The organism is Actinokineospora diospyrosa, from assembly GCF_024171925.1.
GTDB classification, from domain to species: Bacteria; Actinomycetota; Actinomycetes; order Mycobacteriales; family Pseudonocardiaceae; genus Actinokineospora; species Actinokineospora diospyrosa.
The window spans coordinates 111,476-168,738 of record NZ_JAMTCO010000011.1 but is presented as its reverse complement, the minus strand read 5'-3'; the positions used below and the strand labels follow the sequence as shown (position 1 = coordinate 168,738).

Here is a 57,263-nt window from a genome sequence, read left to right as displayed (position 1 = left end):
ACCCAGCGACCCGAACTGGTCCAGACCGCGTTCCGGCTGCTCATCGCACTCGCCGTGTTCAACCTGGCGTTCGCGATCGTCGTGGTCGCCATCGGCAAGGCCGGGTTCGAGCCGCTCGTCGAGTCGGCCCTGCTCGAATCCGGCGAGGACGCGACGGCGAGCGCGGTCAGCCTGGGCGCGACCGTCGCTTTCGCGGTCTCGCTGGTGTTCGCCCTGGTGCCCGGGATCGTCTACGCCGGTCTCTGCGTCCCGGTCCGCAACGGCCACAACTGGGCCCGGGTGACCGTCACGGTCTTCGCCGGACTCCACCTCGCCGAGCGGCTGTACCAACTCTTCGTCGGCGACGCGGGCGGGTTCGTCGTCGTGCTGCACATCGGGCTGCTGGTCGCGGCGCTGTTCTGCCTCTACAGCAAGCAAGCCAGGCCCTACTTCCGGCCGGAAACCCCGGCCAATTGATCTCGCCGCTGGTCCACCCCGGTGAACAGCACGGCAACAACCCCGACAACAGGCGTGCGCGGACTCTCAGGAAGCAATAGCTTCTCACCCATGACGACAAGTGGACCCGATCCCAACCAGCCCTACCAGCCGATGCCCTCGGCGCCGCCGATCAACGACCTGCTGCCGACCGCGGTCCGGCCCAAGTCCGTGACCACCTCCTTCCAGCTCTGGGTCGTCAACGCGATCCTCGGCATCGTCGGCTTCATCGTCACCGTGGCGATCGGCACCGACGCGCTGCGCGAGAGCGCCGCGACCGCGCTGCGCGCCCAGGGCAAGGCGGCCACCTCCGCCGAGATCGACACCGTGGTGACCGCGGGCCTGGTGTTCGCAGGCATCATCGCCGCCGTGTCCTTCGCGCTGTACCTGCTGTTCGCGTTCAAGATGCGCGCGGGCAAGAACTGGGCCCGCATGACCCTGGCGATCCTCGGCACGATCGGCCTGATCGTCAACGTCCTGGGCCTGGTCAGCGAAGGCGCCGCACCGGCGGGCATCGTGGTGAGCGTGATCCAGATCCTGCTGGTGGGCACCGCCATCTACTTCATGTTCACCGCCGACTCGAAGGCCTACTTCGAGACGACGGGGAAGCGGTACTGAGCTCGTCCCCACTGAGATGCCTGAGAGCGGCGGCCTGATGGCCGCCGCTCTTTTGTGCTTGGGGGGCTGGGGTGCGGGCCTGCTCGTTGCCTGGCGGCAACCTCGCGGCCCGAACGGGGTGGTCCGGTGGGCTCGATGGGGCGGACTTCCTTTGCGCGGGGCCCCTACGACACCCGTGGCAGGTCCGCACAGCAGGGGCCGAAAAGACTGGCCCTGCCGCGAGGAAACGCTACGGGTGTCGTCCCCCCGCGCAAAGGAAGTCCGCCCCATCGAGCAGTTGGCACCGGCGGCTCCGAGGAGTGCGGGGTGGGCAATGCGGTCGGGGGCAGGGCGGTTGGGTTGGGGTCGCAAGATCATCTGCCGCAAGAGCCCCCGATATACAGCCTATTGACGGATCCCGACAGAACCGAGTCGGCGACCACGGCCTGTGGACAACAGAACACGTTGTGGACAACCACCCGCCAACCCACCCAGCCAGCCCCCGGACACTCGGACCCTGCGGTGCCAACTCGCCCCCCGTCAGGACCGGCCCCAACCCACAGAACCAGCCCCTGGACAGTCGGACCCGCCGGTGCCAACCCAGCTTCCGTCAGGTCCGCCCCAACCCACCCACCCAGCACCTGGACACTCGGAATGGCCGGTGCCATCCCAGCCCGCTCTCGGCTGCCCTGCCAGCCCAGCGCCTGGACAGTCGGACTCGCTGGTGCCAAATGCTCGATGGGGTGGACCTGTTTTGTGTGGGGGAGCGGCACCCGTAGCGTTTCCGCGCGGCAGGGCCAGTCTTTTCGGCCCCTGCTTTGCGGTCCTGCCACGGGTGTCGTAGGGGCCCCGCGCAAAACAGGTCCACCCCATCGAGCAAAGCTCGAAAATCGCGGATCGGGCCCGATGTTGCCGCCAGGCAACGAGGCGTCCGATCCCCGGGTCGCCGAGCTCGCCGTCAGGCGACGAGGCCGACCCGCACGCCGCGAAGTCGTAGCGACGAGACTGGGCCGCCCGGGTGGGCCCCTGTGATGTCGGACCACCCAGCTGGCGCGCCACCAGCGCCCGTGCCCACGAAGGTGCGCAGGTCAACACCATGACAGTCGTCGTAGAGGGGGATGGTGGCGGTTTGGGACGCCGCTGGGGACGTGGCGAGGGACTCGTAACACGGGGATGGGTTGGGGCTACTTAACTCCCGTGACCGAGCCGATAGCCGATCCGGACCCGGACAACCGCCCCGGTAGACCTACCTCCGTGACCCTCGCGGTCTGGGGGGCGGTCGCCAGTGCGGCGCTGACCGGGGGGTTGCTGGTGTCGGGCGATAGGCCACCCGGTTACCTCGGGTTCGGTGCCGCGCTGTCCGCTTTGGCCGCGTTGGTGCTGGCTTGGCCGGTGCGCGCGGGGCGGCCGTGGGCGCGGCTCGGCCTCATGTTCACCGCGTTGGTCGGCGCGCTCGGCGCTCCCGCGGCGGCCAACGCGCACGCGTCGTCGCCGGTGGCGTTCCTGCTGTTCGTGGCGATTGTCGGGATCTGGGTCAGCGTGGTGACGCTGTTGCTGCGGGTCGACTCGCGGGCCTACTTCGGGGCGTTGCACTTCGGTGGTTCGTGAGCGGGCGGGGCATGAGAGGCTGATCGGGTGAGCACACCGCAGACCTCGGAGCCGGAGGCCGTCGGCCTCGGGTGGCCAGACGAGCCGGGCAGGCTGGACCAGCCGCGCCGCGCTGTGCTGGCGGTGGGTGAGCTGGTGCTGGTCGGGCTGCTGGTGTGGGCCGCGCTGTGGTGCTACGACCGGGGCACGGTGCCGCTGAGCCGGGTCGCCGAGCGGCCGGACCTGGACTTCCAGCACTACGCGGGCAACTGGATCGGCACCTCGATCGCGGCGGCCACGCTGGCCGCGGTGCTGCTGCTCGACGCCGGTCGCCAGCTGGTGCTGGCGGTGCGCACCCGGGCGTGAGCGCGGCCACCCGGCCGGGTTTGCGAGACTGGTCGGGTGACACCTGAGGTGCAGGCACACGTGCGTGGCTCGGCGGCGCTGTTCGACCGGGCGAAGGCCGTCATCCCCGGCGGGGTCAACTCGCCGGTGCGGGCCTTCAACTCCGTCGGCGGGACGCCGCGGTTCATGGTCAGCGGGCTCGGCGCCTACCTGTGGGACGCCGACGACAACCAGTACGTCGACCTGGTCTCGTCCTGGGGGCCGATGATCCTCGGGCACGCGCACCCGGCGGTGGTCGAGGCGGTGCGCTCGGCGGCGACCAGCGGGCTGTCCTTCGGCACCCCGACGGCCGGGGAGGTCGACCTGGCCGAGGAGATCGTTCGGCGGGTCGAGCCGGTCAGCCAGGTGCGGCTGGTCAACTCCGGCACCGAGGCGACCATGAGCGCGATCCGGCTGGCCCGCGGCTTCACCGGGCGCAAGCGGATCATCAAGTTCGCCGGGTGCTACCACGGCCACGTGGACGCGCTGCTGGCCGAGGCGGGCTCCGGGGTCGCCACGCTCGGGCTGCCCACCACGCCCGGGGTCACCGGCGCGCAGGCCGAGGACACCCTGGTGCTGCCGTACAACGACCTCGACGCGGTGCGGGCCGCCTTCGCCGAGCACGGCCCGTCGATCGCCGCGGTGATCACCGAGGCCGCGGCGGGCAACATGGGCGCGATCGCCCCGGTCGCCGGGTTCAACGCGGGGCTGCGCGAGATCACCGCCGAGCACGGCGCGCTGCTGGTCATGGACGAGGTGATGACCGGCTTCCGGGTCTCGGCCGCTGGTTGGTACGGGGTCGACGGCGTCGCGGGGGACCTCTACACCTTCGGGAAGGTCATGTCCGGCGGCCTGCCCGCCGCGGCGTTCGGCGGTCGGGCCGACATCATGGGCCACCTCGCCCCGGCCGGTCCGGTCTACCAGGCGGGCACCCTCTCCGGTAACCCGGTCGCGGTCGCCGCGGGCCTGGCGACGCTGCGCGCGGCCGACGAGTCGGTGTACCGGGCCCTGGACGACAACGCGGCCCGGCTCGGCGCGCTGCTCGGCGGCGCGCTGTCGGCTGCTGGCGTGGCGCACCGGGTCCAGACCGCGGGCAACCTGCTCAGCGTGTTCTTCACCGAGGACCCGGTCACCGACTACGCCGCCGCCAAGGCCGCGCAGACCTGGCGGTTCCCGGCGTTCTTCCACGCACTGCTCGACCACGGCGTCTACCCGCCGCCCAGCGCCTTCGAGGCCTGGTTCGTCAGCGCGGCCCTCGACGACACCGCGTTCGAGCGGATCGCCGCCGCACTGCCCAACGCCGCCGCGGCCGCGGCGGCCGCGAAGGAGCCCGCGTGACCCAGACCATCGTCCACGTGCTGCGCCACGGCGAGGTCCACAACCCCACCGGCATCCTCTACGGCAGGCTCCCCGGCTTCCACCTGTCCGACACCGGCAAGCGGCAGGCCCTCACCGTCGCCGAACACCTCGCCGACCACGACATCGTGCACGTCGTCGCCTCGCCGCTGCAGCGCGCGCAGGAGACCGCGACACCCATCGCCGCCTCGCACCGGCTCGAGCTGGCGACCGACGAGCGGCTGATCGAGTCGGCGAACGTGTTCGAGGGCAAGAAGGTCTCGGTCGGTGACGGCGCCCTGCGCTCGCCGGCCAACTGGCCGCACCTGCGCAACCCGTTCACCCCGTCCTGGGGCGAGCCGTACCTGCAGATCGCGCACCGGATGCTCGCCGCGGCGCACCGCGCGCGGGCGGCGGCCGTCGGGCACGAGGCGGTGTGCGTGTCGCACCAGCTCCCGGTGTGGACGCTGCGGCGCTACCTGGAGGGCAAGCGGCTCTGGCACGACCCGCGCAAGCGGCAGTGTTCGCTGGCCTCGCTGACCAGCCTGGTGTTCGACGACGAGCAGCTGGTCGGCATCCGCTACACCGAGCCCGCGGGCTCCAGCGACCCGAAGAACACGGGCGCCTGATGCGCGCGCTCCTCGGCCTGCTCGGCGCGGCGCTGCTGCTGGTGTCCGGCTGCTCGTCGGACAAGGACGCGGTCGCCAGCGGCACCGAGTTCGTGTTCGTCTCCCCGGGCGGGCAGACCGACATCAGCTACGACGGCGCCGACCGCAAGCCGATGCCCGACATCGCCGGACCGTCCCTGATGGACGACTCGCGGATCTCGGTGTCGTCCTACCGGGGCAAGGTCGTCGTGCTCAACATCTGGGGCCAGTGGTGCGGGCCGTGCCGCGCCGAGGCGCCGCAGCTGCAGCAGGTGCAGGACCGCTACCCCGACCAGGTCCAGGTGGTCGGGGTGGACGTGCGCGACAACCAGCGCGACGCGGCCCAGGACTTCCTGCGCGACCGCGGCCTGACCTACCCCTCGATCTACGACCCGCCCGGGAAATCCCTCATCGTGTTGAAGGGCTATCCCCGGGCGGTCGTGCCCGCCACATTCGTCCTGGACAAGCAGGGGCGGGTGGCCGCGGCATTCATGCGCGACCTGCTGGCCGAGGACCTGATCCCGGTCGTCGACCGACTCATCGCCGAATCCTGATATTTATATATTTATCAGGCCACCGTGGCTTGGGTTTTGTACCTGGCCCGGCGGCGCACCGAACGCATCGCCCGATCGATCTCATCCACGGTCCGCCCGGACATATCGGCTATTTCCTGCCTCCGGTACCCGACGCTCACCATTTCCAGCATCCAGATGTCCGGCTCGGTGAGCACGCCGCTGCGGCGCAAGAGCCATTGGGCATGTACTTGGTCGACGACCCGATCGGCGTGGTCGCCGGTGGCCGGTGGGTGCAGCGCGGCGTGCTCGACGAGGCGCTGCCTGGCCGCCTCGCCAGCCGCGATGATCAGGCACCGGCGCCACAGCACGGTCTCCAGCAGCGCGTCGAAACCGGCTGGGTAAAGTCTTGGCATGCCCATGACGGCGACGAACGCGTCGTGCACGACGTCGTCGACCTGGTCGAGCAGGCCGAACCTGAGCACCATGCCGGTCAACCGCTCACGGCGCCCGACGCACCGCTCCCACGCCTGCCTGGTGGTCAGCACCGCGCCGTCAGCCATTCCCGCTCCAGTGGTTGTCCGCTGGTCGGAATCGCTGGCCCGGTCGCGGTGGGACGTGTGGTGAGGGGTGCGAGGACACCGCGGGCACCGGGTGACCGGTGCCGACCAGACGGCGACGTGCGCGATGCCCCCGCACCATGTGGGGTATTCCCTGCAAATACCCCGAGCGCCGATCGAGCGCTGAGCAAGACATTGCCGCCGGCTGACCGCGATGGCAAAGGTTGTGATTTATCCGAGTTGCCCGGCTAGTCTTATCGGGTGAAGGTGTGAACTCCCGGTGGAGTATATCGGCAATTACGCCCGATGTGATCGTCGTCATATTTGCTCCTCGCGTGGTTTGTCCCACGCCGGGGTCCGGAGCGCACCTCAACTATTCCGCCGATCGATCGCGGCTGCCACGAGCGCCACTCGAAGGAACCAGTACCGTCGACGGGCGGGCCCACTGATCGGGACTAGGCTCACGGTGTCGTGCTCACCGGGTGCGGAGGTGGCTCGCTCGAACAGGAAGTGGCGAGTGCGTGACCGACGCGGGTAGGCCGGGCAACTGGGCGGAGTTGACCGGGTGGATCGCCGCGGCGACCGCCGCGCACGGCGGCCCGCTCACCCCCGACCTGTTGTGCGCCCTCGTCCAACGCAGACTCGCCGCGGACGGGGTGGTGTTGGTCGTGATGATCAACAACGGCACGGTGACCACCCACTCGGCCGGGGTGACCGGTTCGCGGTTGGCGGAGGCGGAGCTCACCGTCGGCCAGGGGCCGCTCACCTCCGCGTGGTCGACCAGCCGACCGGTGCTGGTGCCCGACCTCACGGCCGAGGTCGTGGCCACCGAGTGGCCGCTGCTCGCGCTCGGTCCCGGTCTAGTCGGGGTGGCCGCCGTGTTCGCCTTCCCGATGGTGATCGGCGCCGTCCGCCTCGGCGCCCTCGGCGTCTACCGCCGCTTCCCCGGCGAGTTGGCCCCGGCGGCGCGGGCGGACGCGGTCCTGTTCACCCGCATCGCCATGGACCTGCTGATCTCGGAGACCGCCGTGCTGACCAGCCCGCGCATCCACCAGGCGACCGGCATGGTCGCCGTCCAACTCGGCACCGACGTCTCCACGGCGTTCGCCAGCCTGCGGGCGCGGGCGTTCGCCGACGGCCGGGCCCTGGGCGACCTCGCCGACGACGTGGTCGCCCGCACCGTGCGCTTCACCGAACTCGAGATGGACCCGGGGCAGCCCGAAACAGGAGGTGAGTCCTCATGAAGCAACAACGGCTCGTCGAAACCTTCGTCGAACTCGCAGACACCCTCATCGACGACTTCGACGTCCTGGAGTTCCTCCAGGTGCTGGTAGACCGCTGCGTCGAACTGCTCTCCGTCGACGCCGCGGGCATCCTCCTGGCCACCGTGGACGGCGACCTGCACATGGTCACCAGCTCCAGCGAAGCCGTCCGCAGACTTGAACTCTTCCAACTCCGCCACGGCGAAGGCCCCTGCCTCGCCGCCTACCGCACCGGCTCCCCGGTCTCCCGCCCCGACCTCACCGCGGTCGACGAACCCGACGCCCGCTTCGCCGCCGCCGCCATCGCGGACGGCTACCGAGCGGTCTTCGCCCTCCCCATGCGCCTGCGCTCAGAGACGATCGGCGCCCTGAACCTGTTCCGCGCCCGCCCCGGCCACCTGGACGAGTTGTCCTGGCGAACCGCCAAGGCCCTGGTCGACGTGGCGACGATCGGATTGTTGCAGGCACGGGCTATTCGGGATCACGAACTGCTTAGCGAGCAGCTGCAGGAAGCGTTGACGAGTCGGGTGACGATCGAGCAGGCGAAGGGCGTGCTCGCAGAGCGGTTGGGGGTGGATATGGGAGTCGCTTTTGACGTGCTGCGGGGGCATGCGCGGGACCACAACATCAAGCTGAGCGAGTTGGCGATGTTCGTGGTTACTGAGGTGGGGTGGACGCCGCCTGGTTCTCGGTGATCCTCGGTGCTCGGTTGACTGTTATGAGGGTTGTCCACAACGGTTCTGGTTGTCCACAAGGTTCGATTGTTGGGGTCGTTTTGCCGGAGTCCCTCGGTAGGCTGTGTATTGGGGGCTTCTGGAGTAGTTGATCATGGCGGGCCTCGCCGTGGTTGGTTATCCACAACGTCTTCTGCTGTCCACAGGCTGCTGCTCGGTGCTCCCGTTGTGTCGGTGCTGCTCGGTAGGCTGTATATCGGGGGCTCTTGATTCAGTTGATCTTGCGGGGGCCGTTGTGGGATCTGCTTGTCTACAACGGGTCTGGTTGTCCACAGGCTGCTGTTCGATGCTCCCGGGTTGTCGGTGCTGCGCGGTAAGCTGTGTATTTGGGGGCTTTCGATCAGGTTGATCTTGACGCGTGCCCGGGTTGGGGATGCGGGGCAAGGGATTCGGGCCTCCGCCTTCGGCTCCGGTGAACGGCTCGCCTTCGGCATTGCATCTGATCCGCGATTCTCGAGCTTTGCTCGATGGGGTGGACCTGTTTTGCGTGGGGCCCCTACGACACCCGTGGCAGGTCCGCAAAGCAGGGGCCGAAAAGACTGGCCCTGCCGCGCGGAAACGCTACGGGTGTCGTCCCCCCACACAAAACAGGTCCACCCCATCGAGCACTTGGCACCAGCGAGTCCGACTGTCCAGGTGCTGGGTAGGTGGGTTGGGGCGGACCTGACGGGGGGCGGGTTGGCACCGACGGGTCCGAGTCCAGGGGCTGGGCTGGCAGGGCAGACGAGAGCGGGCTGGGCTGACACCGGCTGTTCCGAGCCGTCCAGGCGCCGAGCAGATGGTGGTTGGCGCCAGCGGTCTTCGGGAGTCCAAATGGCTGGCTCGGGGTGGGCGGGGCAGAGGGTTGAGGTGACATCAGGGCTTCCGGGTGGTCGGCCGGGAGTGGGCGGGTCGCCCAAGGGGGTGTGCGGTCGCTGAAGGGGTGGGGTGTGACCCGCGTCCTGGCACAGGCCACCCCCGGACGGGCCCCGGAGGCGCTTCCCTACGCTGATCGGGTGGACCCGACGCAGGTTGCCGTTTCTGGGCCGCTGCTGGTGGCGGCCGGTCTGTCGCTGTTGGCCGGGTTGTTGTCCTTCGCGTCACCGTGCGTGGTTCCGCTGGTTCCGGGGTATCTCGCCTACCTCGCCGCCCTGGTGGGGGCTGAGGCGCCCGCGGTCAGCGATCAGGAGGAGCGCAAGAAGGGCCGCTACCGCGTCGTGGGCGCGGTGGGGTTGTTCGTGCTGGGGTTCACCGTTGTTTTTGCGGCGACTGTGGGCAGTGTTGTCTGGCTCGCGGATGCGTTGCTGATCAATGAGGACGTGCTGCAACGGGTTGGTGGGGTTGTCACCATTGCGATGGCGTTGGTCTTCATCGGGTTGATCCCCGGCTTGCAGAAGGACATCCGCATCCACAAGACACCCCGGTTCGGGTTGGCGGGGGCGCCGGTGCTGGGGGGGATCTTCGCGCTGGGGTGGACGCCGTGCCTCAGCCCGACGCTGTCGGGGGTGATGAGCATCGCGGCCTCGACCGGGGGGAGTGCGGTTCGGGGGTACCTCTTGGTGATCATCTACTGCCTGGGCCTCGGCATCCCGTTCCTGGTGATCGCGTTGGGGGCGCGGTGGGCGGTGCGGGCCACGACCTGGCTGCGGGCGCACACCCGGGGGGTCCAGCTCTTCGGCGGCGCGTTGCTGCTCGCGGTCGGCGTATTGCTCGTCACCGGGCTCTGGGCTGATGTCGTGTCGTGGTTACGCAACACGGTCGTGTCGGACTTCGAGTTGCCGCTGTGAACGCGGCTCGCGCTTTCGTGCGCAACACCTGGCGTGGGCTGACATCAATGCGAACGGCCCTGATCCTGTTGTTCCTGCTGGCCCTCGCGGCCATGCCGGGGGCCCTGTTGCCGCAACGTTCGCTCAACCTGCCGCGGGCGTTGGCCTACATCGAGGCGCACGGTTGGTGGGGCACCTTCCTGGACCGCCTGCAGTTCTTCGACGTCTACGCCAGCGTCTGGTTCTCCGCGATCTACCTGCTGCTGTTCATCTCCCTCGTCGGCTGCCTCGTGCCGCGCACCGTTGAGTACGCCAAGGCGCTGCGGGCCAAGCCGGTCCTCACCCCGCGCAACCTGAGCCGCCTGCCGCACCACAAGACCGCCGTGGTCACCGACACCCCCGAGCAGGTCATGGCCGACGCGCGGGTGCGGCTCAAGGGGTGGCGGCTGGTCGAGCGCGCGGAGGACGACGGCGCGCGCAGCGTCAGCGCCGAGCGCGGCTACCTGCGGGAAGCGGGCAACCTGGTCTTCCACTTCGCCATGCTGGCGCTGATCGTGGCGCTGGCGATCGGGAAGATGGCCAACTACGAGGGCCAGGTGATCGTCCTCGCCAACGGCTCCCAGTTCTGCAACTCCGGCACCCTGGGCTACGACTCGTTCCGGCCCGGCCTGCGCGTCGACGGCACCGACCTGAACCCGTTCTGCGTTCGGGTGAACGAGTTCGACGCCACCTACCTGCCCAACGGGCAGGCGGAGCAGTTCGCCGCCAAGATCGACTACCAGGCGGGCGACGACCTCGACAGCGACACCTGGCGGCCCTACGACCTGCGCGTCAACGACCCGCTGCGGGTCGTCGGCGACCGCGTCTACCTGCTCGGCCACGGCTACGCGCCGACCTTCACGGTCACCTTCCCGGACGGGCAGAAGCGCACCCAGACCATCCAGTGGCGACCGGTGGACAACCTGACGCTGCTCTCCGAGGGCGCCACCAAGTTCGACCCGCCCGGGGTGACCGACCCGACCGAGCGGCGCAAGCGGCAGATCGCGGTGACCGGCCTGTTCGCCCCGACCTCGCTCATCGAGGACAAGATCCTCACCTCCAGCCACCCGAAGCTGTCGGACCCCGCGGTCGCCGTCGACGTCATGCGCGGTGACCTGGGGATCGACTCCGGGCGCGGCCAGTCCATCTTCCAGATCGACCAGTCCTTGGTGGACAGCGGCAGGCTCACCCGGGTCGCGCGGGAGAACCTGAAGATCGGCGGGGCGATCACCCTCGACGACGGCACGAAGGTCACCTTCGACGGTGTGGTGCCGTGGGTGTCGCTGCAGGTCTCGCACGACCCGACGCAGGTGTGGGTCTTGGTGGCGGCCGTCGCGATGATCCTCGGGCTCGGGGTGTCGCTGACCGTGCGGCGGCGCAGGCTGTGGGTTCGCGCGAGCCCCGACGAGTCGGGAAGTACGGTGGTGCGCGTCGGCGGCCTCGCGCGAACCGACCAGGCGGGTTATGGCGAGGAGTTCCACAGGCTTGCAGCTCAGCTGCTTCCCAGGAGGGATACCTAAGGATGCCGGTCAACGACACGCTGGCCACTTACAGCGACTGGCTCTACCGCGCCGCCGCCCTGATCTATGTGTTCGCGATGGTGTTCTACACCACCGAGCAGGCCTTTACGCGCAAGGCCAAGAAGTCCGAGCAGGCTCGCGAACTGGTCGGCGCGGGAGCCCCCGTGACCCCGGCCATCGGCCGCATCGACGAGTCCACTGAGGTCGGCAAGCCCGAGCGGTTCGGGCGGATGGCCGTCGCGCTGACCGTGCTCGGCGCCCTGCTGCACCTGGGCTCGATCGTGCTGCGCGGGGTGGCCACCGGCCGCGCCCCCTGGGGCAACATGTACGAGTACGGCGCCGCGACGATGCTGGTCGCGGTGGTCACGTGGCTGGTGCTGATGCGCAAGTTCGACGTGCGCAGGCTCGGCGCGTTCGTGCTCACCCCGGTCGTGATCCTGATGTTCCTCGGCGGCACCGCGCTCTACACCGCCGCCGGTCCGGTGATGCCCGCGCTGCAGTCGTACTGGCTGGTCATCCACGTCGCGGCGGCGATCCTGTCCAGCGGCCTGTTCCTGGTGCCCGGCGTGTTCAGCGTGCTGTACCTGGTCAAGGTCCGGCACGACGCGAACCCGGGTCGGTTCACCAGGATCGGCCCGAAGCTGCCGGAGGCAGCCTCGCTCGACCGGCTCGCCTACCGCACCACCATCTTCGCGTTCCCGATCTACACCTTCGGCATCATCTGCGGCGCCATCTGGGCCGAGGCCGCGTGGGGCCGGTTCTGGGGCTGGGACCCCAAGGAGACCGTCGCCTTCGTCGCCTGGGTCGTCTACGCGGGGTACCTGCACTCGCGGGCGACCGCTGGCTGGCGCGGCACCCGGGCCGCTGTGATCAACTCGGTCGCTTTCGCGCTGGTCGTGTTCAACCTGTTCTTCATCAACCTGGTCATCGCGGGCCTGCACTCGTACGCCTGACCCCGGCCGCATGACCCCTCCCACCTGCGGTTGCTTGTGCACACCGCGTTACCCCCTTCGGTGGGTGACGCGGTGAGCGACTACCGTCGCAGCCACAGGGTCGAGGTTCGCGGGAGGGGTCTCAGGGGTGACTGGACGCCATGACGAGTCCGAGGCGGCTTGGCGGCCGCCGGTGGTGACCGGGGGGACCGACACCGGCACACCCGACTTCGGCCCGGATCCCGAGCTCGCCGAGGCGCACCTGGCCGGGCCGGACCCGAGCGCGCAGCCGGAGCAGGCGGCCGACCAAGCCGAGCTCTACGCGCCGCCGAACGCCGGTCATGACCCGCAGACGGCAGGCACGCAGCCGATGAACCAGCGCGTTCCGGCCACCGCGGGACAGCCCGCCCAGCAGCAGCCCGGGCCGCAGCAGTCGGGGCCGCAGGCCATCCCGGCCCAGCCGAACCCCAACGAGACCCAGATCGTGCCCAACCCCGGGCACCCCAACCCGGCGCACCAGCCACCGGCGCAGCAGCAGGTCCAGCAGCAGCCAGTGCAGCAGGTGGCCCAGCACCAGCCCGCCGCCCAGCACCAGCCGCCGGTGCAGCACCAGGCACCCGTTCAGCACCAGCCCGCGCGGCCGCCGGTCCAGCAGCAGCAGCGCCCGCAGCAGCACCACGCGCAGCCGCAGCCGATGCAGCAGTTCCCGCCGCCCATGCAGCACTTCCCGGGACCGAACCAGGGCCTGCCGCAACCGGGCCAGCAGGGGAACCCGTACGCGCAGAACGCGGCCATCACCGGTCCGCACCAGGTCGGCCAGGGCTACTACAGCGACCCGCAGGCAGGCCACGGTGAGGAGTTGTCCTCGGCACGGCTGCTTAAGCAGACCAAGAGGGCACCGCAGTCCGGGTGGCGTAAGGCCGTCTATGTGGCCACGGGCAGGCTCGTCAACGTCGGTGAGAGCCCGGCAGAGGTGCGCAGGCGTGAGCTGATCGCACGGGTAAACCAACCGCTGCGCGGTTGCTACAAGATCGCGATGCTCAGCCTCAAGGGCGGGGTCGGTAAGACGACGACCACCACCACGCTCGGTTCGACCTTCTCGTCGCTGCGTGGCGACAGGGTCATCGCGGTCGACGCGAACCCCGACCGTGGCACGCTGAGCCAGAAGATCCCGCTGGAGACCACAGCGACCGTGCGGCACCTGCTGCGCGACGCCGGCCGCATCCGCCGCTATAGCGACATCCGCGCCTACACCTCGCAGGGCCCGTCCCGGCTAGAGGTGTTGGCGAGCGAGCAGGACCCGGCGGTGTCCGAGGCGTTCAGCGAGGACGACTACCGGCGCACGGTGGCTCTGCTGGAGCACTTCTACAACATCGTGCTCACCGACTGCGGCACCGGACTGATGCACTCGGCGATGAAGGGCGTGCTCGACCTCGCCGACTCGCTGGTGATCGTGTCCTCCGGCTCGGTCGACGGCGCCCGCAGCGCCTCGGCGACGCTGGACTGGCTGGACGCGCACGGCTACCGGACGCTGGTCGCCCGCTCGGTCGCGGTGATCAACTCGGTGCGGCCCAAGTCCGGCTCGGTCGACCTGGACAAGCTGGCCCAGCACTTCGGTGCCCGGTGCAGGGCGGTCTGCCGGATCCCGTTCGACCCGCACCTGGAAGAGGGCGCGGAGATCGAGTTGGAGCGGTTGGCCCCGGAGACCCGGCTCGCGCTGCTGGAACTGGCGGCGACGGTCGCTGACGACTTCGCCAGCGGGCCCCGCCCCCGGATGGCCTGAACCGGCTCACGCCGGGGGCTGGTCCTCGCCGTCGGACTTGCGGAACTTGTCCAGGCCGCGCAGGAACTCCGGGTCGTCGTCCGGGGCGACGACCCGGCCGGGTCGCGGGGCGACCTCGGCCGTGCGCACCCCGAACGCCCGCCACAGCAGCACGCCAACGGTGATCGCGCCGACCGCGGCGAGCAGGTACAGCATGCGGGGCCACCTTTCGAACAGGCCTGGGTGTTCGAGGTTAGCCGGTTTGTCCGGGTGGTGGGTGGGGCCGGTGGACCCGCTGGTCCAGGGGCCCTCCCCAACCGGTGGTCAGGCGGTCTGCTCGGAGGCCTCGGTGGTGAGCTCCGCGAGCAGGGTCTTGACCTCGGACTCGCGGAACCGCCGGTGACCACCGGGGGTGCGGATCGAGCCGATCCGGCCCGCCGTCGCCCACCTGGTCACCGTCTTGGGGTCGACTCGGAACAGCGTGGCGACCTCTCCCGGGGTCAGCAGCCGTTCTCCGACGTGCGCCACAGTCATCGCCGTCTCCTTGGCTCAGTCGATCGGGGGGACCCGTCGATCGGGGTAAACCAGGAGCATCGTGGCACTTCGACCATTGGGTACTCGAACGGTTGGGTGATGGTAAAGAGGTAGTAAGGGACAAATCGGCCGGTTCGGACACCGGGTGCGCACGCCGTACGCTTGCGCCCCGTGGACACAGTCGATCGCCGCATCATCGCCGCGCTGCGCACCAACGGCCGGGTCACCTACGCCGACCTGGGGCGACAGGTCGGGCTCTCCGCCTCCGCCGTGCACGAGCGGGTGGCCAAGCTGGAGTCGTCCGGTGTCATCACCGGCTACCACGCGCAGGTCGACCCGCGCGCGGTCGGTCTCGGGGTGACCGCGCTGGTGGGGATCCACCCGACCGACACCGCCGACGACGAGGAGGTCGCCGACGCGCTCGGCGAACTGGTGGAGGTCGAGTCCTGCTACCGGGTGGCCGGTGACGAGGCGTTCGTGGTCAAGGTCCGGGTCGCCACGGTCGACGACCTGGAGCGCGCGCTCAGCAGGCTCCGGCGGATCAAGGGCGTGGCCCGCACCAGGTCCACCGTGGTGCTCTCCACCCGCTTCGAGGGCAGGCCGAACACCGTGGAGGAGACCGAGGGGTAGCCTCGGGGCCGTGGACAAGCCCGACGGCAACCTGGGCCGTGACCTGGCCCTCTACACCGTGTTGCGCCTGGTTCTGGTGGTGGCGGTGGCGGCTGTGCTGACGCTGTTCGACATCCCGCTGCTGGTGGCCGTCGCGATCGGCGTAGTCGTCGGTTTCCCGCTCGGCCTGCTGCTGTTCCGCGGCCTCAACTCCCGCGTCACCGCCGGGCTCGCCGCCCGGCACGCGGGCCGCAACGCCGAGCGCGCGCGCCTGCGCGCGCAGCTGCGCGGCGAGTCCTGACCCTGCGCGACACCCCCGCCACTCGTTGGGGCGCTGGCAAAACCGCTGCTAGGCGATAATGTTGGTACATGACCGCCGTGGACAGGTGCAGCGACAAGACCCGGGCTTGGGTGTGCGAGGCCGTGCGGATCATCGAGGCGGACGCGAACCGCAGCGCCGACACCCACCTGCTGCCGTTCCCGCTCCCCGAACCGTGGGGCGTGCGGCTCTACCTCAAGGACGAGTCAACCCATCCCACTGGCTCGCTCAAGCACCGCCTGGCGCGGTCGCTGTTCCTCTACGCGTTGTGCAACGGCTGGATCGTGGAGGGCACCCCGGTCATCGAGGCGTCCTCCGGGTCCACCGCGGTGTCCGAGGCGTACTTCGCCCGCATGCTGGGCCTGCCGTTCATCGCCGTGATGCCCCGGACGACGAGCCCGGAGAAGGTGCAGCTGATCGAGCGGCAGGGTGGCCGATGTCACTTCGTCGACAAGCCGAGCCAGATCTACGCCGAGTCGAACCGGCTGGCCGAGGAGCTCGGCGGGCACTTCATCGACCAGTTCACCCACGCGGAGCGGGCCACGGACTGGCGCGGCAACAACAACATCGCCGAGTCGGTGTTCGGGCAGATGGCGCTGGAGCCGCACCCCGAGCCCCGGTGGATCGTCGTCGGCGCCGGGACCGGCGGCACGAGCGCCACGATCGGGCGCTACATCCGCTACCGCGCGCTGAGCACCCGGTTGGCCGTGGTCGACCCGGAGAACTCGGTCTTCTTCGACGCTTGGCGCGACGCGGTGCCGGGGCTGACCGGCTGCCAGGGGTCGCGGATCGAGGGCATCGGGCGGCCGCGGGTGGAGCCGTCGTTCCTCGGTCAGGTGATCGACCGCATGATCAAGGTGCCGGACGCGGCGTCGGTCGCGGTGATCCGGCGGGTCGAGCAGATGCTCGGGCGTCGGGTCGGCGGGTCTACCGGGACGAACTTGTGGGGCGCGTTCGAGATCCTCGCTGAGCTCAAGGCGGAGGGTGTCACCGGCAGCGTCGTCACGCTTCTATGCGACGGCGGGGAGCGGTACTCGCACACCTACTACGACGATGCTTGGCTTACCGCGCAAGGGATTGATCTCGCGCCTTACGACGAGATCTTGGAAACGTTCTTCGCGACCGGCGAGTGGAACGGTTAGGACAGCCCGACCCCGATAGCCGTAACCACGGCCCAGGTCAGCATCGCGAGCCCGGTCTGCTTCAACACGGGGATCAGCTTCAGTCCCGTCTCGCCGCGCGCTACGAGGCGAGCAGAGGGCACGACAAAGGCAGCGGCAACGAGTCCGACTAGCGCTATCGGTGTCGAGAACGCCGCAGCCACCGTTAGGACGAACGGGATCGCCACAAGTACCTGGTACAGCACTCGGGTGCGCGGCTCACCGAGCCGCACGGCCAAGGTGTTCTTACCGGCCACACGGTCGGTGGGCACGTCACGAAGGTTGTTCGCGACCAGTACCGCTGCGGAGAACGAGCCCATCGCCGCGGCACCGGCGGCGCCGAACCAGCTCACCTGGTCCGCTTGTACGTACTCGGTGCCCAGCACAGCGATCACGCCGAAGAAGAGGAAGACGGCGACCTCGCCCCAACCCGAGTAGCCATAAGGCTTCTCACCGCCGGTGTAGAACCACGCCCCCGCGATGCTGGCGGCACCCACTGCCAGCAACCACCAATGACCCGATAGGGACACCAGGACAAGACCGGCGACCGCGCCAAGAGCAAAGCAAGCGAACGCGGCAGCCTTAACGGTGGCCGGTGAAGCGACTCCGGAACCAACCAGTCGCAGTGGGCCGACCCGCTCGCTGTCGGTGCCTCTTACGCCGTCGGAGTAGTCATTGGCGTAGTTCACCCCGACCTGCAGAGCCAAGGACACCAAGAGCGCCAACGCGGCCCGGACCAAAGAGAACGCGCCTACAGCGGCAGCGGCGCCTGAGCCGACCAGGACTGGTGCCACCGAGTTTGGCAGCGTGCGCACGCGCGCGCCCTCGATCCACTCCGCGACTGTCGCCATCGGTCCATCTTCACTGATCAGGGCTTGCCGGGCGGTGAGTGACTCGTCACGTCTTGTGGCGAACCCACACGTTGGGCTCCACGTACACCGCGTGGTCGTGTTCGACGTCGCAGTGCACCGGGACCAACGCGTCCGGCACCAGCACTTGGCCGGTCCGGTCGAACGGTAGACCTGTCCACGAACGCCACTCCGCCAGCGTCCCGGCGATCGTCATCGACCGCACCGCGACGGCCTCGATGACCCCGCCCGCCCGCACGTGTACCCGCAGCCACGGGTCGACCGGCAGGCCGTCCTCCCGCGTCCAGCCCGCGTACTCACCCATCGGTACCTCCGGGTGGGCGGGCTTGCCGTTGGGGCGCACGGGCGCCACCAGCGTGTCGAACCCGAGAGCGCGCGCGTTGTCGCGCATGGCGCCGAGCATCACCGCGGAGAGTCCGGTGCCGCGCATGTCGACCTGGATGTTGATCTCCAGCGCGGAGGCCATGTTCGGTTCCTCGCCGTTCGCGCGACCGACCGAGGCCCGCTGGATCACCCGGTCCCACCCGCCTGGGGGCAGCACGTCCTCGGTCCACCGGAACGGCACGCTGTGCGCCTTCGCGATCAACCGCTCGGGGTGGTCGCGGTCGTAGGCGACCAGCACGTGCTCCGGGTAGTGCAGGCCTGCGACCCCGTAGTAGACCCCGCTCATGGGGTCCTTCTGCATGAACACGGGCCAGGTGTTCGCGAAGTCGTCGAGCCACGAGTCGAGGTCCGGTCGTTCCGCCAGGGAGGTGATCACGAGGTCCACGATCCAGGGACGCTACTCGCGCGTCGGACTCCGCTCCACCGAGATTCGAGCTGGTGACAAGAGCTGGACGACGGCCGCGCGGTCCACCTTGCCCGGTCCGCGCAGCGGCAGATCGGGGACGACGTGGATCTGTTTCGGGACCGCGTGCGGGCCCAGCTCCTGCCGGACGGCTGCCCGTAGCGCTGTCGCGTCCACCTCGGCGCTGGACACGATCGCGGCGGCGACTTGTTCACCCCATTCGGGGTCCGGTAGGCCCACCACGCACGCTTCCAGCACGTTCACCTGGGCGGTCAGCACCCGTTCCACCGCCGAGGGAGCGACCTTCTTGCCACCGGTGTTGATGAGGTCGTCCGTGCGGCCGAGGACGTGCAAGCGGCCGTCAACCAGGCGGCCCAGGTCTGAAGTGCGGAACCAGCCGTCGGCGAAGGCCGGGTTGTCGGGGTCGAGGCGGTAGCCGTGCGACAGGGCGGGACCGCTGAGGTGGATCACGTCGTCCACCAGCCGCACTCGCACCCCATCGAGTGGAGATCCGTCGTACACACACCCGCCCGCGGTTTCTGACATGCCGTAGGTGGTGACCGCGTTGATGCCCGCTTCACGAGCCTGTCTAAGGGTGCTCGGGTTTGTCGCTGCGCCACCAACCAGCACGGCATCGAACGATCGCGCGGCCGCCAAGGCGTCGCCGCCTTCAGCCAAGAGGCGAGTCAGCTGGGTGGGGACTAGAGCCGTGTAGCGCGGTCCTTCGGCCATCAACACATCAGAGGCCGCCTCAACGAACCGCCGTCCCTGAAAACCGCCAGCGGGCAGGACTGCCAGCGCCGTACCGGCCAAGAGCGACCGCACGACGACCTGTACACCTGCGATGTGGTGGGCAGGCATGGCCAACAGCCACGTGCCCGGCCCCCCGAGTCGCGCGTGCGTCGCTGTCGCTGAGGCCCGCAAAGCCGCGGCTGACAACAGCACGCCTTTGGCTGAACCTGTTGAACCCGAGGTGCGCACGATCAACGCCGTGTCGGCCTCTCTAGGCAAGTCAGGGCGCATGGCGTCAAGGGCTTCCCCCGGGCCCAGCGGCACCACAACCTGGCCCGGGTGGCCGTCCAGGTGAGGACGAAGGGCACGCGCTAGAGCGTGGACCGCGGCCGCGGAACCGTCGAGCTCGACAGGGTGCACGACGGCCATCTTCGCAGTTCCGTCGGTCGTGGTGCTTACTCTCGACACCAACGTCGACAAGAGGAGTGGCTACCCGTGTCCACAGTGCAACCGAAGGTGACGCCCTTCCTGATGTTCCAGGGCAAGCAGGCCGAAGCGGCCATCACGTTCTACGTCTCGCTGTTCGACGACGGCGAGGTGCTGGACCTCAAGCACGCGGGACCGGACGGGCCAGGCGGCCCCGATGCCGAGGGGACCGTGCACCTGGCCAGCTTCCGCGCGGGCGGGCAGGTCATCAGGGCCATCGACAGCGCCCCCGTGCACGACTTCACCTTCACCCCCTCGATCTCGCTTTACGTCACCTGCGAGTCCGAGGCTGAGATCGACCGCCTCTACGCGGCCTTGTCCGAGGGCGGTCAGCCGCTGATGCCGTTGGGTGATTACGGGTTCAGCGTCAAGTTCGGGTGGGTCAACGACCGCTTCGGCGTCTCCTGGCAGCTCAACCTTGTCTGACTTGCTCGCCTTCGACGACCCGCGCCGCGACGACCGGCTCTGGCGCAGGCCCCTCGACCCGGACCTGCGTGACGCCTACCTGCGCCGGTTGGGCTGGTCTGCGCCACCTGAGCCGACGTTGGACACGCTCATCGCGCTGCACCAGGCACAGACCGCCCTGGTGCCTTACGAGGTCGTGTGGATCGCTCTGGGGGAGCAACGCACGGTTGAACCGCTCGACTCGGTGCGCTACATCGTCGCTGGACGCGGTGGGTATTGCTACCACCTCAACGGCGCCATGGCGTGCCTGCTCGACTGGCTCGGATACGACGTGCACTGGCGAGTTGGCGGTGTCCAAGGACCCCAGTTCGCTGAGCCCGTAGGTGCCAACGGCAACCACCTCACCGTCGAGGTGCACGGGCTACCGAGCGCTGATTCGCCTAACGGGGTATGGCTGGTCGACACGGGTATGGGTGATGCCTTGCATGGCCCGCTGCCTCTTGTCGTCGGCGACTACTGGCAGCCGCCCTTGGACTTGGCACTACGACCCTCGGACGTTGTCCCGGGCGGCTGGCGCTTCATCCACGACAAGTGGGCTCGGTGCCCCGGCATGGATTTCGCGCCCTACGAGGCGACAGTCGAGGATTTCATTGCCAAGCATCAAGAGCAGTCGACAAGCCCAGAATCAGGATTCGTCCGAGTGGCCGCTTTGTGCCGCCGCGACGGGGACAGCGCTACAACTTTGCGAGGGTTTCGGCTAACCCACCACAGGGCCGACAGTGAAGCCGACAGCGAAGCCGACGGGGGATACGAACGGGACATCGCCAGCGCGGACGAGTACTTCAGCACGCTGGCCGACGTCTTCCACCTACCGCTGTCCGATGTGGACGAGAGCCGCAAGCAGGCCCTCTACCGCAAGGTGGCCGCGGATCACGAACAGTTCATCAAGTCTCAGTAGTAGTTCAGTAGTAGTAAGGGAAGCGGGACCAATCGGGGTCCCGCTTCTCCAGGAACGAGTCCCTGCCCTCGACAGCCTCATCGGTCATGTACGCCAAGCGGGTCGTCTCACCGGCGAACACCTGCTGGCCGATAAGACCGTCGTCGATGGCGTTGAACGCGAACTTGAGCATCCGCTGCGCCGTCGGCGACTTGCCATTGATCTCGCGCGCCCACTGCAGCGCGGTCTCCTCCAGCTCCGCGTGCGGGACGGCTTGGTTCACCGCACCCATCCGCACCATGTCCTCGGCGGTGTAAGAGCGCCCCAGGAAGAAGATCTCCCGCGCGAACTTTTGCCCAACCTGCCTGGCCAGGTACGCCGACCCGAAACCACCGTCGAAGCTGCCGACGTCGGCGTCGGTCTGCTTGAACCGCGCGTGCTCCGAGCTCGCCAGCGTCAGGTCGCACGTCACGTGCAGGCTGTGCCCGCCACCGGCCGCCCAGCCGGGGACAACGGCGATCACGACCTTCGGCATGAACCGGATCAACCGCTGCACCTCGAGGATGTGCAGCCTGCCCGCGCGCGCGGGATCCACCGTCTCCGAGGTGTCCCCGGACGCGTACTGGTAGCCCGTACGGCCGCGGATGCGCTGGTCACCGCCGGAGCAGAACGCCCAACCGCCGTCGCGCGCGGACGGGCCGTTGCCGGTCAGCAGCACGCACCCGATGTCCGAGCTCATCCGCGCGTGGTCCAGCGCGCGGTACAGCTCGTCGACGGTGTGCGGCCGGAACGCGTTGCGCACTTCAGGGCGGTCGAAGGCGATCCGGACCGCCCCGGTGTCCACCGCCCGGTGGTAGGTGATGTCGGTGAAGTCGAACCCGTCGACGGCGCGCCACCGCGCCGGGTCGAACAGTTCGGAAACCTCGCGCTCAGCCACGCGGTCGAGGATGCCGGCGAACCTGTGGACAGTCGTTCGCGGGGTTGCCCGTCGCCGTGTCAAGCTGGGGACGTGCACGACCTGGACTCGGCCCTGGAGGTCATTCGCGCGCGGGACGACACCGCGGCGAAGCACGCGCACGCCCTGTGGCACGTCATGCGCGCCACCGCGGCCCATCCGACCAAGGTCACCCGCTACGACGTGCAGCAGATGGTGTGGGGAACGCTGCCGCAGGCGCACCGCAGCCCGGGCGGGCACGGCGCGTTCGAGGACCTGCACCAGACCTGCGCGTCGTTCGCCGAGCTGCTCGAACTGCTCGGCCACGCGAACTACGCCCAGCTGTGCCGGGGTGAGACCACGCACGCCATCCTCGACGCCGCCGAGGACGAGGAGCGCTACCGGCGGTTGGTCGCCGCCGCGTGGCGCGCCTCGGGGGTGTGGCCGCCGGACACCCCGCTGATGACCTGGTCCGAGCAGGGCGGCCCGATCGAGACCGCGCTGCACGCCGCCGCGGGCAGGTTGCTGGAGGAGGCCGTCGAGGCGGGCACGCTGCCGGTCGACGGCAGCGAGGCCATGCGGGTCGGCCTGGTGATGCGGCTGCTGACCAGCCCGGAGAACGAGGGCGAGGAGACCTGGTTCGTCCGGCTGCTCGACGAGCGCCTCGACGAGTGGACCCTCGGCCACGGCAGCCAGACCCGCCGCGAGCTGATGGTCCGCCTCAGACCCGAGGTCCGCCGGGCCCCCGACAGCGACGGCGCGCAACTGCCCGCGCTGACCTACCTGCTCGCCCAGTGCCGCGGCCAGGGCGCCCGGCTGACCAGCAGCGACTACCTGCCCACCACGCTGGTCGGCGAGCTGATCGACCTGATGCCCACCTGCGCGGAGATCACCGCGGCGGGCCGCAGTGAGTCGCAGTGGCCCCCGGTGAAGCTCCTGCGCGAACTCTCCACCGACTTCGGCCTCACCACCCGCGACGGCAGCCGCCTGCGGCTCACCGAGCCGGGCACCGCCCTCGTTGACGACTCGGACTCGCTGCTGATGACCGTCGGCGAGCGCATGGTGTCCCTCGAACGCAGCGCCCTGGGCACGGTCCAAGAGGTCGTCTTCGCCGCGCTGCTGCTGGAAGACCGAATGGCCCCTAGCCGTGTCTTCGAGAAGGTCGCCTACGTCCTGGCCGAAGAAGGCTGGTCCGGCGACACCGGCGCGGACTTCGGCCCTACCCGGGCAGCCGAGGTAGGCGCCTGGTTCCTCCGTCGCCTCCGAGTCCTAGACGCCGTAGACGCCGACTGGACCGCTCGCCGGGTAGGCCTAACTCCAGCGGGCAGAGCGATAGCACGCTGGAGCCTCCGAGCCCGGGTCCTCTTCCGCCGTCCCCCCGAAGACCTGACTCTCACATGACACCTGCCACCACCCCGCCACCAACTCGGCCCGCCCCACGCATCAGGTGCCTTACGCCGCTGCCTTCTTCGCGTTGCGGCTGGCTTACCGTGGACCCGGTGGCTCTGTCGCGCGGTGGTCTCAAGGGGTGTCTGTCCGATTACGTCATCGGTGCGTCCACAACGGCGCTGGGTGCGCTCCCAGTTTCCTTGCGGGCGCAACGGGATCCGGCCGATCTTCGCCCATTTGTCGGGGGCCGGTTGCTCGCGGGGCCGTCCCGGGGGAAGGGTCGGGTGTCGGGTCCGGGAACCGAGGGGGAAGTCACCGTGCGGAGTGGGGTGCTGTGAATCCGTCCACCGCGATGGCCACCGTCGTGGTCGACGAGTTGGTTCGCAACGATGTTCGGCAGGTCGTGCTGTGTCCGGGGTCGCGCAACGCCCCGGTGGCGTTCGCGTTGTTCGAGGCCGCGCAGCGCGGGGAGTTGACCCTGCACGTGCGGGTCGACGAGCGTTCGGCGGGTTACTTCGCGCTGGGGCTCGGGAGGGCTTCCGGGCGGCCCGCGGCGGTGGTCTGCACCTCCGGGACGGCCGTGGCGAACCTGCACCCGGCGGTGCTCGAGGCGCACCACTCCGGGGTCGGCCTGGTGCTGATCACCGCCGACCGGCCGCCGGAGCTGCACGGGACCGGGGCGAACCAGACCATCGACCAGCGGGGGATCTTCGGCAGCGCCGCGGTGACCGTCGACTTCCCGGTGGCCGAGCGGCGGGCCGGGCTCAACCCGGTGTGGCGCGGCCTGGTCTGCCGGGGGATCGCCCGCGCCGAGACCGGGCGACCGGTGCAGCTGAACATCCCGTTCCGCGAGCCGCTGGTGCCGACCTTCGGCGACGAGTGGCCCGACCGGCTGGTCGGCAGGCCCGACGGCCTGCGCTGGACCACGTCGTCGGCCGCCCGGTCCGTCCCCGGCAACCGGGTGGACTTCCCGCTGCCCGCGCGCACCCTCATGGTCGTCGGCAGCGGCGACCCGGCCAGGGCGACCTCGGCCGCCGGGGTCGCGGCCAAGGCGGGCTGGCCCGTGGTCGCCGAGCCGGTGGGGGCCGCCGCGGCGATCGCGGGCGGTGCGCACGTCCTGCGCGGGGGGCCGCTGCTGCTGGGCACCGGGGCCCTGCCCGAGTCGCTGCGCCCGGACGCGGTGGTCGTCGTCGGGCGACCGACGCTCTCGCGCGGGGTGCGCGGGTTGATGGACCGGGTGCCGGTGTACGGCATCGGCGACCATCCACAGTGGACCGACCCGCAGTTCGTCGCCACCCACGTGCGCGGCTGGCTCGACCAGGACGACCTGGTGCACGTCACCGGGCACGACCACGCCTGGCTCGCGGGCTGGCAGGACGCCGAGGACCTCGCCGCCGACGCGGTGACCACGCTGCTCGCCGCCGAGACGTGGCCGACCGGCCTGCACGTGGCCCAGGAGGTGGTCGCGGGCCTGCCGATCGCCGCGACGCTGTTCCTCGGCTCGTCCAACACCGTCCGCGACGTCGACCTGATCGCCACCCACCGCGCCGACGTCACCGTGCACGCCAACCGCGGCGTCGCGGGCATCGACGGGAACCTGTCCACCGCGGCGGGGGTCTCGCTCGGCGGCGGCGCCCCGACCTACGCGCTGGTGGGCGACCTGACGTTCCTGCACGACGCGAACGGCCTGCTGATCGGGCCGGGCGAGGCCCGCCCCGACCTGACCGTCGTGGTGCTCAACGACAACGGCGGCGGCATCTTCTCGCTGCTCGAGCAGGGCGCCGCCGAGCACAGGGCCAGCTTCGAGCGGGTGTTCGGCACCCCGCACGGCGTCGACCTGGCCGCCCTGTGCCAGGCCCACGGTGTCGAGCACACCCTGGCCACCAACTCCGCCGACCTGCGCCGCGCGCTCGCCCCCGCGCCCGGCCTGCGCGTGGTCGAGGTCCAGACCAGCCGCGACGGCCTGCGCGACCTGCACGCCAGGTTGCGCGCCTCGGTCACCGCCGCGCTCGCCTGACGCCCGTGACCGGCCCGGATACCCTCCACCCCGTGCAGGAGCAACTCACCCGCCCCGAGCGGCACCGGGCGATCGCCGCGCTGGTGGCCATCGTCGTGGCCGGGTTGATCGCCGGGCTCGGCGTGCTGCTGGTGGTGGCCGCGGTCACCGAGGACGCCGCGATCGAGCGGCACACCGGCAACGCGAACGCCGAGGTGGTCAGCGTCTCGTTCACCCGGACCCTGGTCCGCTTCCAGACCCCGGACGGCGCCGAGCACCTGCCGACGGTGGGCGTGCTCTACCCGGAGGCGCTGGAGGAGGGGCAGGTCGTGCGGGTCGAGTACGACCTGCGCAACCCGGACCTGGTGCGGGTCGCGGGCCGCGGCGCGGCGCTGACGATCCTGCCGGTGAGCACGGCCGTGTTGGGCGTGTGGGTGGTCGCGGGCGGCGTCCTCTACTGGTTGCGACGGCGGGGTCCCCTGAACGTGCGGCGGTTGCGCCCCCGGCGGCGGATCCGGCTATGACACTTCTCCGCGTTTTCAACGTTCAGGTGTAATATCTGCCGGGTGGACCTGGAACGCCAGTTCGAGCAGACCGTCGCCGCCGACCACCGCGTCGAGCCGCGGGACTGGATGCCGGACGGGTACCGGGCGACGCTGATCCGCCAGATCGCCCAGCACGCGCACTCCGAGATCATCGGGATGCAGCCGGAGGGCAACTGGATCAGCCGGGCGCCCTCGCTGCGCCGCAAGGCGGTCCTGCTCGCCAAGGTGCAGGACGAGGCTGGGCACGGTCTCTACCTCTACGCGGCCGCCGAGACCCTGGGCGCGGACCGGGCCGAGCTGACCGAGAAGCTCATCGAGGGGCGGCAGAAGTACTCCTCGATCTTCAACTACCCGACGCTCACCTACGCCGATGTCGGCGTCATCGGCTGGCTTGTCGACGGTGCCGCCATCTGTAACCAGGTGCCGCTATGCCGCACCTCTTACGGCCCCTACGCGCGCGCGATGATCCGGGTCTGCAAGGAAGAGTCGTTCCACCAGCGGCAGGGCTATGAGCTGCTGATGACGATGATGAGCGGCACCCGTCAGCAGCGGGAGATGGTGCAGGACTCGGTCAACCGCTGGTGGTGGCCGTCCCTGATGATGTTCGGCCCGTCAGACGCGGAGAGTTCCAACACCGAGCAGTCGATGGTGTGGCGGATCAAGCGGCACACCAACGACGAGCTGCGGCAGCGCTTTGTCGACATGAGCGTGCCGCAGGCCGAGAAGCTGGGCGTCACGCTGCCCGACCCGGCTCTTGTCTGGAATCCCGACCGCGGCCACCACGACTTCGGCGAGATCGACTGGACTGAGTTCTGGCAGGTCGTCAAGGGTGAGGGGCCGTGCAACGCGGAGCGGATCGCCCACCGGCGTAAGGCACACGAGGACGGCGCTTGGGTCCGTGAAGCTGCCACCGCCTACGCGCGCAAGAAGGAGCAGGCAGCATGACCAAGTCCTCTTGGCCCCTCTATGAGGTCTTCGTCCGGGGTAAGCGCGGCCTGAATCATGTGCACGTCGGCTCGCTGCACGCCCCCGATGACGAGATGGCACTACGCAACGCGCGCGACCTCTACACCCGCCGCAACGAGGGCGTCAGCATCTGGGTCGTCAAGGCAGAGGCGATCACCGCGTCCAGCCCGGACGAGAAGGACCCGTTCTTCGCTCCTAGCGGCGACAAGGTCTACCGGCACCCCACGTTCTACGCGATCCCCGAGGACGTCCCGCACCTGTAAGGAACCCGCCATGGATAACGCCTACGACGGCCTTACCGACGCGGGTGAGGAGAAGCACTGGGCGTTCGGCACGGGCTTCACCGCGGCCCTGGCCGGGGTCGACCGCGCGATCCCGGATGCCGACCGCGACAGCCTCACCGCGTACTGCCTCATGCTCGGCGACGACGCGCTCATCTACTCGCAGCGCCTCGCCGAGTGGTGCTCGCGCGCCCCAGAGCTTGAAGAGGATGTCGCGCTAGCGAACATCGCGCTCGACTTGCTGGGGCAGGCTCGCCTGCTGCTTTCCCGCGCCGCCGAGATCGAGGGTGTTGGCCGCGACGAGGACGCTTTGGCCTACCTGCGCGATGAACGCGAGTTCCGCAACGTCCGGCTCGCCGAGATCGACTGCGGCCCCGGTCCCGGCGGTGACTTCGGTACCACCATCGCCCGCCTGTTGATCTTCTCCACTTGGCGCCTCGCCGTGTTCCAGCGACTGGTCACCTCGGCCGACCCGGTGCTCGCCGCCGTCGCCGCCAAGGGCATCAAAGAGCTGGCCTATCACCGCGACCACGCCGCCCAGTGGGTGCTGCGGCTCGCGGGCGGCACCGAGTACTCCCGGGAGCGCATCGTCGCCGGTCTCGACCGCGTGTGGGCGTTCACCGAAGAGCTCTTCGCGACCCACCGGGTGGAGGCCGCGCTGCCGGGCATCGCTGTCGACCCGGCCTCGGCGCGCGCGGAGTTCGACCAGGTCATCGATACCGTGCTGAACGCTGCCGGGCTGGACCGCCCGCAGGTCAAGCAGGTCGCCGCGCTCGCGGGCCAGGCGGGCCGCGACGGCGTGCACACCGCGGCGATGGGGTTCCTGCTCGCCGAGCTGCAGCACATCGCCCGGTCGATGCCAGGGGCGCGCTGGTGAGCGCGCGGCAGGTCGCCGAGCAGGTGCTCGACCCGGAGCTGCCGGTGCTGACCCTGGCCGACCTGGGGGTGCTGCGCCAGGTCGACGAGGTCGGCGGCCGGGTGACCGTGACGATCACCCCGACCTACTCCGGCTGTCCCGCCATGGACGAGATGCGCGCCGACCTGATCGCGCGGCTGGCCGCGGCCGGGTACGCCGACGTCGAGGTGCGGACCGTCCTGCACCCGGCGTGGACGACCGACTGGATCAGCGAGGACGGCCTGCGCAAGCTCGCCGACCACGGCATCGCCCCGCCCCAGCGGATCGGCCCGCGCGCCGTCGGCCCGGTGCCGCTGAACCTGGAACCGCCCAGCCGCCGGGTCCAGTGCCCGCGCTGCGGCTCGGCGCGGACGACCGAGCTGTCCCGGTTCGGCTCGACCGCGTGCAAGGCGCTGCGGCGCTGCGAGGACTGCCGGGAACCGTTCGAGCAGATCAAGGAACTGTGACCGTGCGCGCCTTCCACTCCCTTCCGGTAGCCGGGGTAGACCGCCTCTGCGATGACGCGGTCGCCATCACCTTCGCCGTACCCGCCGACTTGGGCGAGTACTTCGTCTTCAAGGCGGGTCAATACCTGACCCTCCGCCAAGACGTCGAAGGGCGAGAAGAGCGCCGCTCTTACTCGATCTGCGCACCCGTTGGTGCCGCCCCTCGCATCGGCGTGCGGCGGGTCGAGGGTGGGCTGTTCTCCTCGCACCTGGTGGACTCGCTTAAGCCCGGGGATGTGCTGGAAGTACTACCGCCGCAAGGTGGCTTTACCCCGGTGGTCGAGCCAGGTAGTCATCACGGGTTCATCGCCGCCGGTTCTGGCATTACGCCGGTGCTGTCCATCGCGGCCACGGTGCTCGCCGACCCAAGCACCCGGGTCACGCTCCTCTATGGCAACCGCCGCAGCGACACCGTCATGTTCGCCGAGGACCTCGCTGACCTCAAGGACCGGTACCCAGAGCGGCTTCAGCTCGTGCACATCTTGTCGCGCGAACCGGGAGACGTGGAACTGTTCTCCGGCAGGCTCGACTCCGCGCGGCTGGACGAACTGTTCAACCGGGTCGTGCCTGCGGACGACATCGACCACTGGTGGCTGTGCGGCCCCTTCGGCTTGGTCCAAGACGCGCACTCAGTGCTAACTGCTCGCGGTGTCCCTACCGACCGCCTCCACCGCGAACTCTTCTATGTCGACGAGCCACCGCCGGAGCCCAAGCGGGTTGAGGAGGGGGTGGATGGGCCCGCCTCTTCAGTCACCGTGATCCTCGATGGTCGAGAGACCACCTTGGCGTTGCCGTTCGACGAGCCGATTTTGGATGGCGCGCAACGGGTGCGGTCAGACCTACCGTTCGCTTGCAGGGGCGGGGTGTGTGGGACGTGCCGGGCGAAGGTGGTCACCGGCGAGGTGCGGATGCGCCGGAACTACGCGCTAGAGCAGCACGAGATCGATGCCGGGTTCGTGCTGACCTGCCAGGGCCTACCCGCCAGCGAGTCCGTCACGGTCGACTTCGACGCTTAAGCGATCGTCAGAGATTGCCCGCATGCAGGTCGTTCTCGGTGGTCTTCGACGCGTAAGTTGGCGGCGTGAGCACGCTGCGCGGGATCGGGGCCAGCCCAGGTGTCGCAACCGGCCCGGTCGCCCGGTTCGGCTGCAGGCCGGTGTTGCCGCCGGTAGCGCCACCGCCGGGGCCGGACGAGCCCGGTCGGGCTCGCGCTGCGCTGGACCACGTCGCTGCTGAGTTGGACCGGCGCGCAGCGGCGACCGGGTCGGACATCCTGACCGCCATCGCGATGATCGCCGGGGATCCCGTTCTGGCCACCCGCGCCGCGGACCTCGCGGCAGAGGAGCCCGCCGCGTGGGCGGTGGACCGGGCCATAGGGGAGTACCGGGCGGCGCTAGCCGGGGGTCACCTCGTCGATCGCATCACCGACCTCGACGACATCCGCGACCGCGCCGTGGCGTGGCTGTTGGACCTACCCATGCCCGGGCCGCCCAACCCGGGGCACCCGTACGTCTTGGTGGCCGCCGACCTGGCGCCCGCGGACGCGGCGGTGCTGGACCCGGACCAGGTCCTGGCGATCGTCACCGAACGCGGTGGCCCGACCAGCCACACCGCCATCGTCGCCAAGGCCATCGGCATCCCCGCCGTCGTCGGCTGCCCGAGTTCCTTTGTGGATGGACAAGTGGTCCAGGTGGACGGCGCCGCCGGTGTCGTGCGCACCCACCCGGCCGCCGCCCCCGTCCGCCGCGGGTTGCTCGACGTCGGCCCCGGCCGCACGGCTGACGGCCACGGCGTCGAACTCCTGGCCACCATCGGCGGCCCAGACCCGCTCCACGGTGTCGAGGGCGTCGGCCTGTTCCGCACCGAGTTCCTCTTCCTGGGCCGCTCCCGCCCGCCGACCGTCGAGGAGCAGCGCCTCGCCTACCGCGAAGTCCTCGCCCCCCTGGTTGGCCGCAAGGTCGTCGTCCGCACCCTGGACGCCGGCTCGGACAAGCCGATCCCCTACGCCGCGACCGGGTCCGCCCTGGGCATCCGCGGCATCCGCATCGCCCGCGCCCGCCCTGACCTGCTGCGCGACCAGTTGGAGGCGATCGCCCGCGCCGCCGCCGACACCGGTGCCGCCCCGTGGGTCATGGCCCCGATGATCGCCACCCCCGCCGAAGCCGCCGCCTTCGCCGCCACCGCCCGCGAACACGGCCTCACCACCGCGGGTGCCATGGTCGAACTCCCGGCGGCCGCCCTGCGCGCGGGCGATATCGCCTCCGAGGTGGACTTCCTCAGCATCGGCACCAACGACCTGGCCCAGTACGCCTTCGCCGCCGACCGGCACCTCGCCGATCTGGCAGACCTGGTGGACCCCTGGCAACCGGCCCTCCTGGACTTGATAGCCCACGTCGCCAAAGTCCCCACCCACATCGGAATCTGCGGCGAGGCGGCATCGGATCCCTTGCTGGCGCTGGTCTTCACCGGTCTGGGCATCGACTCCCTGTCCATGACTCCCCAATCCCTCCCGATCGTCCGCACCACCCTCGCCGCCCACACCCTCGCCCAATGCCGCGAACTGGCCGCCGCCGTCCGCCGGGCGAAAACCCCGGCCGAAGCCCGCGGCACCGCCCGCCGCCTCGCCGTCGGCTGATCACGCGGTTCCGAATACGCCTGGGGTGGAATGCGCCTACACGGGGATCTTGCGCGCGAATCGCTCACTTCACCTTGGTCAAACATTTCGCCGCGTTCTAGCGGAATTGCGACGAACCATGCTTCCAGTGGCGTGAAAGCGCGGCTGACATGTGGCATTTGCGCCCCTTTGGGGCGCTAAAGTCGGAAGCACTGCTACTCCGAATGGACGCGCTGCGGGCCCGGTCGCAGCACCTGCTCGAACTCATCGTCGAGCAAGGCGCCATCACGCCCGCTCTCCCGGAGCCGCCGGTGTCGCCGAACGGGGTGGCGGATCCGGGATCCACGGCCAGGATGAACCAGGACGTCCTGGACCAGATCGAGGGTATCTTTCAAGGGCGGGAGAAGTACCGGACCAGCGTCGAGCGGCGCCTGCCGGACGGGGGTGGCTCGCCCGGCGATTCCGTTGTGTGGCCGGTGGTCCCGCCCAAGCGGCCACGGCGACGTGGGTCCTTGCGGGCGGTCGCCGTCGCGATCTATCAGAAGAGCAGCGGCAAGGAAGACGTCGTGTTCCAGGCCCGAGTGGCGTCAGGCTGCGATTGGGTGTCGTTAGTCCTTTACTCGCCTGCGCCCGATGGGGTGTCCAGCTGGGAAATTCGAGTCGCCCGGGACTGGGCGACGTATGGGTTTGGAGTCGGGCATTTCCCGCACGGGGTCGGTGTCGCCTTCACGAAAGACAGCGATTGTGAAGCCACGGTCGAACTCCGGTTTCTCGGTTGATGCCGAGTGTGGGCTACCCGAAGAACTTGGCCAGCTCTGGGGCCAGGACGGTGATGTCCACGTTGTGGGTTTGGTCGGGTAGCGATACCGAGGTGGGGTTGGGGAGCGTCGCGGCGAGGGAGGCGGCCGCGTCGCGCAGGAAGGGTGGGCTGGCGTCGCCGTGGACGACCAGGGTGGGGGTGGGGAGTTCCGCGAGGGCCTGGATCGAGCCCCGGGCGACGATGCGGGCGTCGTAGGACAGGGTGTGGGCCAGGCCGACCAGGTAGGGCCAGGCGGGGCCTTGGCGCATGGAGTCGATCATCTGGGGCGGCATGCCAGTGGTCGTGAGGAAGGCTTCGACTGCCTCTCCTCGTCGGCCGGAGGCGGCTCGGCTGGCCTGGGCTTCGGCGAAGGCCTCGGAGGGGTCGTCGTTGAAGGGCGGCTCGTAGACGGCGGCCTGGGTGATGGGGAGACCGTGGTGGGCGGCCAGCATGGCCAGGATGCCGCCGGAGGACATGCCGTAGACGGCTGTGCTGCCTACTGCCGTTAGAACTGCCGCCAAGTCTTCGATCTCACGGTCGACGGCGTAGGGCTCGGTGTCTCCGCTGCCGCCACGGCCACGGCGGTCGTAAGAGACGGCCGTCAAGCCTGCCTCTGCGAGCAGGGCGCCCAAACCTGCGGTGGAGTTGCGGTCGTTGAACGCACCTCCGACCAGCACAACCGGGGTCCCGCTACCGACGGACTGGAAGGCGATAGCCGTGCCGTCTGACGAGTGAACTGTCTGCACTTGTGTCTCCCATGCCAGGACGACGAACGAGTGGAGACAGCATCCTCTTGGTCAGATATCGCTGCACGGCGTCCGTAGGTGCCAGCTCACACGGCGTCTTGCCACCACGACAGCGCGGCCTCGGCCACGCCTGGCGCCGCGACCAGCAGCCCGTCCACTGGCAGGGGGGCATCCTCACCGCGCCGATCCAGCACCACAGCCCCAGACTCCAGTGCTAGCGCTACCGCCCCTGCGACGTCCCACTCGTGGTAGCTGTGCAGCACCGCCGCCGCAGCATGTCCAAGAGCGACTTGGGCGACCGCTAGCGCGGCTGAACCGAGCACGCGGACCCCGGCGTGCGCGGCTGAAGCGCGCTCGATGAACCCGCTCATCCCCGGCCACGGACCAGTACGTGCCAGCTCGGTGCACACGATCGTGCCCGCGGCCGACGTCCGGTCCACGAGCTGCACGCGCACCCCATTGGCCCGCATGCCCCGGCCGCGCGCGGCCGCGTAGATCTGGCCGCGGTACGGGTCGGCGACCACACCGACCACCGGCCCCTCGGCGTCGACCAGAGCGAGGCTGTAGGCGCACCAGGGGACCCCGGCGATGTAGTTGGCGGTGCCGTCGACCGGGTCGACCACCCAGCGGTACTCGGACTCGTCGGAGCCGAGGTCGGCGCCGAACTCCTCGCCCACCACCGGTATGCCGGGGAACTCCGCGGTCAGCACCCGGCGGGTGTGCCGCTCGAGCGTGCGGTCGGTGTCGGTCACCCAGTCGAACGGCGTGTCGAGCACCACCGGACGGGCGCCACGGCCCGCGGTCGCGGTGATCACATCGGTCGCGTCGTTGGCCAGGCGGCCCGCGATCTCCAAGGCTCGTGAGAGCAGCCCCGGCTCCACCGGCTTGCGCGAGCGGGAGGACAAGAGCGTCATGCCAACCTAGAGTGACCACACCGTGTGACCGGAGCGCGTCCGGAACATGAAAAGCCGGGTAGCGCCAGGCCAAGGTTGGTCATTCCGGCGGTACCCACCGGCTGTTCCGGTGTCGTTCGCCGCACCGACACGCGGTCGACCACCCCGATGACGACGCGGGGTGCGACGGTCGCACCCGTGCGCGTCGCCATCGTGACCGAGAGCTTCCTGCCCCAGGTGAACGGCGTCACCAACTCCGTGCTGAGAGTGCTCGAGCACCTCAACCAGCGCGGTCACCGAGCGATGGTGATCGCCCCCGGCCCCGGCCCCGACCGCCACCTCGGCGTCGACGTCGTCCGGGTGCGCGCGGTGGACCTACCCGTCATCACCTCGCTGCCGATCGGGTTGCCGTCGCCGAAGATGCTGACCGACCTCGCCGAGTTCGATCCGGACGTCATCCACTTGGCATCACCGTTCGTGCTCGGTGCGGGCGGGTTGTGGGCGGCCAAGCGGCTCGGAGTGCCAACTGTGGCGGTCTACCAGACAGATGTAGCTGGGTTTGCCGCCTCTTACGGCCTCAGTCGAGGTGCGCGTGCCGCGTGGCGGTGGATCCGCCGAGTGCACTCCGGGGCCGACAGAACCTTGGCGCCCTCTACAGCTGCCGTGGCAGACCTGACCAGCCACGGCGTACCCCGCGTACACCGCTGGGCTCGGGGCGTCGACATCCGCAGGTTCGCGCCTGAGCACGTCGACCGGTCGCTGCGAACCCAGCTGGCGCCTAACGGCGAACTGCTGGTCGGTTATGTCGGCAGGCTCGCCCCGGAGAAGCGGGTCGAGCACCTAGCCGCACTTGACGCGCTCCCCGGCGTCCGGGTGGTCATAGTTGGCGACGGTCCGGACAACCGCGCGTTGCGCGAGTGCATGCCTAACGCTGCCTTCCTCGGCTTCCGTGACGGTGCCGAGTTGGCAGCCGCGTACGCGAGCCTCGACGTGTTCGTCCACACCGGCCCACACGAGACGTTCTGCCAGGCAGTTCAAGAGGCGATGGCTTCGGGTCTGCCCGTGATCGCGCCTAACGCCGGTGGGCCGCGTGACCTCGTCGACCACGGCCGAACCGGCTTCCTGCTCGACCCCGATCAGTTCGCCGACCAACTCGTCCCCGCAGTCGACAGGCTCACTGACGCTCTCTTGCGTCGTCGGATGGGTGCGGCGGGCAGGGCTGCCGTGCTCACCCGAACCTGGAGTGCGGTCTGCGAGGAACTCCTCGGCCACTACGACGCGGTCGCGCTGGGGAGACGGTCGAAGGCCGCGTAGACCATGCGGATCGTGCAGCTCGCGAACTTCTACGGTCCGCGCTCCGGTGGCTTGCGGACCGCGCTGCACCACCTCGGCGGCGGGTATGTGGCGTGCGGACACGAGGTCGTGCTGGTTGTCCCAGGTAGGCGTACCGGCGACGAATGGCTGCCGAGCGGGGTCCGCCGGATAACGCTGCCCGCACCGCACATCCCAGGTACCGGTGGCTACCGCGCAGTGGACCCCTTACGCGTGTCAGCGCTGCTGGCACGACTACGCCCCGACCGGCTAGAGGTGTCCGACCGGCTTACCTTGCGCGGAATGGGCCGCTGGGCAGCTGAGCGAGGGATCCCCAGCGTGGTGATCTCCCATGAACGGCTCGACCGGCTGCTGGAGCAGTTTCTCCTGCCTGCGCCTATCGCCCGGTCCGTCGCAGATGCCGCCAACCGACGGATGGCCGCCAGCTACGACACCGTCGTGTGCACCACCGGGTTCGCCCGCGCCGAGTTCGACCGCATCGGCGTCAGCAACGTCGCCCGCGTCCCCCTCGGCGTCGACCTGACCGCGTTCACTCCGGCGAACCACGACGGTGCCCTCCGCACCGAGCTCGCCCGTGGCGCCGACGCCCTCCTCGTCCATTGCGGCCGGTTGTCTCCCGAGAAGCACGTCGACCGCAGTATCGACACCCTCGCTGAACTCCATGCGGCAGGCACCAACGCCAGACTCGTAGTGGCTGGCGACGGTCCAAAGATGAGCTCACTGCGCAGGCGCGCGGCAGGCCTACCTGTGACCTTCCTCGGTTTCCTCTCCGACCGCGCTGACGTTGCCCGGCTGCTCGCCACAGCGGACGTCTCCCTGGCTCCCGGCCCACACGAGACCTTCGGCTTGGCAGCCTTAGAGGCCCTGGCGTCCGGAACCCCGGTCGTCGTGTCCGAGTCGTCAGCGCTACCGGAGATCGTTAGGCCTGACTGCGGTCAAGCGGTGTCCGACGATGCCCCCGCGTTCGCCGGTGCTGTGGAGGGCCTGCTCTCCGTACCCGAGCCCGACCGCCGCGCGGCGGCCCGCGCCCGTGCCGAGCAGTTCGACTGGCCCAGCTCCGTGCGCGGCATGCTCACTGCGATGAGCCTGGCATGACGCGATTGCGGGGACCCTCGTAGTCTGCGCACATGATGGCTCGCGCCGGTTTGGACAAGGACCCCCGCGACATCGCCGTGATGTTCGACGGGGTCGCCAAGGGGTACGACCGCACCAACACGGTGATGACGATGGGCTTCGACCGCCGTTGGCGCGAGACGACCCGCCAGGTGCTCGACGCGTCGCCGGGGGAGAAGGTCCTCGACCTGGCCGCGGGCACCGCCGTGTCCACCGTCGAGTACGCCCGCTCTGGCGCCTGGTGCGTCGCCGCCGACTTCTCCCTGGAGATGCTGCGCGGCGGAGCCGACCGGGGTGTGCCCAGGGTCGCCGCGGACGCCTTCCACCTGCCGTTCGCCACCGACGCCTTCGACGCGGTCACCGTGTCCTTCGGGCTGCGGAACATGAACGACACCGTCGCCGCCCTCGCCGAGATGCGGCGCGTCGTGCGCCCCGGCGGCCGGCTGGTCATCTGCGAGGTTTCCCAGCCCCCGCTACGACCGCTGCGGTGGCTCTACCGCAACACCGTGCTGCGCGGCCTACCGCTGATCACCAAGCCGTTCTCGTCTAATAGCGAGGCCTACGCCTACCTGGCCGAGTCCATGCGCGACTGGCACAACCAGCGCACCGTGGCCGAACTCATCGCCAAAGCGGGCTGGCGCGAGGTGGAGTGGTTGAACCTGACCTTCGGCGTGGTCGCCCTGCACCGGGCGACCAACCCGGACTAGCGGATCATCTCCCGGTCGTCCTGCCAGCGGTCGATCCGGCGCATGACCACCAGGATCGCCAGCGCGGTCAGCACGGCCAAGCCGCCGCTGATCGAGTTCGCGTAGAACACCGACTCGAAGGTCGCCACCGAGCTGTCCCTGGTGAGCAGGTTCACCGCGAACAGGTCGACCCCGTGCATCACCACGAACAGCGCCCACCACAGCGCGATCAGCTTGCTCGCCGGGACTTTGCGCAGGTCACCGCCGCGCGCCGGGGTGTCCGGCCTGCTCGCCCGCCACACGTCGCCGAGCACCATCTGCGGCAGCCACAGGTTGCCGAGCGGGATGAACCACGCCAGCACCGACCAGCGGATCCGCAACCGCTGCGGCGCGTCGCAGATCCGGGCCGAGTTGATCCGCGCACGCCAGAGCCACACGAGGAACGCGACGCCAGACAGCGCTACCCCGGCCAGCCAGGCGTAAGAGAGGAGAGTGCTGCGGTCGGCGGCGACTCGAAGTTGGTCCTCGGTGACCGTTGGCACTACCGAGAAAACGTCCCTGACCAGCCAGTAAGAGCGCCACGCCTGCCAGGCGGCTAAGAGGGCCGTTCCAGTGGTGGCGAGGATCAGCACAGAGGCGACGAACCGGGCCGCACGGGCTGGTTTCACGCGGGGGAGCTCCGGTGGGAGCTGCACAGCTTTGATGCCTAAGGGCGGGGTGGCCTGGTCTGGGTCCGTCATCTCCGGCCTTCCTGCATCCTGCGCGCCTTCCCCGGTGGATCGCTGATCACAGCCCACGTGTTTCAGTTGCCTCTAGACTTGACCGAGTATGTGAAGGCTTTCACGAGGAGCGCGATGAGCACGACTGTCGGCCGCCGCAAGGCTGGCGAGGACGCTGAGGTCATCGTGGTCGGCGCCGGTCCCGCCGGGTCGACCGCGGCGACCTACCTGGCCAGGGCCGGGCTCGACGTGCTCCTGCTGGAGAAGAGCAGCTTCCCCCGGGAGAAGGTCTGCGGCGACGGGCTGACCCCGCGCGGGGTCAAGCAGCTCATCGACCTGGGCATCGACACCCGCGAAGAGGCCGGCTGGCTGCACAACCGCGGCCTGCGCGTGGTCGGCGGCGGCGTCACCCTCGAACTCGACTGGCCCGACCTGGCCACCTTCCCGCCGTACGGCGTGGTCCGGCCCCGGCAGGACTTCGACGAGATGCTCGCCCGCACCGCCCAGCGCGCGGGCGCCCGGCTGCTCGAGCAGACCACCGTGACCGGCGCCATCGTCGAGAACGGCCGCGTGGTCGGGGTCAGCGCGAAGGCCGGACCGGACAAAGCGCCCGTGACCTACCGCGCCCCCCTCGTCCTGGCCTGCGACGGCGTGTCCGCCCGGCTCGCGCTGTCGGTCGGCTTGGAGAAGGTCGACAACCGCCCGATGGGCGTCGCCGTCCGCCGGTACTACGCCTCGCCGCGCAGCAAGGACGACTACCTGGAGTCGCACCTGGAGCTGTGGGACCGCTCCGACCCGGCCAACCCGGTCCTGCTCCCCGGCTACGGCTGGATCTTCGGCATGGGCGACGGCACGGTCAACGTCGGCCTGGGCATCCTGTCGACCTCCAAGGCGTTCGGCACCACCGACTACCGCCAGCTCATGCGCTCCTGGCTCGACGGCACCCCGGAGGAGTGGGGCTTCCGCGAACCCAACGCCATCGGCAAGATCGGCGGCGCCGCGCTCCCCATGGGCTTCAACCGCACCCCCCACTACCGCGACGGCCTGCTCCTGGTCGGCGACGCGGGCGGCATGGTCAACCCGTTCAACGGCGAGGGCATCGGCTACGCCATGGAATCGGCCCGCCTGGCCGCGGAGATCGTGGTGCAGGCGCTTGCCCGCGCCGAAGGCCCCGCGCGTGAGCGGGCACTAGAGGGCTACCCGGTGGCTCTTAAGCAAGCCCTCGGCAGCTACTACCGCCTCGGCAACGTCTTCTCCCGCCTCATCGGCAACCCCACCGTCATGGGCCTGGCCACCAAGTACGGCCTCCCCCGGAAGACCCTGATGAAGCTCGTCCTCAAACTCCTCGCCGGCCTCTACGACCCCAAAGACGGCGACGCCTACGACCGCATCATCACCACCGCCACCCGCCTCACCCCCAGCGCCTGACCGCCATGCCTCGATCGGGTGAGGAGTTTTCGAGTCCCTAGCCTTGCTCGGTGCTCCCCACCCCCCAAGCCTTCGCCGACGAGTCGTACTTCGGCACTGATCAGGCTGGCCACTACATCTTCGCGGCAGTGTTCTTCGCGAGGTCGAAATGTGAGCTTGCAAGTGAGGCGATGCTCGGGCTGCGCACGAGAAACCATCCCGGCAAGCTGCACTGGCATGACATGACTGATCGGCAGCGGCTACACGCCGCCAGGACTCTGGCCTCCATAGATGGAGAGCACGTGGTCGCGGTGGGCGCCCCTGTGCCACAAGAAACTCAGGAACGTGGTCGCGCGAAGTGCCTAGAACGCCTGGTAGTGGAGCTGCACGGCCTCGGGGTAGCCGAGCTGTGCGTGGAGAGTAGATCGCGCCGACTCAACGATCGGGACGTTGATGTGGTGCGCGGTGCGAAGTACAAGCTGCACAAGGGCGCTCGGTTCACCATCGCCCACAGCCCAGGATCCAAGGAGCCACTGCTCTGGGCCGCTGACATCCTCGCCGGTGCGATGCGTGCGAGGTTCGCCGGTTCCGCCGCGCCTTGGGAGGCGCTTGAGCATCGCACCATGGAGTGTGCGGTGGACGTGAGGCGGTGAACGGCCCAGGACATGCGTAAGGCCAGGGTCCCGGTATTCCCCGGGGAGCACCTGGCCTTGCGACTCGCCCACCGCCCACGACGGTGAACTCTCTGGGCCAGCGTAGCAAACGCCAGCACCTTCCACCCTTCCTCGGAAGGGTGATTGCGCAGGGCCAGGGTTCCGGTATACCCCGGTTGCACCTGGCCCCACGACTCGCTCATCGCCCACGACGATGGGCTGCTGCGCCCGGGCGGGGTCCCGGTCTGCCCCAGGTGCACCCGCCCGCACGGCTTGTCTTCCGCCCACGGCGGGAGACTCTCGGCGACCAAGCTAGTGGGCAATCCAGCGAATCGCGGCCGGGATCGGTGGGTCTCACTCGGAAGTGTGGCTAGTCGGACGGCGATGGGCGCGATTCCGCACCGCGCACCAGAATTCCATTCACAGAGTTCCCCAGTTCCCCGCTAATTGGTGCTAGCAGTGAGTTAGCGCTGGTCAGAGCGGTGAAAAGGATCATCAAGTGTTCACGGAGAGTTGCCGAGGGGGGTCGGATTCCGGCTGTGAGCAAGGTCCTACACTGGGCCCGCTGCTTGTGAAGCCGTTCACAACTTCGAGCCGAGCTTGTGAATGTTTTCACAAGCTCGGCGAACCGTGAGTTAGGCCAGCCTAACCGACGGTGGTGTGAGCCAGGGCCCATAGGGTTCCGGCCGAGGACGCGGGAAAGGACGACCAAGGTGCCCACGCTAAGGCCTTTGCTCACGGAGCTAGCCCAGACGCCGGTGGCTCAACCGCCGGATGTCGTGTCCAACTTGGCGGTGTACCTGCCCCTGGTGGTCATGTTCGCCCTGGCCGCCGCGTTCGCGGTGTTCTCCGCCCTGCTCGGCCCGCTGCTGGGCCCCAGCCGCTACAACAAGGCGAAGGTGGCCGCCTACGAGTGCGGCATCGAGCCCTCACCGCAGCCGGTGATCGGGGGTGGCCGGGTGCCGGTCGCCTACTACCTGACCGCCATGCTCTTCATCCTCTTCGACATCGAGATGGTGTTCCTCTACCCGTTCGCGGTGTCGGCTGACGTCCTGGGGATGTTCGGCCTGCTCGAGATCTTCTTGTTCATCGCGACAGTCGGCTTCGCCTACGCCTACGTGTGGCGGCGCGGCGGGCTCGACTGGAACTGAAAGGGGGCGGACGACATGGGTATCGAGGAGAAGCTGCCGAACGGCATCATGTTGGCCAGCCTGGAGAAGCTGGTGAACTGGGGGCGCAAGAACTCGCTGTGGCCCGCCACGTTCGGCCTGGCCTGCTGCGCCATCGAGATGATGACCACCGGCGGCCCGCGCTACGACATCGCGCGCTTCGGCATGGAGGCCTTCCGCGCCTCGCCGCGCCAGGCGGACCTGATGATCGTGGCCGGTCGGGTGACCAACAAGATGGCCCCGGTGCTGCGCCAGATCTACGACCAGATGGCCGAGCCGCGCTGGGTGCTGGCGATGGGCGTGTGCGCCTCCTCCGGCGGCATGTTCAACAACTACGCCGTCGTGCAGGGGGTGGACCACGTCGTCCCGGTGGACATGTACCTGCCCGGCTGCCCGCCGCGGCCGGAGATGCTGCTCGACGCGATCCTCAAGCTGCACGCCAAGATCGGCGACGAGCCGATCAACGCCACCCGGGCCGCCATCCGCGCGGCCAGCGGTGCCCGCACGGAACTGATTGCCTCATCCGTGAAGTTCGCCAAGAAGAAGTGACCTGATGGCTGACAACCCCACCACACCGGAAGCCGACGCGGGCAAGGAGACGGGCGCAGCGCACTCCAGCGCCCAGCAGCCCGCCGAGGGCCTCAACGAGCCCACCGCCGTCGCCGAGCACACCAGCGCGCCAGCCGAGCCGGTCCAGGTCGGTCGCACCCGCAAGGGCATGTTCAACGTCGCGGGCACCGGCGACACCTCCGGCTTCGGCGGTCTCGTGCTGCCCGGCTACAGCCCGGCCCCGGCCGAGCGGCCCTACGGTGGCTGGTTCGACGAGTTCGTCGACGACCTCACCTCGGCCATGGCGACCCGCGAGGTCCCGGCCGCGGCCATCCAGCAGGTCACCGTCGACCGCGGCGAGATCACCTTCTACGTCCAGCGCGAGCACCTGCTCGCGCTGTGCCGCCTGCTGCGCGACGAGTCCGCGCTGCGGTTCGAGCTGTGCAGCTCGGTGTCCGGTGTGGACTACGGGGTCGACGTCGCGCAGCGCCTGCACTCGGTCTACCACCTCACGTCGATGACCTACCGGCGCCGCATCCGGCTCGAGGTCGCCGTCGACGTGGACGACGCGCACATCCCCTCGGTGGTCGAGGTCTACCCGACCGCCGACTGGCAGGAGCGCGAGGCCTGGGACATGTTCGGCATCGTCTACGACGGCCACCCGGCGCTGACCCGGATCCTCATGCCGGACGACTGGGACGGCCACCCCCAGCGCAAGGACTACCCGCTCGGCGGGATCCCGGTGGAGTACAAGGGCGCGGAGATCCCTCCGCCGGACCAGCGGAGGTCGTACTCGTGACCACCAGCGAGAACATCCAGGATGCGAGCTCCAGGGACACCACCGAGGGCCGCGTCTACACGGTCACCGGCGGCGACTGGGACACCGTCCTGGAAGACGCCATCCACGACGAGCGCATCGTCATCAACCTCGGCCCGCAGCACCCGTCCACGCACGGCGTGCTGCGGCTGGTGCTCGAGCTCGAGGGCGAGTCGGTCACCCAGGCCCGCAGCGTCATCGGCTACCTGCACACCGGTATCGAGAAGAACTGCGAGTACCGGACCTGGACCCAGGGCGTCACCTTCGTGACGCGGATGGACTACCTGGCGCCGCTGTCCAACGAGGCCGCCTACTGCCTCGCGGTGGAGAAGCTGCTCGGCATCGAGGCACCGCGCCGGGCGCAGGTCATCCGGGTGCTGCTGCTGGAGATCAACCGCATCTCCTCGCACCTGGTCGCGCTGGCCACCGGCGGCATGGAGCTCGGCTCGCTGACCGCGATGACCTCCGGCTTCCGCGAGCGCGAGGAAGCGCTGCACGTGCTGGAGTTCATCACCGGCCTGCGGATGAACCACGCGTTCATCCGCCCCGGCGGTGTCGCCCAGGACCTGCCGGACGGCTACGAGGTCAAGGTCAAAGAGTTCCTGCAGACGATGAACAAGCGCCTGCCGGACTACGACAAGCTGCTGACCGGTCAGCCGATCTGGCGCAACCGGCTCAAGAACGTCGGCTACCTCCCGGTGGACGCCTGCCTGGCGCTCGGCGTCACCGGCCCGATCCTGCGCTCGGCCGGTCTGCCCTGGGACATGCGCAAGACCGAGCCGTACCTGGGCTACGAGGAGTACGACTTCGAGGTCCCCACCTCGACCGAGGCCGACTCCTTCGCCCGCTACGTGCTGCGCGTCGAGGAGATCCACCAGTCGCTGCGGATCATCAACCAGGCGCTCAAGAAGCTCGAGCCCGGCCCGGTGATGGTCGAGGACCAGAAGGTCGCCTGGCCCGCCAAGCTGACCATCGGCCCGGACGGCATGGGCAACTCCCTCGAGCACGTCCGCAAGATCATGGGTCAGTCGATGGAGTCGCTGATCCACCACTTCAAGCTGGTCACCGAGGGCTTCCACGTCCCGGCTGGCCAGGTGTACGTGCCGGTGGAGTCCCCGCGCGGCGAGCTCGGCTACCACCTGGTCTCCGACGGCGGCACCCGGCCGCTGCGCGTGCACGTGCGCGACCCAAGCTTCGTGAACCTGCAGTCGATGCCCGCGATGTCCGAGGGCGGCCAGGTCGCCGACGTGATCGCGGCCGTCGCCTCGATCGACCCCGTGATGGGAGGGTGTGACCGTTGAGCAGCACCGGTTCCACATACGGTGGCTCCAGCGTCGGCGCGGGCCGGACGCACCAGGCGTCGGTGGGCGACACCGACGTGCTGGCCGTGTCCCCGGTCGCGGCCGAGCACCTGGTCACCGACATCGCCGAGGACTTGAGCGCCTTCGACGCCAAGACCGTCGAGCGGGCGCAGGCGATCATCGCCCGCTACCCGCAGTCGCGCTCGGCGCTGCTGCCGATGCTGCACCTGGTGCAGTCGGTCGAGGGCAGGGTCAGCCAGGCGGGCATCCAGTTCTGCGCCCTGCAGCTGAACCTGACCGCCGCCGAGGTCAGCGCGGTCGCGACCTTCTACACGATGTACAAGCGCAAGACCTGCGGCGAGCACCTGGTCAGCGTCTGCACCAACACCCTGTGCGCGGTGCTGGGCGGCGACGAGATCTACAAGAAGCTCGGCGAGCACCTCGGCGCGGACGGCAAGCGCTTGGGCCACAACGAGACCGCGGGGGAGCCCGGCGCGCCCGGCTCGATCACGCTGGAGCACGCCGAGTGCCTGGCGGCCTGCGACCTCGGTCCGGTCATCCAGGTCAACTACGAGTTCTACGACAACCAGACCCCGGAGAAGGCGGTCGCGCTGGTCGACGCGCTGCGCAACGGCGAGAAGCCCGCGCCGACCCGGGGCGCCCCGCTGCGCGACTTCCGCACCGCGGAGCTGGAGCTGGCCGGGTTCTGGCCGGAGGACGAGCCGGGCTACCGGGCCACTGTGGACGGTCCGTCGGCCGCGGTGGAGACCCTGCGCGGCGCCAAGCTGGCCGAGGACCGCGGCTGGACCGCACCGGCCATGCCGAACCCGCCGCTCCCGGAGGTGGAGAAGAAGTGACTACCTCGGTGAACAAGCCCGCCCCGGTGACCCCGGTGCTGACCAAGCGCTGGCTGTCCCCGACCTCGTGGTCGATCAAGACCTACGAGCAGCTCGAGGGCTACACCGCGCTGCGCAAGGCGCTCGCGGGCACCCCCGAGCAGCTCGTCGAGCTGGTGAAGGCATCCGGTCTGCGCGGCCGTGGCGGCGCGGGCTTCCCGGCGGGCATCAAGTGGTCCTTCATGCCCCCCAACGAGGACAAGCCGCACTACCTGGTGATCAACGCCGACGAGGGCGAGCCGGGTACCTGCAAGGACATCCCGCTGATGATGGCGGACCCGCACTCGCTCATCGAGGGCTGCGTCATCGCCTCGTACGCGATGCGCTCGCACCACTGCTTCATCTACGTGCGCGGCGAGGCACTGCACTGCATCCGCAGGCTCAACGCCGCCGTGCGCGAGGCGCACGAGGCGGGCTACCTCGGCAAGGACATCCTGGGCTCCGGGTTCGACCTGGAGATCACCGTCCACGCCGGAGCGGGCGCTTACATCTGCGGTGAGGAAACCGCGCTGCTCGACTCGCTGGAGGGCCGTCGCGGCCAGCCGCGGCTCAAGCCGCCGTTCCCCGCCGCCGCGGGCCTCTACGCCGCGCCGACCACGGTGAACAACGTCGAGACCATCGCCAGCGTGCCGTTCATCGTCAACGGCGGCTCCGACTGGTTCCGCACCATGGGCACCGAGAAGTCGCCCGGCCCGAAGATCTACTCGATCTCCGGCCACGTCACCAACCCCGGCCAGTTCGAGGCGCCGCTGGGCACCACGCTGCGCGAGCTGCTGGAGCTGGCCGGTGGCATGAAGGACGGCGTCCCGCTCAAGTTCTGGACCCCGGGCGGTTCGTCCACCCCGATGTTCACCGCCGAGCACCTCGACGTCCCACTGGACTTCGAGGGCGCGGCGGCGGCGGGCTCCATGCTGGGCACCACCGCGGTGATGGTCTTCAACGAGACCGTGTCCGTGCCGTGGGCCGTGATGAAGTGGACCCAGTTCTACGAGCACGAGTCCTGCGGCAAGTGCACCCCGTGCCGCGAGGGGACCTACTGGCTCACCGGGATCCTGGAGCGGATGGTGGACGGCAAGGGCACCGAGTCCGACATCGACACCCTGCTCGACATCTGCGACAACATCCTCGGTCGGTCGTTCTGCGCGCTCGGTGACGGCGCGGTCAGCCCGATCACCAGCGGCATCAAGTACTTCCGCGACGAGTTCCTGGCGCTGTGCGACCAGAACCGCGCCGCGCAGAACTCCCCGGCTTACGCAGGAGCGCAGTCATGACCATCGCGCCCGAGAACCCCACCACGACCAGGCCGGTGCCCGAGGGGCACGTGCGCCTGGTCGTCGACGGCCACGAGGTGGACGCCCCCAAGGGCGAGCTGGTCATCCGCACCGCGGAACGGCTCGGCATCCAGATCCCGCGGTTCTGCGACCACCCCCTGCTCGAACCGGCTGGCGCCTGTCGCCAGTGCCTGGTCGAGGTGGAGATGGGTGGGCGGCCGATGCCCAAGCCGCAGGCCTCCTGCACCATCACCGTCGCCGACGGCATGGTGGTCAAGACCCAGCTGACCTCGCCGGTCGCCGACAAGGCGCAGCAGGGTGTGATGGAGCTGCTGCTCATCAACCACCCGCTGGACTGCCCGATCTGCGACAAGGGCGGCGAGTGCCCGCTGCAGAACCAGGCCATGGCGCACGGGCGCACCGAGTCCCGCTTCGTCGAGACCAAGCGCACCTTCGCCAAGCCGATCCCGGTGTCCACCCAGGTCCTGCTGGACCGGGAGCGCTGCGTGCTCTGCCAGCGCTGCACCCGGTTCTCCGCGCAGATCGCCGGTGACCCGTTCATCGAGCTGCTCGAGCGCGGCGCCCAGCAGCAGATCGGCATCGCCGAGGAGAAGCCCTTCCAGAGCTACTTCTCCGGCAACACGATCCAGATCTGCCCGGTCGGCGCGCTCACCAGCGCGGCGTACCGGTTCCGCTCCCGCCCGTTCGACCTGGTGTCCACCCCGAGCATCTGCGAGCACTGCTCGTCGGGCTGCGCGGAGCGCACCGACTGGCGGCGCGGCAAGGTCATGCGCAAGCTCGCGGGCGACGACCCCGAGGTCAACGAGGAGTGGATCTGCGACCGCGGCCGGTTCGCCTTCCGCTACGCCACCCTGGGCGACCGGATCACCCGGCCGCTGGTGCGCGACGCGGGCACCGGTGAGCTCGTCGAGTCCAGCTGGACCGAGGCGCTGCAGCTGGCCGCCGCCGGTCTGCTCAAGGCGCGCGAGGGCAAGGGCGTCGGGGTGCTCGCGGGCGGTCGGCTGACCGTCGAGGACGCCTACGCCTACGCCAAGTTCGCCCGGATCGCGTTGCGCACCAACGACATCGACTTCCGGGCTCGGCCGCACTCGGCCGAGGAGCTGGACTTCCTGGCGTCCACCGTGGTCGGCACCACCCCCGCGACCGGGGTGACCTTCACCGGCATCGAGCAGGCCCCCGCCGCGCTGCTGGTGGCCCTCGACCCGGAGGAGGAGGCCCCGATCGTGTTCCTGCGGCTGCGCAAGGCGGCCCGCAAGAACCGGACGAAGGTCTTCCACCTCGGCCAGTGGACGACGCCCAGCGTCACCAAGACCAGCGGCACGCTGCTCGCCTGTGTTCCCGGCAGCGAGCCCGCCGCGCTCGACAGCCTCGCCGCGCACGCCCCGGACGTCACCGAGGCCCTGGGTGCCGCGGGGTCGGTGATCCTGGTCGGCGAGCGCGCCGCGCAGGTCCCCGGTCTGCTCAGCGCGGTGCTGCGGCTGGCCGGGTCGACCGGTGCCAAGGTCGCCTGGATCCCGCGCCGGGCCGGTGAGCGCGGTGCGCTCGACGCCGGTGCCGTCCCGACCCTGCTGCCCGGTGGCCGCCTGGTCGCCGACGCCGCCGCGCGCGCCGCGGTCGAGCAGACCTGGGGTCTCGCCGAGGGCGCGCTGCCCGCGGCCCCCGGTCGCGACACCGACGCGATCCTCGCCGCCGCCGACAACCACAAGCTCGACGGCCTGGTCATCGGCGGGGTCGACCCGTACGACCTGGCCGACCCGGAGTTGGCGCTGCGCGCGATCGCCGAGGCCGGGTTCGTGGTGAGCCTGGAACTGCGGCACAGCGCGGCGACCGCGCTCGCCGACGTGGTGCTGCCGATCGCCCCCGCGGTCGAGAAGTCCGGCAGCTACCTCAACTGGGAGGGCCGCCGCCGCGAGTTCGGCAGCACCCTGGAGGGCACCGGCGCGCTGCCCGACAGCCGGGTGCTCGACTCGCTGGCCGTGGAGATGGACGTCGACCTGTTCACCCAGACCCCGGCCGCCAGCGCGGCCGACCTGGCCCGGCTCGGCTCCGTCGCCCCCACCGCCACCGCGCCGGACGTGGCGCCCGCCCCGGTCAGCGCCGGTGCCGGGCAGGCCGTGCTGGCGAGCTGGCGGCAGCTGCTCGACCTCGGGTCCGGGCAGGACGGTGAGCCGAACCTGGCTGGCACCGCGCGCCAGGTCTACGCCCGGCTCTCGCTCAAGACGGCGACCGAGCTCGGCGTCGCCGGTACCGCGACGGTCGCCACCGACCGCGGCTCGGTGACCGTGCCGGTCCAGATCGCCGACCTGCCCGACGGCGTGGTCTGGCTGCCCGGCAACTCAGCGGGCTCGACCGTGCGCAGGACCCTCGGGGCCGGACACGGTGCCGTGGTGACGGTGACTGGAGGCAATTCATGACCAGGGCCCAACTCCTGGCCGACGACCCGATCTGGCTGATCCTGATCAAAGCCGTCGCGCTGCTGCTGCTCGGCGCGCTCGCGACCATGGCGATGATCATCCTCGAGCGCAAGATCGTGGCCAGGATGCAGCACCGGCCCGGGCCCAACCGGGTCGGGCCCAACGGCTGGTTCCAGTCCATCGCGGACGCGATCAAGCTCCCGTTCAAGGAGCAGATCATCCCGGACACCGCGGACCGGAAGGTCTACTTCCTGGCCCCGATCATGTCCACCATCCCGGCGTTCCTGGCGTTCTCGGTGATCCCGTTCGGCCCGGAGGTCTCGATCTTCGGCGAGCGCACCGTGCTGCAGCTGGTCGACCTGCCGGTCGGCGTGCTGGTGGTGCTGGCCTGCTCCTCGATGGGCGTCTACGGCATCGTGCTCGCGGGCTGGTCCTCCGGCTCGCCGTACCCGCTGCTCGGCGGTCTGCGCTCGGCGGCCCAGGTGATCTCCTACGAGATCGCGATGGGCCTGTCCATCGTGGCCGTCATCCTCTACTCCGGCTCGTTGTCCACAGGCGACATCGTGGACAAGCAAGCCAGCGGTTGGTACTTCTACCTGCTGATCCCCAGCTTCCTGATCTACTTCGTGTCGATGATCGGCGAGACCAACCGGGCCCCGTTCGACCTGCCCGAGGCCGAGTCCGAGCTGGTCGGCGGTTTCCACACCGAGTACAGCTCGATGAAGTTCGCGCTGTTCTTCCTCGCCGAGTACGTCAACATGGTGATCGTCTCCGCGTTCTGCACCACGCTGTTCTTCGGCGGGTACATGGCGCCGTGGCCGATCTCGCTGATCGACGCGAACTACTTCAACACCGGCTGGTGGCCGCTGCTGTGGTTCTTCGGCAAGACGTGGATCTTCCTGTTCGTCTTCATCTGGCTGCGCGGCACGCTGCCCCGGCTGCGCTACGACCAGTTCATGCGGCTCGGCTGGAAGATCCTGGTCCCGGCGAACCTGGTCTGGATCGTGCTGGTCGTGGCGCTGCGGGCGTTCCGCAACCAGAACGACATCTCGCCGACCACCATCCTGGTCACCGGCGGCATCGCGCTCGTGGTGCTCATCGGCGTGGTCTTCCTGCTGCCGGAACGGGCACCGCGCACCGAGGGCCAGGGCGTCCCGGTCACCGGCGGCGGGTACCCGGTGCCGCCGCTGGACCTCAAGGTCCCGAACAAGGCCGACCTCAAGCCGAAGGTCCGCCGCAGGCGCGAGAAGGCCGCGGTGAGCGCGGGTGTCGGTACCGCGGGCGGCGCGGACGCGCAGAAGGAGACTGAGCAGTGAGCATCTTCGACCCCCTGAAGGGCTTCGGGGTCACCTTCTCGACGATGTTCAAGAAGGTCGTCACCGAGGAGTACCCGGAGAACTTCCCCGGCACCGCGCCGCGCTACCACGGCCGCCACCAGCTCAACCGGCACCCGGACGGGCTGGAGAAGTGCGTCGGCTGCGAGCTGTGCGCCTGGGCCTGCCCGGCCGACGCGATCTTCGTCGAGGGCGGCGACAACACCGACGAGGACCGCTACTCCCCCGGTGAGCGCTACGGCGCCGACTACCAGATCAACTACCTGCGCTGCATCGGCTGCGGCCTGTGCATCGAGGCCTGCCCGACCCGGTCGCTGACCATGCTCAACGACTTCGAGCTCGCCGACGACGACCGGCAGCGGTTGATCTACACCAAGGAGCAGCTGCTCGCGCCGCTGCTGCCCGGCATGGAGCAGCCGCCGCACCCGATGCGCCTGGGCGACAACGAGCAGGACTACTACGTCAACGGCCCGCAGTTGGCCCGCAACGCGGAGGCGGCCAAGTGAGCGCGCTCCTGCTGGCCCAGGAGGCCGCCACGCACGTCAGCACCGGCGAGGCGATCTCGTTCTGGGTGCTCGGCCCGCTCGCGCTGGCCGGTGGCCTCGGCATGATCTTCGCCCGCAACGCCGTGCACTCGGCGCTGTTCCTGGTGATGACCATGCTCAGCCTCGGCGTGATGTACATGGTCCAGCAGGGCCCGTTCCTGGGCTTCGTGCAGATCATCGTCTACACCGGCGCGATCATGATGCTGTTCCTGTTCGTGCTGATGCTGGTCGGCAGGGACTCCTCGGACTCGGTGGTCGAGGTCCTGCGCGGCCAGCGGCTCTGGGCGACCGTCCTCGGCGTCGGCCTCGCGGTGCTCATCGTGGCTGCGGTCGCCCGCGCGCTCACCGAGGTCCGGCCGCTGGGTCTGGCGGGCACGGAGGCCAACGGTGGTCGGGGCAACGTCGCCAACATCGGCCTGAAGCTGTTCACCGACTACGTCTTCCCGTTCGAGCTGACCTCGGCGCTGCTCATCACCGCGGCCGTCGGCGCGATGGTGCTCGGCTACGTCGACCGGCACGTGCGCGGCCGCAAGACGCAGAAGGAACTGGTCGAGGCCCGCTTCCGCGGTGAGCACGACCGCCCGTCGCCGCTGCCCGGCCCCGGTGTGTTCGCCACCTCCAACTCGGTGGCCACCCCGGCGCTGCTGCCCGACGGCTCCGTCGCCGAGGAGTCGCTGTCCCGGCTCATCGACGCCACCGCGTCGGAGAAGCTCGACGAGGAGCGCAAGGCGGTCGCGGGTGCCCTGCCGGGCCCCGACGCCCGCGCGCTCGCCCCAGGCAAGGAGGAGTCGTGACCCCGACGTACTACCTGCTGCTGTCCGCGCTGCTGTTCACCATCGGCGCCGTCGGCGTGCTGGTGCGCCGCAACGCGATCGTGGTGTTCATGTGCATCGAGTTGATGCTCAACGCGGTGAACCTGTCGCTGGTGACGTTCTCCCGGATCAACGGCAGCCTCGACGGCCAGATCATGGCGTTCTTCGTCATGGTGGTCGCCGCTGCCGAGGTCGTGGTCGGTCTGGCCATCATCATGTCGATCTTCCGGACCCGCCGGACCGCGTCGGTCGACGACTCCAACCTGCTGAAGTACTAAGGGGAACCTCCGGTGACGGGAACCATCAACCTCGCGGGCACGCTCGCGGACGGGGCACAGCAGGCAACCGGGGTCGCCAACCTGGCCTGGCTGCTGCTCGTGCTGCCCGCCGCCGGTGCCGCCGTGCTGCTGATCGGCGGTAGGCGCACCGACAAGTGGGGCCACCTGCTTGGCAGCGCCACGGTCATCGGCGCGTTCGTCTACGGCCTAGTGCTGTTCTTCGACACCACCGCACTCGGTGCCGACGACCGCACCCGCGACCTGCACCTGTTCGACTGGATCTCGGTCAACAGCCTCAGCGTCGACCTCGGACTGCGGCTGGACCCGCTGTCGCTGACCTTCGTCCTGCTGATCACCGGTGTCGGGTCGCTGATCCACATCTACTCGATCGGCTACATGTCCGACGACCGGGACCGGCGGCGGTTCTTCGCCTACCTGAACCTGTTCGTCTCCGCGATGCTGCTGCTGGTCCTGGGCAACAGCTTCGTGACCCTCTACTTCGGGTGGGAGGGCGTCGGTCTCGCCTCCTACCTGCTGATCGGCTGGTACCAGGGCAAGGACTTCGCGGCGACGGCGGCGAAGAAGGCGTTCCTGATGAACCGGGTCGGCGACGTCGGCCTGGCGCTGGCCATCTTCCTGATGTTCAAGCACATGGGCAGCACGTCCTACGACGTGGTGTTCGCCGAGATCGGCAACCAGTCCACCGGCGTGGTGGTCGCCATCGGCATCCTGCTGCTGCTCGGTGCTTGCGGTAAGTCCGGCCAGTTCCCGTTGCAGGCCTGGCTCCCGGACGCGATGGCGGGCCCGACCCCGGTGTCCGCGCTGATCCACGCGGCGACGATGGTGACCGCGGGCGTGTACCTGATCGCCCGCTCCAGCCCGCTGTACTCGCTGGCGCAGGCCGAGGACGCGCGGTTCGTCGTGATGATCATCGGCGCCATCACGCTGCTGATCGGGTGCGTGATCGGCTGCGCCTACGACGACTTCAAGAAGGTCCTGGCCTACTCCACGGTCAGCCAGATCGGGTACATGATCCTGGCGGTCGGCCTCGGCCCGGCCGGGTACGCGCTGGGCATCCTGCACCTGCTCACGCACGGCTTCTTCAAGGCCGGGCTGTTCCTCGGCGCGGGCTCGGTCATGCACGGCATGAACGACGAGGGCGACATCCGCCGCCTCGGCGGGCTCGCCAAGAAGATGCCGATCACCTTCATCACCTGGACGCTGGGCTACCTGGCGCTGATCGGCTTCCCGTTCCTGTCCGGCTACTTCTCCAAGGACGCCATCATCAGCGCCGCGTTCAGCGCCGGTGGCGGTCGCGGCTGGGTCTTCGGCGGTATCGCGCTCTTCGGCGCCGGGCTGACCGCGTTCTACATGACCCGCCTGCTGATCCTGGTGTTCCTGGGCAAGCCGCGCTGGGAGAAGCTCAAGTCCGAGGACGGCCGGGCCTACCACCCGCACGAGTCCGGCCCGACGATGACCATCCCGATGATCATCCTGTCGATCGGCTCGGTCGCCGCTGGCGCGATCCTGTCCGGGATGCTGCCCGGCTGGCTGGAGCCCTCGGTCGGTGAGCTCGCCGAGGTGCACGGTCCGCTGTCGCACACCGCGGTCTCGATCCTGACCGTGGGCATCTCCGCGATCGGCGCGGCCATCGCGTTCGCCGTGTTCGGTCGCCGCGAGCAGCCGGTCACCCGGCCGCAGCGGGTGTCCTGGCCGGTGCGCGCCGCGCGGGCCGACCTCTACGGCAACCACCTCAACGAGGCGCTGTTCGCCCGCCCCGGCGTCTGGCTCACCAGGTTCCTGGTGTTCGTGGACAACCGCGGCGTCGACGGCGTGGTCAACGGCATCGCGGCCGGTCTCGGCGGCAGCTCCGGCCGCCTGCGCAGGCTGCAGACCGGGTTCGTCCGCTCGTACGCGCTGTCCATGCTCGGCGGGTCGATCCTGGTGATCGCCGCACTGCTGATGGTGAGGTTCGCATGATCACCCCATCCTCGACCGGGAACTGGCTGCTGGCGGCGCTGTTGCTGCTGCCGCTGGTCGGTGCCGCCGTCGTGGTCGCGCTGCGCGGCAACGACCACGTCGCCAAGCTGGCGGCGCTGGCGTTCTCCCTCGTCGAGTTCGTCCTGGGCGTCGTCGCCTGGATCCAGTTCGAGCCCGGCGGTGCCCGGCTCCAGCAGGGCTTCTCGCTGGACTGGATCCCGTCCTTCGGCGTGCACATCTCCTTCGCCGTCGACGGCATCGCGCTGGTGATGATCGCGGTCATCGGGCTGCTGGTGCCGCTGGTGATCGGCGCGGGCTGGGCGGACAAGGTGCCCGAGGGCCGCACCAAGGGCGGCTTCTTCGCGCTGATCCTGCTGGAGCAGGCGCTGACCGTCGGCGTGTTCGCCGCGACCGACGTGTTCCTGTTCTACGTGCTGTTCGAGATCATGCTGATCCCGATGTACTTCCTGATCGGCTCCTACGGCGGGGCGCGCAGGCAGTACGCGGCGGTCAAGTTCTTCCTGTACTCGTTCCTCGGCGGCCTGATCATGCTGGCCTCGGTCATCGGCTGCTACGTGCTGGCTGGCGAGGAACTGGGCAAGAACACCTTCGACTGGTCCGAGCTGACCTCGGTGGTGAGCAAGGCGCCGCTGGAGACCCAGATCTGGCTGTTCCTTGGCTTCTTCGTCGCCTTCGCGGTCAAGGCGCCGCTGGTGCCGCTGCACACCTGGTTGCCGGACGCCACCGCGGAGGCGCCGATCGGCGTCGCGGTGCTGCTGGTCGGCATCCTGGACAAGGTCGGCACCTTCGGCTTCCTGCGCTACCTGCTGCCGATGTTCCCGTTGGCCAGCAAGGAACTCGCGCCGCTGGTGCTGGTGCTGGCGGTGGTCGGCGTGATCTACGGGTCCATGCTGGCCACCGGCCAGCGGGACATGAAGCGGTTCCTGGCCTACGTCTCGATCGCCCACTTCGGCTTCATCGCGCTGGGCATCTTCGCGTTCAGCTCGCAGTCGATGGTCGGCTCGGTGACCTACATGGTCAACCACAGCATCGCCACCGGGATGCTGATCCTGGTGGTGGGCATGGTGATCGCCCGCGGCGGTTCCACCCGGGTCGCCGACTACGGCGGCATGGCCAAGCTGACCCCGGTCCTGGCGGCCATGCTGCTGATCGCGGGCCTGAGCTCGATGTCGTTGCCCGGCACGAACTCCTTCATCAGCGAGTTCCTGGTGCTGATCGGCTCGTTCCCCAACGCCCCGGTGTACACGATCATCGCCACCGTCGGCATGGTGCTCGCCGCGCTCTACGTGCTGTGGCTCTACCAGCGGATCATGCAGGGCCCGCTGCGCGGTGACGCGCTGGTCGGGGCCGCTGGCGGTCCGGGAACCATGATCGACCCCGAGATCGGCGCCAAGCGGGCGATCGCCGACCTCAACGGGCGGGAGAAGCTGGTGCTGGCACCGCTTGTCCTGCTGATCGTCGGCCTCGGGCTCTACCCGAAGCCCGTGCTCGACGTCGTGACCCCGACCGTTGACGCCACGATGTGCCAGGCGGCCCTGGTCGACCCGGTCCAGTCGGCGCCGTCGGCCCAGTCCGGAGAGAGGCAGTCGCAGTGTCGCTGATGTCTTCCGTGCTCCTGCTCGCACAGGAGCAGCCAGCGCCGCCCAAGGTCGAGGCGCCCCCGGTGTCGGCGATCTGGCCGATCCTGATCGTGCTCGGCGCGGCGTGCCTCAGCGTGCTGTTCGAGGCGCTGCTGCCCAAGCACCTGCGCTGGCCCGCCCAGGTCACCCTGGCGCTGCTGACCATCGCGGCCGCCGGGGTCAAGCTGGTCACCTACGTCTCCGACGCGCCAGCCGCGGGGGAGACCGCGATGTTCGGCACGCTGGCCGTCGACCGGCCCGCGCTGTTCCTGTGGGGGACGCTGCTGGCGCTCTCCCTCGGCGCGGTGCTGCTGATCGCCGACCGCTCGGTCGAGCCGGGCGGCGCGTTCGTGGCCAGCGCGGCGATCCGGCCGGGCACCATCCAGGACCGCGCGCAGGTCGCCTCGACCGGGATGCAGACCGAGGTCTTCCCGCTGACGCTGTTCGCGCTCGGCGGCATGATGGTCTTCTGCGCGGCCAACGACCTGCTGACCATGTTCGTGGCGCTGGAAGTGCTGTCGCTGCCGCTGTACCTGATGTGCGGCCTCGCCCGCCGTCGCCGCCTGCTCTCGCAGGAGGCCGCGGTCAAGTACTTCCTGCTCGGCGCGTTCGCCTCGGCGTTCTTCCTCTACGGCGTGGCGCTGCTCTACGGCTACGCGGGTTCGGTGCGCCTCGCCGACATCGCCGAGGCCGCCGCCGGTAGCGACCGCTCCGACACGCTGCTGTTCGCGGGCATGGGCCTGCTGGTGGTCGGCCTGCTGTTCAAGGCGGCCGTCGGTCCGTTCCACACCTGGACCCCGGACGTCTACCAGGGCGCGCCGACCCCGGTCACCGCGTTCATGGCCGCCTGCACCAAGGTCGCCGCGTTCGGCGGGATCCTGCGCGTGCTGCAGGTCGCGCTGGAGTCGACCCAGTGGGAGTGGCGCGGGGTGCTCTGGGGCGTCGCGATCGTCTCCATGGTCATCGGCGCCGTGCTCGGGCTGACGCAGACCGACGTCAAGCGGATGATCGCCTACTCCTCGGTCGCGCACGCGGGCTTCCTGCTCATCGGCTCCATCGCGCTGACCGAGAAGGGCCTGTCCGGCACCCTGTTCTACCTGCTGACCTACGGCTTCACCACGATCGCCACCTTCGGCGTGATCAGCCTGGTCCGCGACTCCTCCGGTGAGGCGACGCACCTGTCGCAGTGGGCCGGGCTGGCCAAGCGCTCGCCGCTGCTGGCCGGGGTGTTCACCTTCCTGCTGCTCGCGCTCGCGGGGATCCCGCTCACCAGCGGGTTCGTCGGCAAGTTCGTGGTGTTCGAGGCCGCGCTCGCCGACGGCATGGCGCCGCTGGTCGTGGTCGCGCTGATCGCCTCGGCGGTCGCGGCGTTCTTCTACCTGCGGGTGATCGTGCTGATGTACTTCAGCGAGCCCGCCGCGGACGGTCCCACGGTCACCGTGCCGGGGGCGTTCACCACGGCCGCGATCACCCTCGGCGTGATCGTGACGCTGCTGCTGGGCGTCGCGCCCGCGTTCGCGCTGGACTGGGCTTCCAGCGGTGTGTTCGCCATCCGGTAACCCAAGATCACTTGTGTCCCTTGGAGGCCATCCCCGCCCACGCGGGGGTGGCCTTCAAGACATCCACGGGGGTTGGACCTGAACGCCAAGTAGGCTCGGCATTCCACAGCCACAGCTGATCAGGAGTGCCGCCGCCGTGACCACCACCGAGAACTCCGGCATCCCCGCGTTCCTGGGGCTCGACGCCGCCGACCCGGTGCTCGTCGGTGCCGTGACCGACGGGCTGGCCAAGGTCGAGTCGCTGCTGCGCCAGGTCGTGCACAGCGACTTCGAGTTCGTCGACGAGGCGGCGCTGCACCTGGTGAAGGCGGGCGGCAAGCGGTTCCGGCCGCTGTTCACGCTGCTGTCGGCGCAGTTCAACGCGGGCGGCACGGACAGCGTGATCGCCGCAGCGGCCGCGGTCGAGTTGGTGCACCTGGCCACGCTGTACCACGACGACGTGATGGACGAGGCCACCATGCGCCGCGGCGACGCGAGCGCCAACGCCCGGTGGAACAACTCGGTGGCCATCCTGACCGGCGACTTCCTGTTCGCGCACGCCTCGATGCTGGTCGCCGACCTGGGTTCCGACGCGACCAGGGTGATCGCCGAGACCATGCGCGAGCTGGTCACCGGGCAGCTGCGCGAGACCGTCGGCCCCGGCGACGCGGACCCGATCGAGCACTACCTGTCGGTGATCGCGCAGAAGACCGGCTCGCTGATCGCCACCTCCGGCCGCTACGGCGCCATGTTCTCCGGTGCCTCGCCTGCCGAGGTGCACGCGCTGTGCCGCTTCGGCGACATCATCGGCGCCGCGTTCCAGATCTCCGACGACGTCATCGACATCGCCTCGCCCGCCACCGAGTCCGGCAAGACGCCCGGGACCGACCTGCGCGAGGGCGTGCGCACGCTGCCGATGCTCTACGCGCTGGCCGACGGCACCGAGCCGAGGCTGACCCAGCTGCTGGCCGGGCCGATCACCGACGACGCGGAGGTCGACGAGGCGCTGGGCCTGCTGCGCCGCTCGGCTGGTCTAGACCGCGCCCGGCAGACGCTGGAGTCCTACGCCGACCGCGCTTACGCCGAACTCACTGCGCTACCCGGGTGCGCGGCCCGCGACGCGCTCGAGCTACTGACACGTTATGTAGTCGCCCGAACCCGATGAGGCATAGTTCTGGGTACCGAACTGTGACGTAGCGGCTAATTGCGCGGCATGCCGCCGGTGGTCCGACGCGTCGCAGTAACCTCCCCTAGGCTTGAGCAACCGTTTGCCGCGTCGACCGTGACGCGACCGGG

Annotated in this window: 58 protein-coding genes (1 of these 58 cut by a window edge); 48 read left to right on the top strand and 10 right to left on the bottom strand. The window is 69.6% G+C overall.

Translation table 11 applies throughout. From position 1 onward, the window contains the following. The 7 genes from LV75_RS23135 to LV75_RS23105 form a co-directional block, all read left to right on the top strand. Positions 1–456: the 3' portion of a hypothetical protein gene (locus tag LV75_RS23135; RefSeq protein WP_253889087.1), read on the top strand. 93 nt of this gene lie to the left of the window's left edge; 456 of the gene's 549 nt are visible here — the last part of the coding sequence; the start codon falls outside the window, past its left edge; it ends in the stop codon at positions 454–456. Positions 457–546: 90 nt separating this feature from the next. Beyond that, complete coding sequence (locus tag LV75_RS23130) at positions 547–1,092, top strand: hypothetical protein (RefSeq protein ID WP_253889086.1); 546 nt, start codon at positions 547–549, stop codon at positions 1,090–1,092. A gap of 1,176 nt (positions 1,093–2,268) precedes the next feature. Next, a complete protein-coding gene (locus LV75_RS23125; protein ID WP_253889085.1) occupies positions 2,269–2,679 on the top strand; it encodes a hypothetical protein in 411 nt (136 codons plus the stop codon). A 27-nt stretch (positions 2,680–2,706) separates the two neighbouring features. Beyond that, positions 2,707–3,024 (top strand): hypothetical protein, encoded by a 318-nt coding sequence (locus tag LV75_RS23120; protein WP_253889084.1) that lies wholly within the window; start codon positions 2,707–2,709, stop codon positions 3,022–3,024. A 36-nt stretch (positions 3,025–3,060) separates the two neighbouring features. Beyond that, on the top strand, positions 3,061–4,380 hold the full coding sequence (gene hemL, locus LV75_RS23115; protein ID WP_253889083.1) for a glutamate-1-semialdehyde 2,1-aminomutase: 1,320 nt from the start codon (positions 3,061–3,063) through the stop codon (positions 4,378–4,380). After that, positions 4,377–5,006, top strand: a complete 630-nt coding sequence (locus tag LV75_RS23110) for a histidine phosphatase family protein (RefSeq protein ID WP_253889082.1) — start codon at positions 4,377–4,379, stop codon at positions 5,004–5,006. Before hemL ends, LV75_RS23110 begins: the two co-directional genes overlap by 4 nt. Further along, positions 5,006–5,578 carry a TlpA family protein disulfide reductase gene (locus LV75_RS23105; RefSeq protein ID WP_253889081.1) on the top strand — a complete coding sequence of 191 codons (573 nt, stop codon included), beginning with the start codon at positions 5,006–5,008 and terminating at the stop codon, positions 5,576–5,578. Before LV75_RS23110 ends, LV75_RS23105 begins: the two co-directional genes overlap by 1 nt. Before the next feature lie 14 nt (positions 5,579–5,592). Here the strand turns inward: LV75_RS23105 and LV75_RS23100 are convergent, their stop codons facing one another. Continuing rightward, on the bottom strand, positions 5,593–6,099 hold the full coding sequence (locus LV75_RS23100) for an RNA polymerase sigma factor (protein ID WP_253889080.1): 507 nt from the start codon (positions 6,097–6,099) through the stop codon (positions 5,593–5,595). Between the two features lie 518 nt (positions 6,100–6,617). Here LV75_RS23100 and LV75_RS35610 point away from each other — a divergent pair. From LV75_RS35610 to LV75_RS23070, 6 genes are all read left to right on the top strand, one after another. Then, a complete protein-coding gene (locus LV75_RS35610; RefSeq protein WP_253889079.1) occupies positions 6,618–7,340 on the top strand; it encodes a GAF and ANTAR domain-containing protein in 723 nt (240 codons plus the stop codon). Next, entirely contained in the window at positions 7,337–8,053 is a 717-nt protein-coding gene (locus LV75_RS23090) for a GAF and ANTAR domain-containing protein (protein ID WP_253889078.1), read from the top strand. The genes LV75_RS35610 and LV75_RS23090 overlap by 4 nt, the downstream gene beginning before the upstream one ends. A 1,034-nt stretch (positions 8,054–9,087) precedes the next feature. Then, entirely contained in the window at positions 9,088–9,858 is a 771-nt protein-coding gene (locus LV75_RS23085) for a cytochrome c biogenesis CcdA family protein (protein ID WP_253889077.1), read from the top strand. A gap of 47 nt (positions 9,859–9,905) precedes the next feature. Beyond that, the gene (gene resB / locus LV75_RS23080; protein WP_253889076.1) at positions 9,906–11,396 is read left to right on the top strand and encodes a cytochrome c biogenesis protein ResB; all 1,491 of its coding nucleotides are present in this window, start codon (positions 9,906–9,908) and stop codon (positions 11,394–11,396) included. Between the two features lie 2 nt (positions 11,397–11,398). Beyond that, positions 11,399–12,349, top strand: coding sequence for a c-type cytochrome biogenesis protein CcsB (ccsB, locus tag LV75_RS23075; RefSeq protein ID WP_253889075.1), 951 nt, complete (start codon positions 11,399–11,401; stop codon positions 12,347–12,349). Positions 12,350–12,698: 349 nt separating this feature from the next. After that, complete coding sequence (locus LV75_RS23070) at positions 12,699–14,111, top strand: MinD/ParA family ATP-binding protein (RefSeq protein WP_301319669.1); 1,413 nt, start codon at positions 12,699–12,701, stop codon at positions 14,109–14,111. A gap of 6 nt (positions 14,112–14,117) precedes the next feature. On the opposite strand, the gene LV75_RS23065 is transcribed toward LV75_RS23070, so the two are convergent. After that, on the bottom strand, positions 14,118–14,306 hold the full coding sequence (locus LV75_RS23065; protein ID WP_253889073.1) for a hypothetical protein: 189 nt from the start codon (positions 14,304–14,306) through the stop codon (positions 14,118–14,120). A gap of 108 nt (positions 14,307–14,414) precedes the next feature. Continuing rightward, positions 14,415–14,624, bottom strand: coding sequence for a BldC family transcriptional regulator (locus LV75_RS23060; RefSeq protein ID WP_253889072.1), 210 nt, complete (start codon positions 14,622–14,624; stop codon positions 14,415–14,417). A gap of 171 nt (positions 14,625–14,795) precedes the next feature. Between LV75_RS23060 and LV75_RS23055 the strand changes: the two genes are divergently transcribed. From LV75_RS23055 to cds1, 3 genes are all read left to right on the top strand, one after another. Then, positions 14,796–15,254 (top strand): Lrp/AsnC family transcriptional regulator, encoded by a 459-nt coding sequence (locus tag LV75_RS23055; protein ID WP_253889071.1) that lies wholly within the window; start codon positions 14,796–14,798, stop codon positions 15,252–15,254. Positions 15,255–15,264: 10 nt separating this feature from the next. Next, positions 15,265–15,534 (top strand): DUF4229 domain-containing protein, encoded by a 270-nt coding sequence (locus LV75_RS23050; protein WP_253889070.1) that lies wholly within the window; start codon positions 15,265–15,267, stop codon positions 15,532–15,534. A gap of 68 nt (positions 15,535–15,602) precedes the next feature. Beyond that, on the top strand, positions 15,603–16,694 hold the full coding sequence (gene cds1, locus LV75_RS23045; RefSeq protein ID WP_253889069.1) for an L-cysteine desulfhydrase Cds1: 1,092 nt from the start codon (positions 15,603–15,605) through the stop codon (positions 16,692–16,694). Here cds1 and LV75_RS23040 read toward each other — a convergent pair. The 3 genes from LV75_RS23040 to menE are packed head-to-tail and all read right to left on the bottom strand — an operon-like array spanning position 16,691 to position 19,529. Then, positions 16,691–17,563 carry a 1,4-dihydroxy-2-naphthoate polyprenyltransferase gene (locus LV75_RS23040; protein WP_253889068.1) on the bottom strand — a complete coding sequence of 291 codons (873 nt, stop codon included), beginning with the start codon at positions 17,561–17,563 and terminating at the stop codon, positions 16,691–16,693. The genes cds1 and LV75_RS23040 overlap by 4 nt on opposite strands. A 46-nt stretch (positions 17,564–17,609) precedes the next feature. Continuing rightward, positions 17,610–18,350, bottom strand: a complete 741-nt coding sequence (locus LV75_RS23035) for an N-acetyltransferase (RefSeq protein ID WP_253889067.1) — start codon at positions 18,348–18,350, stop codon at positions 17,610–17,612. A gap of 12 nt (positions 18,351–18,362) precedes the next feature. After that, positions 18,363–19,529: an o-succinylbenzoate--CoA ligase gene (menE, locus tag LV75_RS23030; RefSeq protein ID WP_253889066.1), complete on the bottom strand. Its 1,167-nt coding sequence runs from the start codon at positions 19,527–19,529 to the stop codon at positions 18,363–18,365. A gap of 66 nt (positions 19,530–19,595) precedes the next feature. Here menE and LV75_RS23025 point away from each other — a divergent pair, with 66 nt between their 5' ends. Next, positions 19,596–20,012 carry a VOC family protein gene (locus tag LV75_RS23025; RefSeq protein ID WP_253889065.1) on the top strand — a complete coding sequence of 139 codons (417 nt, stop codon included), beginning with the start codon at positions 19,596–19,598 and terminating at the stop codon, positions 20,010–20,012. After that, the gene (locus LV75_RS23020; RefSeq protein ID WP_253889064.1) at positions 20,005–20,949 is read left to right on the top strand and encodes an arylamine N-acetyltransferase family protein; all 945 of its coding nucleotides are present in this window, start codon (positions 20,005–20,007) and stop codon (positions 20,947–20,949) included. Before LV75_RS23025 ends, LV75_RS23020 begins: the two co-directional genes overlap by 8 nt. Positions 20,950–20,953: 4 nt before the next feature. On the opposite strand, the gene LV75_RS23015 is transcribed toward LV75_RS23020, so the two are convergent. Beyond that, on the bottom strand, positions 20,954–21,865 hold the full coding sequence (locus LV75_RS23015) for a 1,4-dihydroxy-2-naphthoyl-CoA synthase (RefSeq protein WP_253889063.1): 912 nt from the start codon (positions 21,863–21,865) through the stop codon (positions 20,954–20,956). A gap of 72 nt (positions 21,866–21,937) precedes the next feature. Between LV75_RS23015 and LV75_RS23010 the strand changes: the two genes are divergently transcribed. From LV75_RS23010 to LV75_RS22965, 10 genes are all read left to right on the top strand, one after another. Then, the gene (locus LV75_RS23010) at positions 21,938–23,263 is read left to right on the top strand and encodes a hypothetical protein (RefSeq protein WP_253889062.1); all 1,326 of its coding nucleotides are present in this window, start codon (positions 21,938–21,940) and stop codon (positions 23,261–23,263) included. 322 nt (positions 23,264–23,585) lie between these two features. Continuing rightward, on the top strand, positions 23,586–25,268 hold the full coding sequence (gene menD / locus LV75_RS23005) for a 2-succinyl-5-enolpyruvyl-6-hydroxy-3-cyclohexene-1-carboxylic-acid synthase (RefSeq protein ID WP_253889061.1): 1,683 nt from the start codon (positions 23,586–23,588) through the stop codon (positions 25,266–25,268). A gap of 32 nt (positions 25,269–25,300) precedes the next feature. Further along, a complete protein-coding gene (locus tag LV75_RS23000; RefSeq protein WP_253889060.1) occupies positions 25,301–25,771 on the top strand; it encodes a DUF3592 domain-containing protein in 471 nt (156 codons plus the stop codon). A gap of 42 nt (positions 25,772–25,813) precedes the next feature. Further along, entirely contained in the window at positions 25,814–26,737 is a 924-nt protein-coding gene (gene paaA, locus LV75_RS22995; protein WP_253889059.1) for a 1,2-phenylacetyl-CoA epoxidase subunit PaaA, read from the top strand. Then, positions 26,734–27,021, top strand: a complete 288-nt coding sequence (gene paaB, locus LV75_RS22990; protein ID WP_204449143.1) for a 1,2-phenylacetyl-CoA epoxidase subunit PaaB — start codon at positions 26,734–26,736, stop codon at positions 27,019–27,021. Before paaA ends, paaB begins: the two co-directional genes overlap by 4 nt. 10 nt (positions 27,022–27,031) lie before the next feature. Further along, on the top strand, positions 27,032–27,916 hold the full coding sequence (paaC, locus tag LV75_RS22985) for a 1,2-phenylacetyl-CoA epoxidase subunit PaaC (protein ID WP_253889058.1): 885 nt from the start codon (positions 27,032–27,034) through the stop codon (positions 27,914–27,916). Next, entirely contained in the window at positions 27,910–28,401 is a 492-nt protein-coding gene (gene paaD, locus LV75_RS22980) for a 1,2-phenylacetyl-CoA epoxidase subunit PaaD (protein ID WP_253889182.1), read from the top strand. Before paaC ends, paaD begins: the two co-directional genes overlap by 7 nt. Before the next feature lie 2 nt (positions 28,402–28,403). Further along, a complete protein-coding gene (paaE, locus tag LV75_RS22975) occupies positions 28,404–29,456 on the top strand; it encodes a 1,2-phenylacetyl-CoA epoxidase subunit PaaE (protein ID WP_253889181.1) in 1,053 nt (350 codons plus the stop codon). 65 nt (positions 29,457–29,521) lie between these two features. After that, positions 29,522–31,075 (top strand): putative PEP-binding protein, encoded by a 1,554-nt coding sequence (locus tag LV75_RS22970; RefSeq protein ID WP_253889057.1) that lies wholly within the window; start codon positions 29,522–29,524, stop codon positions 31,073–31,075. A gap of 203 nt (positions 31,076–31,278) precedes the next feature. Further along, on the top strand, positions 31,279–31,833 hold the full coding sequence (locus tag LV75_RS22965) for a hypothetical protein (RefSeq protein WP_253889056.1): 555 nt from the start codon (positions 31,279–31,281) through the stop codon (positions 31,831–31,833). Positions 31,834–31,846: 13 nt separating this feature from the next. Here the strand turns inward: LV75_RS22965 and LV75_RS22960 are convergent, their stop codons facing one another. Next, on the bottom strand, positions 31,847–32,599 hold the full coding sequence (locus LV75_RS22960; protein ID WP_253889055.1) for an alpha/beta fold hydrolase: 753 nt from the start codon (positions 32,597–32,599) through the stop codon (positions 31,847–31,849). Between the two features lie 86 nt (positions 32,600–32,685). Beyond that, positions 32,686–33,513, bottom strand: a complete 828-nt coding sequence (locus LV75_RS22955) for an inositol monophosphatase family protein (protein ID WP_253889054.1) — start codon at positions 33,511–33,513, stop codon at positions 32,686–32,688. Positions 33,514–33,690: 177 nt separating this feature from the next. Here LV75_RS22955 and LV75_RS22950 point away from each other — a divergent pair, with 177 nt between their 5' ends. The 3 genes from LV75_RS22950 to LV75_RS22940 are packed head-to-tail and all read left to right on the top strand — an operon-like array spanning position 33,691 to position 36,644. After that, positions 33,691–34,806 (top strand): glycosyltransferase family 4 protein, encoded by a 1,116-nt coding sequence (locus tag LV75_RS22950; protein WP_253889053.1) that lies wholly within the window; start codon positions 33,691–33,693, stop codon positions 34,804–34,806. A gap of 3 nt (positions 34,807–34,809) precedes the next feature. Beyond that, on the top strand, positions 34,810–35,919 hold the full coding sequence (locus LV75_RS22945; RefSeq protein WP_253889052.1) for a glycosyltransferase: 1,110 nt from the start codon (positions 34,810–34,812) through the stop codon (positions 35,917–35,919). Positions 35,920–35,954: 35 nt separating this feature from the next. Beyond that, positions 35,955–36,644: a demethylmenaquinone methyltransferase gene (locus LV75_RS22940; protein ID WP_253889180.1), complete on the top strand. Its 690-nt coding sequence runs from the start codon at positions 35,955–35,957 to the stop codon at positions 36,642–36,644. Here the strand turns inward: LV75_RS22940 and LV75_RS22935 are convergent. Continuing rightward, positions 36,641–37,363 carry a DUF4328 domain-containing protein gene (locus tag LV75_RS22935; protein WP_253889051.1) on the bottom strand — a complete coding sequence of 241 codons (723 nt, stop codon included), beginning with the start codon at positions 37,361–37,363 and terminating at the stop codon, positions 36,641–36,643. The genes LV75_RS22940 and LV75_RS22935 overlap by 4 nt on opposite strands. Before the next feature lie 114 nt (positions 37,364–37,477). Here LV75_RS22935 and LV75_RS22930 point away from each other — a divergent pair, with 114 nt between their 5' ends. The 17 genes from LV75_RS22930 to LV75_RS22850 all read left to right on the top strand — a co-directional run bounded on the left by LV75_RS22930 (position 37,478) and on the right by LV75_RS22850 (position 57,132). Beyond that, a complete protein-coding gene (locus tag LV75_RS22930; RefSeq protein WP_253889050.1) occupies positions 37,478–38,770 on the top strand; it encodes a geranylgeranyl reductase family protein in 1,293 nt (430 codons plus the stop codon). A gap of 50 nt (positions 38,771–38,820) precedes the next feature. Next, entirely contained in the window at positions 38,821–39,402 is a 582-nt protein-coding gene (locus LV75_RS22925; RefSeq protein ID WP_253889049.1) for a hypothetical protein, read from the top strand. Between the two features lie 758 nt (positions 39,403–40,160). Further along, on the top strand, positions 40,161–40,553 hold the full coding sequence (locus LV75_RS22920) for an NADH-quinone oxidoreductase subunit A (RefSeq protein ID WP_308211029.1): 393 nt from the start codon (positions 40,161–40,163) through the stop codon (positions 40,551–40,553). 15 nt (positions 40,554–40,568) lie between these two features. After that, the gene (locus tag LV75_RS22915) at positions 40,569–41,120 is read left to right on the top strand and encodes a NuoB/complex I 20 kDa subunit family protein (protein ID WP_092777490.1); all 552 of its coding nucleotides are present in this window, start codon (positions 40,569–40,571) and stop codon (positions 41,118–41,120) included. A 4-nt stretch (positions 41,121–41,124) separates the two neighbouring features. Beyond that, a complete protein-coding gene (locus tag LV75_RS22910) occupies positions 41,125–41,919 on the top strand; it encodes an NADH-quinone oxidoreductase subunit C (protein WP_253889048.1) in 795 nt (264 codons plus the stop codon). Next, entirely contained in the window at positions 41,916–43,238 is a 1,323-nt protein-coding gene (locus LV75_RS22905; RefSeq protein WP_253889047.1) for an NADH-quinone oxidoreductase subunit D, read from the top strand. Before LV75_RS22910 ends, LV75_RS22905 begins: the two co-directional genes overlap by 4 nt. After that, complete coding sequence (gene nuoE, locus LV75_RS22900) at positions 43,235–44,095, top strand: NADH-quinone oxidoreductase subunit NuoE (RefSeq protein ID WP_253889046.1); 861 nt, start codon at positions 43,235–43,237, stop codon at positions 44,093–44,095. Before LV75_RS22905 ends, nuoE begins: the two co-directional genes overlap by 4 nt. Next, complete coding sequence (nuoF, locus tag LV75_RS22895; RefSeq protein WP_253889045.1) at positions 44,092–45,405, top strand: NADH-quinone oxidoreductase subunit NuoF; 1,314 nt, start codon at positions 44,092–44,094, stop codon at positions 45,403–45,405. The genes nuoE and nuoF overlap by 4 nt, the downstream gene beginning before the upstream one ends. Next, positions 45,402–47,840, top strand: coding sequence for an NADH-quinone oxidoreductase subunit G (locus tag LV75_RS22890; RefSeq protein WP_253889044.1), 2,439 nt, complete (start codon positions 45,402–45,404; stop codon positions 47,838–47,840). Before nuoF ends, LV75_RS22890 begins: the two co-directional genes overlap by 4 nt. Next, positions 47,837–49,156 carry an NADH-quinone oxidoreductase subunit NuoH gene (nuoH, locus tag LV75_RS22885; RefSeq protein WP_253889043.1) on the top strand — a complete coding sequence of 440 codons (1,320 nt, stop codon included), beginning with the start codon at positions 47,837–47,839 and terminating at the stop codon, positions 49,154–49,156. Before LV75_RS22890 ends, nuoH begins: the two co-directional genes overlap by 4 nt. Beyond that, positions 49,153–49,680 carry an NADH-quinone oxidoreductase subunit NuoI gene (gene nuoI / locus LV75_RS22880; protein ID WP_204449127.1) on the top strand — a complete coding sequence of 176 codons (528 nt, stop codon included), beginning with the start codon at positions 49,153–49,155 and terminating at the stop codon, positions 49,678–49,680. Before nuoH ends, nuoI begins: the two co-directional genes overlap by 4 nt. Next, entirely contained in the window at positions 49,677–50,513 is an 837-nt protein-coding gene (locus tag LV75_RS22875) for an NADH-quinone oxidoreductase subunit J (RefSeq protein WP_253889042.1), read from the top strand. The genes nuoI and LV75_RS22875 overlap by 4 nt, the downstream gene beginning before the upstream one ends. Beyond that, a complete protein-coding gene (gene nuoK / locus LV75_RS22870) occupies positions 50,510–50,809 on the top strand; it encodes an NADH-quinone oxidoreductase subunit NuoK (RefSeq protein ID WP_204449126.1) in 300 nt (99 codons plus the stop codon). The genes LV75_RS22875 and nuoK overlap by 4 nt, the downstream gene beginning before the upstream one ends. A gap of 24 nt (positions 50,810–50,833) precedes the next feature. Further along, positions 50,834–52,789 (top strand): NADH-quinone oxidoreductase subunit L, encoded by a 1,956-nt coding sequence (nuoL, locus tag LV75_RS22865; RefSeq protein ID WP_372504220.1) that lies wholly within the window; start codon positions 50,834–50,836, stop codon positions 52,787–52,789. Then, on the top strand, positions 52,786–54,411 hold the full coding sequence (locus LV75_RS22860) for an NADH-quinone oxidoreductase subunit M (protein ID WP_253889040.1): 1,626 nt from the start codon (positions 52,786–52,788) through the stop codon (positions 54,409–54,411). Before nuoL ends, LV75_RS22860 begins: the two co-directional genes overlap by 4 nt. After that, complete coding sequence (gene nuoN, locus LV75_RS22855; RefSeq protein ID WP_253889039.1) at positions 54,411–55,988, top strand: NADH-quinone oxidoreductase subunit NuoN; 1,578 nt, start codon at positions 54,411–54,413, stop codon at positions 55,986–55,988. The genes LV75_RS22860 and nuoN overlap by 1 nt, the downstream gene beginning before the upstream one ends. Before the next feature lie 136 nt (positions 55,989–56,124). Beyond that, a complete protein-coding gene (locus tag LV75_RS22850; RefSeq protein WP_253889038.1) occupies positions 56,125–57,132 on the top strand; it encodes a polyprenyl synthetase family protein in 1,008 nt (335 codons plus the stop codon). Positions 57,133–57,263 lie beyond the last annotated feature (131 nt).

Excerpts from the sequence above, each read along its gene's own strand:
- LV75_RS23105 (WP_253889081.1), top strand. The coding sequence starts at position 5,006 with ATGCGCGCGCTCCTCGGCCTGCTCGGCGCGGCGCTGCTGCTGGTGTCC.
- LV75_RS22910 (WP_253889048.1), top strand. The coding sequence starts at position 41,125 with ATGGCTGACAACCCCACCACACCGGAAGCCGACGCGGGCAAGGAGACG.
- LV75_RS23090 (WP_253889078.1), top strand. The coding sequence starts at position 7,337 with ATGAAGCAACAACGGCTCGTCGAAACCTTCGTCGAACTCGCAGACACC.
- paaB (WP_204449143.1), top strand. The coding sequence starts at position 26,734 with ATGACCAAGTCCTCTTGGCCCCTCTATGAGGTCTTCGTCCGGGGTAAG.
- LV75_RS23060 (WP_253889072.1), bottom strand. The coding sequence starts at position 14,624 with ATGACTGTGGCGCACGTCGGAGAACGGCTGCTGACCCCGGGAGAGGTC.
- LV75_RS22955 (WP_253889054.1), bottom strand. The coding sequence starts at position 33,513 with ATGACGCTCTTGTCCTCCCGCTCGCGCAAGCCGGTGGAGCCGGGGCTG.
- LV75_RS22890 (WP_253889044.1), top strand. The coding sequence starts at position 45,402 with ATGACCATCGCGCCCGAGAACCCCACCACGACCAGGCCGGTGCCCGAG.
- LV75_RS23130 (WP_253889086.1), top strand. The coding sequence starts at position 547 with ATGACGACAAGTGGACCCGATCCCAACCAGCCCTACCAGCCGATGCCC.
- nuoH (WP_253889043.1), top strand. The coding sequence starts at position 47,837 with ATGACCAGGGCCCAACTCCTGGCCGACGACCCGATCTGGCTGATCCTG.
- ccsB (WP_253889075.1), top strand. The coding sequence starts at position 11,399 with ATGCCGGTCAACGACACGCTGGCCACTTACAGCGACTGGCTCTACCGC.
- nuoN (WP_253889039.1), top strand. The coding sequence starts at position 54,411 with ATGTCTTCCGTGCTCCTGCTCGCACAGGAGCAGCCAGCGCCGCCCAAG.
- LV75_RS23070 (WP_301319669.1), top strand. The coding sequence starts at position 12,699 with ATGAACCAGCGCGTTCCGGCCACCGCGGGACAGCCCGCCCAGCAGCAG.
- resB (WP_253889076.1), top strand. The coding sequence starts at position 9,906 with ATGCGAACGGCCCTGATCCTGTTGTTCCTGCTGGCCCTCGCGGCCATG.
- LV75_RS22860 (WP_253889040.1), top strand. The coding sequence starts at position 52,786 with ATGATCACCCCATCCTCGACCGGGAACTGGCTGCTGGCGGCGCTGTTG.
- cds1 (WP_253889069.1), top strand. The coding sequence starts at position 15,603 with ATGACCGCCGTGGACAGGTGCAGCGACAAGACCCGGGCTTGGGTGTGC.
- LV75_RS23040 (WP_253889068.1), bottom strand. The coding sequence starts at position 17,563 with ATGGCGACAGTCGCGGAGTGGATCGAGGGCGCGCGCGTGCGCACGCTG.
- LV75_RS23100 (WP_253889080.1), bottom strand. The coding sequence starts at position 6,099 with ATGGCTGACGGCGCGGTGCTGACCACCAGGCAGGCGTGGGAGCGGTGC.
- LV75_RS22945 (WP_253889052.1), top strand. The coding sequence starts at position 34,810 with ATGCGGATCGTGCAGCTCGCGAACTTCTACGGTCCGCGCTCCGGTGGC.
- LV75_RS22930 (WP_253889050.1), top strand. The coding sequence starts at position 37,478 with ATGAGCACGACTGTCGGCCGCCGCAAGGCTGGCGAGGACGCTGAGGTC.
- menE (WP_253889066.1), bottom strand. The coding sequence starts at position 19,529 with ATGGCCGTCGTGCACCCTGTCGAGCTCGACGGTTCCGCGGCCGCGGTC.
- LV75_RS22940 (WP_253889180.1), top strand. The coding sequence starts at position 35,955 with ATGGCTCGCGCCGGTTTGGACAAGGACCCCCGCGACATCGCCGTGATG.
- paaC (WP_253889058.1), top strand. The coding sequence starts at position 27,032 with ATGGATAACGCCTACGACGGCCTTACCGACGCGGGTGAGGAGAAGCAC.
- LV75_RS22965 (WP_253889056.1), top strand. The coding sequence starts at position 31,279 with ATGGACGCGCTGCGGGCCCGGTCGCAGCACCTGCTCGAACTCATCGTC.
- LV75_RS22935 (WP_253889051.1), bottom strand. The coding sequence starts at position 37,363 with ATGACGGACCCAGACCAGGCCACCCCGCCCTTAGGCATCAAAGCTGTG.
- LV75_RS22915 (WP_092777490.1), top strand. The coding sequence starts at position 40,569 with ATGGGTATCGAGGAGAAGCTGCCGAACGGCATCATGTTGGCCAGCCTG.
- LV75_RS23065 (WP_253889073.1), bottom strand. The coding sequence starts at position 14,306 with ATGCTGTACCTGCTCGCCGCGGTCGGCGCGATCACCGTTGGCGTGCTG.